The following is a 57,671-nucleotide window of genomic DNA, read 5'->3' as shown; positions in this document are numbered from 1 at the left end:
GCTCCTAAAAATTTCTCCAAGACCTATGACGGTGCCGTTCCTGCTGATAGGGCCCTGGCCCGGTCTTTAAATGTACCTGCTGTACAGCTCCTGAGGCAGTACAGGTATGAGAAGTTTCATTCTCTTCTGAAAGAACTAGGTATGACCACCCTCACTCACTCTCCTGACCACTACGGTCTGTCACTTGCCCTTGGTGGGGCAGAAGGCACTTTGTGGGATATTTCAGGAATGTATGCAGGTCTATCCAGAACGTTAGGCAACTTTTATGAACATACTGATAGCTATAAATATGCTACAAATAATTTTATGCCTCTCACTTATATAGAAGAGCAAAGGGAAGGGAAGAGAACCAAGTCTGGAGAATTGAGTGCTGCCTCTATTTATCATACATTAACGGCTATGTTAGAAGTTTATCGCCCTGTTGATGAAGGTCCTTGGCAGCTCTTTGAATCATCGCAAAAGATAGCCTGGAAAACTGGTACCAGCTTTGGCTATAGAGATGCTTGGGCGGTAGGCACTACGGCAGACTATGTAGTGGGAGTATGGGTAGGTAATGCGGATGGTGAAGGTAGACCCGGACTCACAGGTGTGGAGGCGGCAGCTCCCATTATGTTCGATATATTTGATTTATTGCCTAAAACGGAATGGTTCAAAGCTCCTTCATCTGAAATGGTAACACTGCCAATATGCCGTGTATCTGGTTATCAAGCCTCAGAAGCATGCCCTGTAGTGGATCAGGTCGAGGTGCTATCTGCTGGTCAAAACCTGTCGCCATGTCCTTTTCATCATCGAATACATTTAGATCATAATGGATATAGGGTTAATTCTAATTGTGAATCAGTGAATAATATGGAGCATGTAAGTTGGTTTGTGCTTCCTCCTGTACAGGAATATTACTATAGATCTAATAACCCTTCGTATAAGAAATTACCGCCGTTTAGAAGTGATTGTGTGGCTGAAGAGGGAGGAAGGCAGGCCATGGAAATTATTTATCCAAAGGCGAATGCAGAGATATTTATTCCTCGGGAGATAGACAGCCGTCCGGGAAGTGCTGTTCTTGAAGTGGCGCATAGAAGGCCTGAAACTACAATTTACTGGCACTTGAATGATCAGTATCTTGGAGAGACCAAAAGAATTCATCAAATGTCAATTAACCCGGGAGCTGGAGATTACACACTAACCATTGTAGACGAAGCAGGCGAAACGCTAACCAGACATTTTAAGGTGATATCAGAATAATCTTTTATGTAAAAAATTGATTAATAGATTGTTCTATTTCATTTTAAATTAAACTTTTTATCTGTTATCTTTAATAAGGTACCATTTGAAAATTGGCAATGGTTTGGAAGGAATATCTTAAGAGGTCAAAATTTACCCCCCTGTATTTAGGAACGCTGCTGTTGCTTTGTTCATTTAACTTAAAAGCTAACATAAGCTCCGAGACAGATCCTGAAACTAGTTATGTGGTTATAGGTGCCTTTAGTTATGAAAAAAATGCCATAAAGCTAGTCAATTATGCTTCGAAGAATGATTTATCTGCCCATTACGAAAAGAGGGTAGATAGGGATCTTTATTATGTCTACGTTTTTTCTTCTGATGATAAACAAAAGGCTATAAGTGAGGCCAATAGGGTGCGTAATATGTATGATTTTACGGATGTTTGGGTCTTTACAGGAAGTTTTGATGAGCACTCCGAAACAATGTTGCCTTCTGAGGATAATCCTTTAAAGGTCAAAGCTGAAGAGCCTAGTAGTAGTAGTAGTAGTAGTAGTAGTAGTAGTAGTAGTACGCAGAAGGAGGAAGGTGAAGTTGCCAAGCCAATGTCAGTTCCTGAAGAGCAAATAACGGATTTTGGATCAAAGAAAAAAGAAGCTGAACCTAAGTCTACTGAGTTAGTTCCAGAAGAAGGTTATTACTACTTATATCTAAATACTATAAATATTAAAAATTATAAGGAAGTAAAGGGTAAGGTGAAAATTATTGATCCTGAAAGGTTAAAGGAATTAGACGAAGTAAAAGCGCATGAGTTAGTTAAATTACGAGACCCTAAAAATGGCTCAGGAAGAATACAGCTTATAACAGATATTTTTGGTTTCAAAAAAGTACAGCATACGGTTTATCTTGATAATCCAGTTAATGATTCTACCGAAGCATATGTAGAAACGGAAGGCGATTCAATTATCGTTAATTTTGAATTGCAGCGTTTTAAAAAGGGAGATATTCTCATAATGTACAATGTGTATTTCTATAGAGATGCTGCCATTATGAAACCCGAATCTATTTTTGAATTGAACAGTCTACTGGAAATGCTCAATGAAAATAAAGACCGAAAAGTGACTATCCATGGCCATACTAATGGAAATTCAATGGGTAAGATTATTTATCTGGATGAGGAAAATAAGAATTACTTTAGTTTAGGGCATGATCATAAGGAGACTAAAGGAAGTGCTAAGCAGTTGTCTTTTTACAGAGCTAGTACTATTCAGCATTGGCTAATAGATCAAGGTATTGATCCGGACCGGTTGCAAGTGAAAGGCTGGGGAGGGAAAAAAATGCTTTATGATAAGTTTGATGCACAGGCCTATAAAAATGTAAGGGTAGAGGTTGAGATCACTCATGATTAATTAATATTGGAAATAATACTTTGCTTTGATAATAATATTTCCAATATTATCGGAATTAAATCTATTCTACCCTAATGAAATTTTTTTCACCAAATAAGTTAGCCGTGTTCTGTATGCTTGCTTCTTCTTTTTTAGCGCATGCTCAGTCTACTCAGACTAAAGGCGAGCTTGAAATGTCTCAAGGGTATTATGTGGTTATCGGAGCTTACTCACCTAAGAAGGAAGGTCTTGCCCAACACTTTGTTAATGAAGTGAATAAATCAGGTGTTGATGGACAATATGGCTATAACGCCAAAAAGAATCTGCTATTTGTATATATACACTATTCAGAAAACTTTAAGGCTTCATTAGATAAAATGTATGAGACTAGAAAGACTACGTCCTTTAATGATGCCTGGGTTTTTGTATGTAAAACAGGGCCAGGGAAGGATGATCAAGCTAGAGCTAAGGAAGAAGTAAGTAAAGAAACAAAGGAGTCTCAGCCTACAAGTCTTATTGATCAATTAGATCCTAGTGAATCGCAAAAACAAGATGAAAATTCAGAGCAAGTGACTGATTCGGCAGCCATGATGAATGAAAATAAGGCAGATGCTGATATTGCTGACAGGGAAGAGGATCGTGACTCACTCAGTCTTTCTCACTATCCTCTGTTGATTAACCTTTATAATGGCAGGAACCATGCTGATGTGGAAGGTGAAATTAAAATAATTGATACGGAAAGGGCCAAACTGCTAAGAAAGGAAGATGGAGGTCATTATATATCATTGTCAGATCCGGAAAACGGAAGTGGAGAAATAACATTACTGTGCGATATTTTTGGATATAGGAAGAAGCAAAAGGAGATTAATTATTATAACCCTTTACAGGATACCTTATCTGAAGATATAGAATTGCGATCTGATGCCTACGTGGTGAATTTTGAGTTGGTGCGCTATCATATTGGTGATATCGTCACTATGTTTAATGTTCATTTTTATAAAGATGCTGCTTTGATGCGACCTGAGTCCAGATATGAAATAAATAGCTTGCTGGAAATGTTAAAAGAGAATGATGGGTATAAAATCAAAATCCATGGCCATACAAATGGAAGAAGTCCAGGTAAAATAATTTCTAAAGGGAATTCTTCAGAATTTTTTGGTCTTAATGATCAAAACAAAGAGTCCATCGGCTCCGCCAAGGAATTATCTAAGCAAAGAGCACTCACAATAAAGGAGTACCTTTTAAAAGAAGGTATTGATGAAGAAAGGGTGGAGATAAAGGCATGGGGCGGCCGACGCATGCTTTATGATAAAAATAGTCCTCAAGCAAAAGAAAATGTACGGGTAGAAGTAGAGATCCTTGCTGAATAAGAAAAATTATTAGAGCCTCATTAAGACATGTATTTTTTCCACCACCATTGAAACACAATAATAGACCATATTCTGGCATGGGCATCTCCGGGATTACTGGAAAATAGCTGTTTTTTTAATGATTTTATGGCCTTTACGTCAAAAATACCTTGATCAGCAATGAACTTTTCGTTTAGTAAATCTTCGGTAATCATAGATTTCATGTCTGTTCGTAGCCATTTGGAGAGTGGAACTTCAAATCCTTTTTTTGGTCTGTTATATAACTCTTGGGGCAAAATATCTCTAAACGTATCCTGAAGTATGCGTTTGCGAATATCTGTATTTATTTTAGAAGAAGGAGGTATACGAAAGGCAAACTCTACTACTTCATGATCAAGAAAAGGAACCCTTACCTCAAGGCTATTAGCCATAGACATGCGGTCTACTTTTGTAAGCATATCATCTGGCAACACCAATTTTACATCAGTATATAAAATATCATTGATCGATTCTTTCTCGGGTAAATGCTGGAGTATGTCATTCTTAAAGCTTAAATACTCTTCTTGATTTATTTTGCCTTTAACTGCTGGAGTTAATAATTTACTCACCTCGCTTTCTGAAGCAAACCCAGCCCATCTCCAATATCTTTCCTGGCTATTTAGCTTCATTCCCTCACTAAATCTGTGCAGTTGTCTGAATAGGTTAGTAATTTTATTGTTTCTTGATTTAGGCATGAGCCCCCATATTGGCCCAAGATTTTTAACCCATTCAGCTTTTTTTCCGCCTTCAATTATTTTAAAAAAAGCGGCATGTTTGTTATATCCCGCAAACAGCTCATCTGCCCCATCACCGGAAAGGGCAACAGTGGCATGTTTCCTGGTTTCCTGAGAGAGCACATAAACCGCTATGGCTGAGCTGTCTGCGAAGGGCTCATCCATATAGTCTAGAATGTCATGCAGATGGGCATACATTTGCTGGTTTGTAAGAGAGAATACGGTGTGGTTTGTACCTATTTTCTTAGCTACTAGCTGGGCGTATTCTGATTCATCGAAGAATTTTTCATCTTGGTAGCCTATCGAGAAAGTATGCAAATCTGGCTTGTGCCTGGCTGCTAGAGTAGACACTACAGAGGAGTCTATTCCACCACTGAGAAAAGAGCCTAAAGGTACATCTGCCATTAGTCTTTTTTGTACAGATGCTTCCAAAAGTTGACTCAGTTCGTTTTTTTGGTCTTCATAGCTTGTCGCCTCGTTATCGTTAGACGGCGAAGGTATGGTGTAGTATGGCTTTACCTCAAAACGCTCCGCAGTAAGCTCTATATAATGACCCGGCATTAGCTTTTTAACATTTTTGAAAATGGTTCTTGGAGCAGGTATATAGTTAAGCTGCAAGTAGGTGTTGAGCGCTGTGTAATCCAGCTCTTTGTCTATGCCATAAGCTTCTATAGCTTTCAATTCTGACCCGAAGAGCAACCTGTCATCATCCATCATATAATAGAGTGGCTTGATGCCTATGCGATCTCTGGCTATAAATAAAGATTTATCTTGTGTGTCCCAAATGGCGAAAGAAAAGAAACCATTGAGCTTTTGCAGGCAGTCTTTACCTTCTTTAATGAAAAGCTGAAGCAGTACCTCTGTGTCTGTCTGGGAGCGAAAAGTGTGTCCCTGCGCTTGCAGTTCTTGTTTGATGCTTTTGAAATTGAATATTTCACCATTAAAAGCAATTACATATCTGCCAGACTGGTCAAACATGGGTTGATGCCCTTCGGGAGTAGGATCTATAATAGATAATCTTCTGTGGCCTAAGGCTACGGAATGATCGTTGTAAGTGTTTTGTACATCAGGACCTCTTTTTTCTAAAGCAGAAGTGGCCTTAGCCACATTAATCATGCTCACTCGCCCGACCATGTTAAACGCGTAAATACCAGTAATACCACACATGAGATCTTAAACTTTTACAGGAATTGATAAAGTAAATGTAGTGCCTTTATCAAAGCTAGTGTTAACGTCAATCTTAATATTTAGAATGTCAGCAGCTTTGGCTGTGAGGTACAAACCTAAGCCATTTCCCTGTGATTTGGTGTTGGCTTTATAAAAGGCTTTGTAAATATCTTCTACCTGATTGGGGTTAATTCCTTCTCCATTGTCTGAGATACTTAGTATATATTCCCCCTCTTTTTCATATCCTGTAATTTCTACTTCAGGAGAGGTTTCATCACAGAAATGCAACGCATTTTCAACGACGTTTCTCAGTACTATTTTAAGGAGCTCAGGGTTATTGGTTATAGTAAATGACGCTATTTGAGTGGTTAAGGTTATTTTTTTATGGGAGATATAATCATGGTATATACTAATTATTCCCTGTAAGAAGGATGTTATTTGTATTTCGGCCAGCTGGTTATGATCATGGTTGAGTAAATAGCTCATTTGCAGCTTCCATAACATGTTATCCATGCTCGCAGCGGTAGCTTTTATTTTTGAAAGCACCTCTAGTACCCTGCTATCATTCACATACGTACGTGCGATATTTTCTAGGCCTAATATGGTGGCAATCGGCTGTCTTATATCGTGCGATGACCTATATATGAAGGTGTCTAATTCCTCATTCAGTTTTTTAAGCTTTATAGTACGCTTTTGAACTTCTTGCTCTAAGTTGGTATTAATATGCTGAATGAGCTTATTTTGATGACTTAGTTGTTCACTTTGGGCTTCTAGTTCGGTGTTTTGGGCTTCTATTTTGTCTCTATGTTTTTCTAAAATAAGATGATCTCTTTTCTTGAGTATCAGCTGTCGGTAGATAAGCAGAGCGGTGGTAATTATAAAAAGCAGGGAGGAGATGGATGCAATAATTATCAGTTTCTGTTTTTCTATTTTTTGTTTCTGCAATTCACCATTCTTGGTGAGTAGCTTTATAGCATTTACCTGGGTGTCAAAATCGTTAGTAGCTTTGATTTCCGCTAGCTTTAGTTGTATGGCCTGAGTGTTTAGGCTGTCATACAGAGCGATGTAATGCTTTTGTAGCTTGAAGGCATTAACAAAGTCATTTTGCGCTTCATACCAAGAGGCTAAGGCTTTGGCATGTCTTACATATAGCGGGAGTTTGTTTTGAATAATCTCATTGTCAATAAGGTATTTCGCCGTATCATAGTAATGTTTGGCGTCATTGAAATTCCTTTCTGTTTGGTACATCTTGCCAATTTCAATGGCCGATTTTATGGCGCTTCTATTTTGATCATGATTAAGACTTATTCTGTAATCCTTTAAAATCAGCTCTCTGGCTATATTTATTTTTTCCATTTTCAGGTACATTAGGCCAAGGTTGCCTAGTGCTAATCCTTCCCAGAATTCATAGCCTTTTTCTTTGGCTAAGACTGCAGCATGGTTTAAGTAGAAAATAGCGCTGTCAGGAATGTTTTTCTCTCGATAGGCTATGCCGATAGTGTTTAGTACACTGATGTATTTGGAATAGTCTGTTTGGTGTGGAGGTAATGATTCTATCAGATTTAGGGCTTGTCTGCCTATTTCAATGGCCTCATCATAATTTTCTGAATTATAATGAATATTGGCCATATGAGAAAGGCTGTTATAAGCATATTCCGAATCATGTTTAATTAACAAAGAATAGGCTTTCATTTGAGATTGAAGTGCCTCGGGTTTTTTATCAATAGCTTCATATACCTGAGCAATGCTAAAAATAATAAGCCCTTGAGTTAGCTCTAATTTATTCTTTTGGCATATCTCCAGTCCTTTTTGGTAGATATGAATTGCATTTGCAAATTTGTGATTAGCAAAATATAAGTCCCCTTTGCTTTTATACAATGCAGCTTGTAGTAAAGGCCAATTATTTTTGTTGCTATGCTTTTCCAGTCCGTTATAAATCTCTGTAAGCAAGGCAGAATCCTGGGTAGTTTGGATGCTGTCAAAATAATGATGAACTTGAAGTTCGTTATTACCTTCAGATTTTAATATGAAATCAGGTATAACAGTACTGTCCTGTGATTTAGCAACCGTAAAGCAAAAAAATGATAATATTAAGAATAGTATTCTTATTTTCATCGAGACAAATTTCTTTAATATAGAAAAAAATATATTTCTATATCAGTGCATCATAAAGAATTTCAACTGTATGCATTGCTTTTCTTGCAGTCCCGTCTTTAATTTGATGCCTACAGCTAGTGCCATTGGCTGCAATAATTACCTCCTTAGGTTGCTTTCTTACAGTAGGAAAAAGTACTAGCTCACCAATTTTCATGGAAATATCAAAATGTTCTTTTTCATACCCAAAACTGCCAGCCATGCCGCAGCAGCCAGAAGGGATTAGTTGAACCTGGTAATTTTTAGGTAGGGATAATGCCTTCTTAGTAGGTACTAGAGATGATAAAGCCTTTTGATGACAATGTCCATGAAGCTTTATTAGGGCAGGCTTATCAGTGAATAATTCTGATTTTATTTTACCTAAAGCCATTTGCTGATCAAGAAATTCATCAATGATTAAGACATTTTTGGCTAGATCTTGTGCTTTTTTACGTTCAGCAGGGTTCACCAGATCAGGGTACTCATCTCTAAAGGATAAAATGGCGGAGGGCTCTATGCCTATAAGAGGAGCATCTGCGGTGATGATGTCTTTGAATATATCGAAATTCTTTTGAGCTACTTTTTTAGCTTCATCTAATAAGCCCTTAGATAAGTAGGTTCTTCCACTTTCTTCATGTTCAATAGTTTTGATTTTATAGCCGAGTTTATCCAGGAGTTGTATGGTTTTTATTCCCAGATCTACGTCATTGTAATTAGTGAACTCATCTATAAATAAATATACATGACCATTGATTAGGTTGGCTGATGGAGTAAACTTTTTCTCTAGCCATTTTTTTAATGTATATTTTTTATGCAAAAGAGGCATGCTTCTTTCCTTTGCAAAGCCTGTAAGCGATTTAGCAATGGGTGAAGTAATGCTATTGGTAAAGGTGAAATTATAGAGCCATGGAGCAAAAGAGGCTAATTTATTTAATGCAGAAAAGCTTGATATCAGCTTAGTGCGAAAAGGCACTCCATTTGATTTGTAATACTGGTGCAGAAATTCAGTTTTCAGCTTCCCCACATCAACATTAGAAGGACACTCTGACTTACAGCCTTTGCATGAAAGGCATAGATCCATTACATCTTTTATTTCAGCACTATCAAAAGGATTATCTTTCTTTGAGTGGGTAAGCACTTCTCTTAATATATTAGCCCGGGCTCTGGTGGTGTCTTTTTCATTTTTAGTAGCCATATACGATGGGCACATGGTTCCTCCTGAAAGGTGTGTCTTTCTGCAATCTCCAGAACCATTGCATTGTTCAGCCGCACGAAGGTATCCTTTAAATTGATCAAAATTCAAAGTGGTATCAAATGACCTTGTTTCCTGGCCAGCCTCATACCTTAGCATAGTATTCATGGCCGGGGTGTCTACTATTTTTCCAGGATTAAAAACATGATTAGGATCCCATACCGCTTTGAGGTCTTTGAGTAATTGATAATTGGCCTCTCCAATCATATAGGGTATGAACTCTCCTCTCAGTCTTCCATCCCCATGCTCACCACTTAAAGAGCCCTTATATTTTTTTACCAATTTGGCTATTTCATCCAGTATAGTTCTGAATAGCTCGTGTCCTTCAGCTGTTTTTAGGTTTAAAATAGGCCTTAGGTGTAGCTCACCCGATCCTGCATGAGCATAATGCACACAAAAAAGATTGTGCTTGGTAAGCACTTCATTAAAGTCATTGATATATTCAGGTAAATCATTTACATCTACCGCCGTATCTTCTATTACAGGAGCGGGCTTGGCGTCACCAGGTAAGTTGCTTAAGAGGCCTAAGCCAGCCTTTCTTAGTGTCCATACTCTTTTAGTGTCAGCCCCTGTTACTAAAGGGAAGTGATACCCTAAGCCTTCGGCTTTCAGCTCCTCAGTAAGAGCCAAAACCTTTTGTTGCATTTCTTCTTCGCTGTCCTCTCTTAGTTCAACTACAAGAATAGCTTGAGGATCTCCTTCAACAAAAAATCGATTTTGCCGTTGGTTTGCATTTTCTTTGGTACACTCTAATATATAGTTATCCATTAGCTCACAGGCTGTGGGTTGATATTTTAGAGCGGTAAGGTTTGCCTTTAAGGCCTCGTATACAGATTCAAAATGAATGCAAAGAAGCCCTTGATGCGGTTTTGGTAATGGTTGAAGTGCTAATTTGGCCTCTGTAATAAAGGTCAGTGTGCCCTCTGATCCGGCGATAAGCTTACAGAAGTTAAAGTCTTCACCATTATTGACAAATGGAGACAGATCTTTGAGTAAGTCTATAGCATACCCCGTATTTCTTCTTTGGATTGATTTTTTAGGGAAGTTGTCTTCTATCTGGTTTCTGATGTCAGGGTTTGAAAGCGTGGTTTTTATATGTTTATATAGTTGTCCTTCAAGATCTATCTGCGCCGTCTTCAACTCAAAGTCCTCTTTACTAAGAGAGCCGAACTCTACCTCAGAGCCATCAGATAGAAAGCTCTTTACCGAAATAAGATGCTCTCTGGTGCTACCATATACAATAGAGTTGGAGCCACAAGAGTTATTACCTATCATTCCACCAATCATGGCTCTGTTGGCCGTGGAGGTTTCAGGTCCAAAATACAGTCCATAAGGCTTCAGGTGCATATTCAGTTCATCTCTGATTACACCCGGCTCTACTCTTACCCATCCTTCTGCTTCGTTTACCTCAAGTATCCTGGTAAAGTTTTTTGAAACGTCCACTACTATACCGGCTCCTACAACCTGGCCAGCCAGAGATGTACCAGCCGTACGTGGAATAAGTGGTATTTGTTTTTTATGCGCGAAAGTGATTAGCGCTTTAATATCTTCTTTGTGCTTGGGGATGGCTACTGCCAGTGGAAATTCTCGGTAAGCTGATGCATCCGTTGCGTATAATGTCCGCATGGTATCATCAGTATAAAATTCACCCTCAAATTTAGCTTTTAATGCAGTAAAATCTATCTTCGTGTCCAACTTCCTTGGTAAATTATTTTTTTTGAAAATTAAAACCTTTTGTCTTTTGTAAAAAGATCTTAACCATTTAAGTTAAAGGAAAAATAAATTTTTTAAACTATACCATATAAATGCAGCAGAACCGCATCGTTATTTGGTTGGCCTTGATCATTTTTCTTTCTTCCTGTGCATCGGCCAGAAAGGCTAAAGTTAGGCAGGATAAAATTCAGACTGTAATTAAAACTGCAAAAAGTTTTATAGGTACTCCTTATAAATGGGGAGGAACCACCAGAGGAGGAATGGACTGTTCAGGACTACTTTATAATAGTTATTCATCCATCGGGTTTAATATGCCCAGAACTTCAGCTATGCAGAGCGAGCTTGGTAAGAAGGTGGGTAAAAACAAGATCGAAGAAGGAGACCTCGTTTTCTTTGCCACCGGCAAAAAAAGGAGGAAGATAACTCATGTTGGTTTAGTCACTTACTCCAGGAGAGGAACAGTACGTTTTATCCATAGCTCCTCCTCATTAGGGGTGGTAGAAAGTAACTTGGAGACAAAATATTATAAAAAAAGATTTATTACTGCTAGAAGACCTTTTTAGTATTTAAAATATTAATATATTTGCACTCCTTTTACAAGGAAATTGAAAGATGGGGGATTAGCTCAGTTGGCTAGAGCGCTACACTGGCAGTGTAGAGGCCACCGGTTCGAATCCGGTATCCTCCACCAATTTTCTTAACGGGAGTTATCATCTCCGAGTCAATCCAATCTAATTTTATCATTCTATTTACTAAGTAAGGTTAATGTTTATTCTCCTTCATAAAATTATTTCATTAGCGTGATAGGCAATGATCTCAGGTTGTAATGTATTTTTCTAATTTTATAAGCCGGCGGTAATACATTGCTGATTTGTTACGTTGTATGTTTTTGTGTAGGGTTTAATTAAATTGTATTACAGAGGCTAATAATAACAAATAAATAGTCTTATTGTCTTAAATTTTAGCATTGCGTCTATTTTTTTTCATCACTCACGCTAATAGTTAATACTTATTTTGTTTTTTTCGAATTGATGGTGAGTAAATCTTACATCTTGGGTTGTATTTTTTCGCTTACTTTGATGAGCAATGTTAATAAGAATATCAAATTATATGGTGCCTATAATGTAACTAAGCAATATATTTAGTAACTTTTTCATATTATATGTAAGTTGTAAGGCTTGCATATTTCTTTTAATATTGATAACATAAATTTTTTGAAATAATTAGAGTCTATGGCCAAGCTGAAGAACATTATTAAACAACTTTCAAATAGGGATTATAAGGCTATACATGATTCGTTACTAGAAAGTAATGCGGATAAATCAGCTTATCTGATTCAGGCAATGCGTGAGCGTCAGCTTTCTGATACCAAGATAATGATGGAGCTTGAGGTGAATACCAATGCGTATTACACTTTAAGGTCTCGTCTGAATCAAAAGATAGAGGAATATCTGCTTCAGCAAATGGAAAGTCCCAGAACGGACATTCTTAAGAAGGTGGCTAATATTAATGAGATAATCTTTACTAAGAAAAGAGCCATTGCTGTAGCTACCCTGAAAAAGTTAGAAAAGGAGCTTTTAGATTACGATCTTTCTAATGAGCTTACCATTGTTTATAAATCTCTGAAAAAGCTGCATATTAATTCCCCTGATTATTATAGCTACTCCCAGTTGTATAACCGCCATGTGGCTTATATGCTGGCAGTGGATAAATCTGAGGATTTGTTAGCAGAGTACTTTAAAAAGTATGGTAATTATTCTTTATCAGGAGACGAGACAGATAAACTGGGCCTTACGCTGTTGCTAAAAGAAATGTATAACGTGAGCGTTCTTTATGAATCTCATAGATTATATGTTTATTACAGCTGTATGGTTATTTTTCATCGTCTATTTGTAGATCAGCAAGATTCTATGGATGAAGATAACGAGCCAATAGAAGATATTCTGGAGAATGTACAGAAGATTTTCAATTCTTATCAGCTCGACTCAATATATTATCATCTCAATCTGGTATTTGAATTTTTGAAATTCGAATACTATACACATTACAGAGTGTTTAGAAAAGCTGAGAGATTTTATGAAGAAGTAAATGATGCTGCTAGCAACTTGCTAACTAATTATACTTTATATACCTATCCGGCGCAGTTTTTATCTACCAAAATGGAGCGCCATATTAGAATAGGTAATGTGAGAAAAGTATATGAAGAGAATGAAGGTATTTTTCATGATTTTGAAATTGATAAGCAAGATGTACCTACTTACGTTACTTATACCATGTATAGAGCCATCTCATGCTATTATGTAGAGAAATATGATGAAGCTAGTAAATGGATTAACAATTTGCTGAATGAGATAAGCCTTAAAAAGTTTCCTTTTATGCAGCTTGAAATTAAGATAGTACTTGCTTTACAATATTGTCTTATGAATGATTATGATCTTTTTAACCAGTTAATTAATAGTATTCAAAGACAAATAAGGCTACTTGGTAAAGAGAATTGTGAACATATTCTTCTTTTATCAAAGATTATGAAAGTGTCTATCAGTGATATAAAAAGAAATAAGGTAGATAAAATCAAGTCTTTAATAGAAAAAACAGAGAGTGTGAAAATTGATCATTTTTCTCCTACTGCCCTTATTAGGTTAGATGACGATTTTATCAATAGGTTGAGCACACAGCCATAATACATATTTCACATTAACTAATGTGAAATAAAGGCTGATTAAAATGTTTTAATCAGCCTTTATTTTTTCTTCATCAAGTAAGCTTCTCTAAATATTGAGTTTCTCAAGGTTTTCCTGAGACAAAGGCTTATTGATATATTGCTTTACGTAGCTGTACTTTTTGGACTTATTCACATCCTGCGGGTTGATAGAGGAAGTGAGCATCACAATTTTACATTTGTTTCTGGTTTCTTCGGAAAGTTTTTCAAACTCATCTAAGAATTGGAAACCATCCATAAGAGGCATATCGATATCCAGAAAGATCACATCGGGTAAAACATTAGCAGAGATTTCCTCTACCTTTTCAATGTTTTTTAAAAATTCAATTGCACTTTTAGCACCAGTGTGAGTATAAATATATTTAGAAATATCTGCTGCCTCAATCATCTTTTGATTAATAAGATTATCTATCTCATTATCGTCGATTAACATTACTGAAATGTATTTTTTTTCGTTCTCAGACATGAAGTTGATTTAATGTATATTTAAATATAATTCATACAACAGTAATTACAAAATTATCAATACAAGATAAAAGGGTATATTACTGCTGCTTTTAATATATTTTTTATTTCAGATATAGAATATAGGTTTTAGAGATCAAATTTGATCCCTTGTGCCAGGGGTAGCTCAGAGCCATAGTTAATAGTGTTAGTCTGTCTTCTCATATATACCTTCCATGCATCTGAGCCAGACTCTCTGCCTCCGCCAGTTTCTTTTTCACCACCAAAGGCTCCACCTATTTCTGCTCCTGAGGTACCAATGTTAACATTAGCAATACCACAATCAGATCCGGCATGGGAAAGGAAGAGCTCTGCTTCTCTCATATTGTTAGTCATAACTGCAGAAGATAAGCCTTGAGCTACTCCATTTTGCATGGCTAGGGCCTCGTCGAAAGTTTTGTATTTTATGAGATATAAAATAGGAGCGAAGGTCTCTTGCTGCACTATAGTCATATCATTTTCTACCTCAGCTACTACAGGTTTCACATAGCAGCCAGAAGAGTATTCTTCTCCTGTTAACGTGCCTCCTTCTACTAATATATTTCCTCCCTGATCTTTGATTTGCTGAATGGCTTCTGTGTACATTTTTACTGCATCAGTATCTATAAGCGGGCCTACATGGTTCTTTTCATCAAGAGGATTACCTATTTTAAGTTGGCTATAAGCGTTAACGAGCTTTTCTTGTACCTGATCGTATATACTTTCATGGATGATTAGTCTGCGTGTAGAGGTACATCTTTGTCCACATGTACCTACGGCACCAAAAAGGGCTCCCGTAATAGCTATTTTCAGGTCAGCATTTTCAGTGATGATCATAGCATTGTTGCCTCCTAGTTCTAAAAGTGCTTTTCCTAGTCTTGCACCTACTGCTGCGCTCACTTTTTTTCCCATTCTGGTTGATCCTGTAGCGGATACCAATGGAATACGACTATCATTAGAGATGAGCTCACCAATTTTTGCGTCGCCATTGAGTAAGCATGAAACTCCTTCAGGAACATCATTTTCTTTAAAAACTTCTGCTACTATATTTTGACAGGCTATACCACAAAGAGGAGTTTTTTCAGAAGGTTTCCATATACAGACATCTCCGCAAACCCAGGCTAACATGGTGTTCCATGACCATACTGCTACTGGAAAGTTAAAGGCAGATATAATGCCTACAATGCCAAGAGGATGATACTGCTCATACATTCTATGGCTCGGGCGCTCCGAGTGCATAGTAAAACCATGCAACTGACGACTTAGGCCCACGGCAAAGTCACAGATATCTATCATTTCTTGTACTTCGCCAAGTCCTTCCTGGTAAGATTTTCCCATTTCAAAAGAAACGAGTTTTCCCAAATCGGCTTTGTGTAATCTTAGCTTGTCCCCAATTTGGCGAACAATTTCACCTCTTTTCGGTGCAGGGGTGATTCTCCACTGCTCAAATGCTTTAGCAGCCTGTTTCACAACACTTTCATAGGCTTCAGGTGATGATGCCTCCACATTGGCTATGAGTGAACCGTCTACCGGTGAATATGATTCTATAGATTCACCGCTTCCTGTGAGCCATTGAGAGCCTGTAGAAGCTCCTTTATTATTCGTTTGTATGTTTAGTGCTTCAAGTGATTCTTGAATGCCTGATGCTGTTATATTCATGAGATTTCTTTTATTACAAAACTAAAAAAATGAGCTTTAGGGGCAATTTATGTATAGAAAGAATGACTTTTACCACTCTACACCATATACCCCTTTAGATTGATCAGGGTAAATGCCTTCTACTAGAATCCCACCCTGTTTATTAGTAAGCACCCTATTTAGGTCCTTTATATTTTCAATAGAGGTTTTGTCAATAGAAGTAATGATAAAACCTTTTTTGATGCCTGCTTCTTTCCATTTTCCATCATTGAGTTCGATGATTTTTACCCCTTTAATAGGTTGGTTTTTGTTTCCATCAGTTTCTGTTAGGTTTTGAAAATAGGCTCCTTCTATTTGTTCATCGAAGGTTTTTGTGATAATTTCTGTGTTTCCGGCTGTATTCTGAAGAGTAGCTTCTGTACTACTTTGCTGTCCTCCTCTTATATAAGTAACCTTTATTTTATTACCAGGTCTGTTGCGTGCCACCATCTCTTGTAGCTCAGAAACATTGTTTATAGGGGTATTATCTATAGCTATTATAACATCTCCGGCTAGTAAGCCTGCTTTTTCAGCAGCACTGTTTTTGTTTACATTACTAATATAAACTCCATTATATACATTCAGATTTTCTGCTTCAGCTATTCTAGAGTTCATGTCGCCGATTCTAATACCTAGCAATGCTCTTTGTACTTCTCCATATTCCAGTAAATCATCTATTACCTTTTGTACTAAGGATACCGGAACTGCAAATGAATAGCCTGTGTAGTTGCCTGTAGGGGTAGCAATGGCAGTATTGATACCTATCAGTTTACCCTTCAGGTTGACGAGAGCCCCACCACTATTGCCGGGATTTACGGCAGCATCCGTTTGTATGAAAGATTCTATTTGTAGATTATTTTTATCTCTTAATATGCCGATATTCCTTGCTTTTGCACTTACAATACCGGCGGTTACGGTAGAGTTGAGGTCAAATGGATTGCCTATTGCTAATACCCATTCTCCAGTTTTTACATCATCAGAATTGCCATATTCTACAAAGTTTAACCGTCTTTCAGCAATTTTTATGAGTGCCAAATCTGTAGTAGGATCAGTACCTATTACTTTAGCTAGGTATGTTCGGTTGTCATTAAGCACTACTTCTATTTGGCTGGCATCCTCTATTACATGATTGTTAGTCACAATGTAACCATCATCAGACACAATAACGCCCGAGCCTGATGACTGAGATGGCCCTCCAAAATAACCTTCTAAAGGGTTAAGACTATACTTTCCCGAGGAATAAATGGCTCTGATGTGAACTACTCCAGAAGTCACTTCCTGAGCGGCAGAGATAAAATCAAGGCCTTGGGGTACTATGTAGGAAGTATCTTTTCTTGAGGATAGGCTTATGCGGTTTTGCCTTTCTGAGATTGAACTATATGTTTTTTGAGGAGTTCTTTCCAGGTAAATGAAAATGACAAAAGCTGCTATAAGTCCTCCAAATATGGAAGACAGGAACATTCCTAGGAAAAAACTACGCTTGTTCATATATAATCGGTTAGTTCTCTTTTTCGCTCAAAAGTTTTTTTAACTCCATCAACTCATCTCTCAGTTTGGCCGCCTCCATGAAGTCCAGCTCCTTGGCTGCTTTTTCCATGTTTTTCTGTGTTTTAGTAATGAGTTTTTCAAGCTCATTTTTACCCATATATTCTACTACCGGATCGGCCGCTACTGATGGGGCTTCTTCACCAGTGTAGTATTTTTTATGCTTTTTGTTCTTATCAGCTACATTAGTTTGCTGCAATATAGAATCTTTGGAACGAACAATATTTTGAGGAGTAATGCCGTGCTCTTCATTGTATGCCATTTGAATGCTCCTACGTCTATTGGTTTCATCAATAGACGCTTGCATTGATGGCGTTATAGAGTCTGCATACATGATCACCATGCCGTTTACATTCCGGGCTGCTCTACCTATTGTTTGTATCAATGATCTTTGGTTTCTTAAAAAACCTTCTTTGTCAGCATCTAATATAGCTACCAGAGATACTTCAGGAAGGTCAAGTCCCTCTCTAAGTAGGTTTACACCTACCAGAACATCAAATACCCCCAGTCTTAGTTCCCGAAGAATTTCTACCCGGTCCAAAGTGTCTACTTCACTATGAATGTATCTACATTTTACGCCAGCTCTTTCTAAAAACTTAGTAAGCTCTTCAGCCATCCGTTTGGTAAGGGTAGTGACTAGCGTTCTTTCTTCTTTTTTAATGCGTTCATCTACTTCTTCAAGCAGATCGTCTATTTGATTAAGGCTTGGTCTAACATCGATTTTTGGATCTAATAATCCTGTAGGTCGTATAATTTGTTCTACTACTACACCCTCTGATTTTCTTAGCTCATACTCAGCAGGAGTTGCACTTACATACACCACTTGGTTAAGCATGCCCTCAAATTCATTGAATGTAAGAGGCCTGTTATCTAGGGCAGCAGGAAGTCTAAAGCCAAAATCTACCAGGTTTACTTTTCTTGCACGGTCTCCACCCCACATAGCTCTTACTTGAGGTACAGTTACATGACTTTCATCTATAAACATCAGGTAATCATCAGGAAAATAATCTAAAAGACAGAACGGGCGAGCTCCAGGTGTTCGTCTGTCAAAATACCTTGAATAATTTTCTATACCCGAGCAATATCCAAGTTCTCGCATCATCTCAATGTCGAATTCAGTACGCTCTTGCAGTCTTTTGGCTTCTAGGTGCCTTTGTTCAATTTGAAAATGCTCTACTTGAGATACCATATCATCCTGTATCTCGTGAATAACTTGATGTAAAAGCTCTTTGCCGGTTACAAAAAGATTGGCAGGAAAAATAGTGATACTTGTTTCATTAGCGATGGTTTTACCACTGAATGGATCTACTTGTTGGATAGATTCAATTTCATCACCCCAAAACATAATGCGGTAGGCGAAGTCTCCATAAGCCACAAAAATATCCACTGTGTCTCCTTTTACTCTGAAGTTTCCTCGTTTGAATTCACCTTCAGTTCTGCTGTAAAGAATGTCTACTAAAGAAAATAGTAACTTGTTTCTAGGAATGCTTTCACCAACTTTTAGTTTGATGATGTTTCTGCCAAACTCTTCAGGATTTCCAATACCGTAGATACAAGAAACAGATGCTACTACAATAATGTCTCTGCGCCCTGTAAGCAGCGAAGAGGTGGCGCTTAGCCGTAGCTTTTCTATTTCTTCATTTATAGAAAGGTCTTTTTCAATATATACATTGGAAGAAGGGATAAACGCTTCCGGTTGATAATAATCATAGTAAGATATGAAATACTCTACCGCATTTTCAGGAAAGAATCGCTTAAACTCTCCATATAGCTGAGCTGCCAAGGTTTTATTATGGCAAAGAATTAGAGTAGGTCTGTTAACTTTAGCTATCACATTGGCCATGGTGAAGGTTTTCCCTGTACCCGTAGCCCCTAGTAGTGTTTGAAAGGTCTCTCCATTTTCTATACTTGAAGCTAATTCCTCAATTGCCTTTGGCTGATCTCCTGTAGGTTCGTATTCACTCGAAATTTTAAACTGCATAAGCTAATCGTTCTATTCAAATCTAAACAACTGCTACCTAATAATACGGCTAGGATTAAAAATGTTTGGAATTAACACTGCTTTAAGCCTTGAGGTGAATATGAAAAAAATCCGATGACTTTAGGTGCCATCGGATTTTATAGATGTACAGTTTTGGGAATCTGTATCTAAGGTTGTTTTAATTAGTCATTATATATAACTTGATTTGATTTCAGCCATTGTTCAGCGTCGTAAACTGAGTGAAATGTACTTACTATTTCAGATTCTGGTTTTGCCTTCTGAGCAGAAAGCTCAGCAAAGATATTGGGAGAAAATACCCAAGCAAAATATTTGAGTCCTGCTTTTTCCATTTGAGGAAACCAAGTTTTAGCAGTCCACTCTGCAGCATCTTGCCATGGACCAGATACGCTGGTGTTATCATTTAAAACTTTACCACACTTTGTACTTTTTAAAAGTTCAATAATCTTTTCTCCACTGTTGATGATTTTCTCTTTGTTTTGAAAACCAAGCCACGTACAATACATGATTTTATTGGTTGTGTCATAACTAACTTCCAGATTTGACTGCTTTAATAAAATTTCCCTGTCCATTTCCTTCTTGTTTATAAGTTAATGATTTGTCTAATTTTCATTTTTATATGTTAAAAAAATAATCAATATGCTCGTTTATAATATTTGCATGATGAAATAAAAAAAATGCATTATTTATTTCAAAATTGAAAATATTGACATCTCCATTAATCGGTGAGTTGCATATTTTGGCCAATTGCGTTTCAATTGTAGATTTAAGGGTTGTAATAAGATGTTTTTATATGTTTAGACATTGGTTATTGTTATTAATTAAAAATTATTGATTTCATTTATTTCTTACATCTTTCCCAGACGATAAAAAATATAATTTTTCCTTTTTCGGTTTCTATAGGCTGGGTGTATATGATTAGCTTGTTTTCTTCAATTCTTGCATATCTTTTTTCCACATTCCCTTTCCAGTTAGGAAAAGCGCTTCCTTCTACTACATGAGTCAAGGTTCCTGTTTCATCAGAATAATATCTTCCGTAATATCCAAAATAGCTTTTAAAGGCTGAGTTTAATTCCTCTGATGTACCTTCGTACATGCCATTAAGTTTAAATAGTTGGCGGTCGTGTTTTATAATATGAACACTCATATAGCCTACTTTATCATAAATAAGTATTCCTTCGGGTGATTTTCCGAAATAATCTATCTTTTGCCCATTTTCATCTTCATAATACCAGGATTCTAGCTTCCATGTACCTATTATTTTTTCTGTCATTTACTTTTAACTTACCTGTTGCTTAAAATTTTTATAAACTGAGAGACCTCTGAGTTGATCAGGTGGGTTACAAATTCACTGTCATAGTGTAGATAGTGATGCCCTCCTTTTCTCTGTATTAACTTAAATGTTTTGGTTGTTTCATTTTTCCAGTTTTGAATTTGAGCATGAGTGACAGTGTTATCCTGTACACCATGAATTGCTGTGATAGGCAAATCAAATGGAGGCTCAAACTGGTAGCTGAAGCTATCTATTAAGTGTAGGTCGTTTCTCAATAAGTTTATTAATACTTTTCGAAGTTCAGGATCTGGTGTGTTTTCTGGTTTTAAATGGGGAAAAGAAAGCATAAGTTGATCCGTATCCTGCCTCGGGTTGAGGTATTCTTTTTCATATACTGCCAGTTGAGGAGTGCTGCTTACAAAAAGCTGCTGAGGAAGGTTAAGTTTTTTGTTTCTCAGTAAGCGCATAAGTTCAAAGGCTATTAGGCCTCCCATGCTATGGCCGAATATAATGTAAGGTTTATTCAGATACCCTTGCAGGTCGAGCATGATTTTGTTAACAGCTATTTGTATATCATTAAAAGGTTTTTGCGATAGCTGCTTTCCTCTACCTGGTAATTCTACTATAATTAGTTCTAATTCTTCCGCAAGGAGTGATTCCCAACCATGAAATAGAGACGCGCTACCTCCAGCATCATGAATACATATTACTCGGAATTTAGCTTCAGGGGCCTTTTTTGGTATAATTATGCCTTTAGGTATAGACTCTTTAGGATTGCTTATAACCGTGCCTGATTCTTCTTTTGGCATCACTCTGTTAAGTAGGAAGTCAGCATATTCCGCAATAGTAGGATACTCCCAGATATTGGTTACAGAAAGCTTGAGCGAGAGGTCTTTCTCTAGCTTATTTCTTAACTGCACAGCCATTATTGAGTCAATTCCTAGACTTTTGAACCTCATGTCGGCAGAGAGCTTGTCTGCCGTGGTTTTTATTATTTGCGAGGTTAGCTGTTTAAGATGGTTTTCTAATGCTAATAATTTCTCTTCTTTGTCTGGTAATAATTCCAGAGTTTGGAGTAGGTTCTGACCATTTCCGTTTTGTTCTTGCTTTTTTAGTAGATTGCTAAAATAGTTACTGGCACCTAATGCAGGGAAAAATTCAGCAGTTTGTTCAGGTTTAATTTTAAATATGCCAATATTCGTAGGCTTCTGAAAAATGATATGCTCTAAGGCGTTAACAGCCTCCTGCATAGAAGTAGGAATGAAGCCTTCTGCTTCAGCGTATTTGGCCATATCTTGAGCGTTAGCAACCATGCCTGTGTCATTCATCACTCCCCAGTTTACCGCAATAGCTGTTTGCCCTAACATGGCTCTATATTGCGCCAGAGAATCTAAAAAAGCATTGGCCGCGACATAGCTGGCCTGGCCGCTGAGTCCGATCATTGAAGAAGCTGACGAGAAGAGAAGGAAGATGTCCAGGTCATAATTTTGAGAAAGAAGGTGCAAGTTCCAACCACCTGTTACTTTTGGAGCTAGAATATTGGAGTATTCAGCACTATCTAACTCAACAAGGGGAGAGGCATTGATGAGTCCGGCTGCATGAATAATGCCTTTTAGATTATTTTTCTTAAACTTGGTTTCAAATATGCTTTTAAGTGAAAAGTACTCAGATACATCACAGGTAATTATATCAAAAACAGCACCACGAGAAGATAGCGAGTCTATTTTTTCTTTTACATACTCATCTACCTTGCCGCTTCTACTGGCCAATACAAAATTTCTTGCTCCTTTCTCATATATCCATTCTACGAGTCTGAAAGCTATACCATTATATCCGGTTATGAAATAATAACCTTCGCTGCTAAAGGTGGTGTTTTTAATTTTAAACACATCAGGTTTAGTCCTTTCTAATCTAGCTACGTAAGTGCTATTATTTCTGATGGCTACCTCAGGCTCTTTCGCCAATTTGTTCTGTAAAAGATTTACCAGGGCATCTATTTCTACATTATTAGCGTGCAAGCTAAGGTCAATCTGTTGTGTTTCAAATTGCGGGAGCTCATTAGCAATTACTCTACCCAGTCCAATGAGGGGGGCATGCTCTACGTTTATCATTGAGCTTTCTATTGGTTTGCCTCCATTAGTGACCAGCGTAAGCTTAGGGTATTGCTTCAGGTGAAGTTCATTTATTGCCTTTAGAGCCGTAATCAAATGAAAAGCTGATTCTGTTTTTACTTGAAATTTCTCATGACGAAGCTCTTTATTGAAAAAGAAGATGACATCATCTTTGTCATGCATATTTAGCTGGAGGATAGAGCTTTTTAAGTGTTCTGGATCTGCAAAACTAACCCTGTGAGCCTTTACTCCTGAAATGACATGGTGATCAATCTTGCTACAGATAATATCTACAGAGTGTCCATTTTTAATCAGTTTATTAGCTAGCTGGTGTGCCGTGGTATAGGCGTCTGTAATAATGAGGCAGTTTTTCTTGGCTGGGGTAGACTGTTTTTTGATCAGCTCTGTTTTAAGCCAGTTGATCTGATAAAACCACTCTGAATCTTCCTGATGAAAATCTGAAATGGTTAATATCTTGCCACATACTTTGTCGGCTTTGAGTAGAGCATTTCCATTTTGATCATAAATAAATAAATCGGCTACGATTTCGCTATGTTGATCTTCAGAATTTTGAGGGTGTATTTTTACATTGACTTGTAGTTCTGAGTTAGAAGGAATGTCATTAAATACTTCAATATTACCGATTTTAGTAAGGTAGGTAGTTCGGTAATCATCATTGTTATTTTGTGAAGAGTTGGCAAATATGGCCTGAAAACAACTGTCCATAATGGCTGGGTGAAAGTGATATTTCTTTATCATTCCAGCCAGTCTGGAGTCCACTTTTACGGTTGTTTTAATGTTTTCATTATCGATTATTATTTGAGAAATACCCTGAAATAATGGACCATACTGAAGGCCTATTTTTTGTAGATTTTCGTAGTAGGTTGCTCCTTCTATTATTTCTCCGGCTACCGACTTAAACTTTTCCAGATTGTAACTTCTTACTTCATCTTTAATGTGGTATTGACCCTGTGCAGTTAAAATCCATTGATCCTGACTTTCATGGTAAAACTTAAAGGATGACAGTCCGTTATCTTCGTCGTGTATTTTTAGTTGAATTTTTACGGATTCATTGTTTTGGAAGGTTACTGTATTTTTAAATTCCAGGTTAACTATTTCGCAGTGGTTAGACCCGGAGAATTCAGTTAGTGCTGCCAAGAGCATTTCTACATAGCTGGCCCCAGGAAGTACTATTACATTATTTACCTGATGGTCTTTTAGGAATGGAAACTGGTTGATATTGATATGAGCTTCCCAAAAATGAATTTCAGGAAGGTTAGCTAATTTTATTTCTCTCCCTATCCAAGGGTGACCATTTTTATTCTTATCAATAAGTATTCGTTCTGTAAGAGAGTAGTTAGCTCTGTCAAAGGCATAGTTAGGAAGTAATGTGTGGTAGGAGTTTACATTTTTATATAGCTTGTCCCATCGTATGTAGCCTCCATTTTCAAAGAGATTGGTGAGGTTATTATAAATTTCATCCAGCTCAGGCTTATCTCTATAAAGAGAATATGTGATTATCCCTTTTTGCTGATTCGCTTCCAGGCACTCTTGCATTGAGGTGATAAGTACAGGATGAGGACTGACCTCAATGAACGTTTTATAGCCATCCTGAATAAGTTGCTCCATAACAGATGCAAATTTTACGCTTTCTCTCAGGTTGTCAGCCCAGTATTCTTCTGTGAGTTCAGTTCCTGCAAGCTGCTGGTTCTTAACGGTAGAGTATAAAGTGATCTGACTGTTAGTAGGCTGTATAGTAAGGCTATCTTTTAAAGCCGTTTTTAGCGGATCCATTTGAGATGAGTGTGAAGCTACATCTACTTTCACGCGTTTGGCAAATTTCCCCTCATTATCTAAAACCTCTATAATCTCTTCAATGGCCAGCTCATTCCCAGCTATTACTGTTGATTTAGGGCTATTATTTACCGCAATGGATACAGATGGGTATTGGACAATAAGTTTTTCCGCTTGTTCTACGGTAAGCTCTGTTACAGCCATTGCCCCTCCCTTACCGCTTACGGTTTTCATGAGTTTGCTTCTGGTGCAGATTATCTGCGCGGCCTCGTTTAAAGATATTGCTCCTGAAATATATGCAGCAGCTACTTCTCCCATACTGTGGCCTACTACAGCATCAGGCATGAGACCAAGGGAGAGCCATAGCTTTCCTAAGCCTATCTGCACGGCTGATAGAAGAGGTTGTATTACATCTATTTCAGCTAATCTCGTATTATCTTCAGTCGCAAATAACTGATCTACAAGTGACCAGTCAGTATATTTATTCCACTCTTCATTGCAAGCGAGTATTGTCTTCGCAAAGACTGGTTCGGTTTCAAAAAGCTGCTTACCCATTCCGAGCCATTGAGAGCCTTGACCAGGAAAAACAAAAACCATTTTATCTTTTTCTGATGTAGGGATAGCGGCGGACCACTGTTTATTGGAGGTTAAAAATGAGCTCATTTGCTCAATCATCTCATCTTTATTGGCGGCAGAAAAAGTGGTTCGGTATTCAAAATGTTGCCTTTTAGTACCGGCTAGCTTACATATGTTTTTAAACTGATAAGAAACGCCATTAACCTGAGTCCTAAGGTAATGCAGAGTGTTTTCTATATTTTTAAAGAAAGCCTGTTCAGACCTGGCAGATAGCGGCAATAGATATTTTGCATGATCATACTTTTCTAAACTGATGCTACATGCTTTTGGGGTATATTCTTCTATTACGGTATGGGCATTAGTGCCTCCCCATCCAAAGGAATTAACGCCGGCTTTTAAGCTTTCCGTGAAAGGTGCAGGCCAATCAGTTAATTCATCCTGAACTTTGAGCTTAAGATTTTCAAAATCGATATTAGGATTGGGGGTATTAAAGTGAAGGTTTTTAGGCAGCTTTCTTTTGTTGATAGCTAGAATGGTTTTTATCAAGCCAGCCATACCAGCTGCCCCCTCAAGATGTCCAATATTTGTTTTAACTGAACCAATATGAAGAGGGGCTTTTCGATGTTTACCGAAAAACTCTCCTAGTGCTCTGCACTCAGTAGGGTCACCTAGTTTAGTGCCAGTTCCGTGTGCTTCTACATAATGAACTTCTTCAGGAGCTATACCTGAGTTTTTGTATGCATCTGCCAAAACTTCTTTTTGTCCGGCAGTGCTGGTAGCGGGTAAGTTTTCATTAAACCCGTTATTATTCATAGCACTACCTCTTATTACTGCAAAGATATGATCACCGTCTCTTTCCGCATCTTCAAGTCTTTTTAATAAGATAATCCCTCCTCCTTCACCTCTTACAAAACCATCTGCAGCAGCGTCAAAGGTGCTACAGCTACCTTTAGAAGAAAGTCCTCCAAACTTAGATAGTAGAATGTTTTGATCAGGATCCAGTGTGTGATTAACGCCTCCAACAATGGCATGGCTGATGCTGTTATCCCATAGCGCCTGACATGATAGATGCAAAGCTACTAAAGAAGATGAGCAGCCGGTATCTACTACTAGGCTAGGACCCTTGAAACCAAAGAAATATGAAATGCGGTTAGCAATAATATTTGCAGATTGCCCCATTGCAGAGTGGGAGGATACTTCTGCATTTTTATGTTTTCTAAGATGTTCAAAATCACTCCAAATATTGCCTACATATACCCCTATTTTTTGACCTGCAAGTTGGTTATAAGGTATGTTGCTGTTTTCTATGCATTCCCAAGTGAGCTCCATCATGAGCTTTTGAGAAGGCGTCATTTCAGCAGCCTCGGCAGGAGAAATGTTAAAAAAGAATGGGTCGAATTTATCCAGATCTTCCAGCATGGCAGCATGCCTTTGGTGAGTCTTATCAGGAACGGACTTATCTGGATCGTAATATTCTTCAATATCCCAGCGGCTAATTGGAATTTTTTCTACTGCGTCAATTCCTTTTTCTAGCATATTCCAAAACTCTTGCAAGTTATGTGCTTTAGGAAATCTGCATGAAAGTCCAACAATGGCAATCGGTTTTACACATTTCCCCACATTTTCACTTCTCCCTGGTATCATCGTCGATGGTAATTAATTTTCCATCTATGAAATTATAGGTTTTGGTATAAAAAGTTATAATTAGTTAATCCCATAACCTACTTAGGTAATATAAATGCGTATTTTAAATGATTTTAGATAGGCGTGTAGAGTTGGCTATTGATCTCCCATAAAGAGTTGTATGGAGGATATTATCACATAAATTGGTTACAAAATATAATCGAAGTAATAACTATTGAAAAGATAAATTCTTTGATTATCAAATGATTAGCTTAGCTGTGATTGAGGTGATTAGGAGAGCAACTTATAGTTACGAATTCCAGATCTCCCAAGATTTTTCAGCTTGAATATGCAGCATTTCCAATCCATTCTTAGTGTTGCATCCCATGGTTTTACCATGAAGTAAAAATTGAGTTTCTTCAGGATTATATATTAGATCATAAAGAAAATGGTTCGCGGTGAGTTCGCTGTAAGGTATATCTGGATATTCTTCGGTATTAGGCGACATGCCTAAGGGAGTTGTATTGATAATTAGATTGAACCCTTTAATATAATCACTATTTAGCTTAAGAGTATTGTAGCTTATAGCTGTAGCAGAGTTTGTTCTAGATACATATTGAAAAGGAATATCCATTGATTGAAGAGCTGCAGCTACAGCTTTGCTAGCCCCACCTGTACCTAAAATCAGAGCTTTAAATTTATGCTTGCCAGGGAGCCATTGTTCTAAAGATTGTTTAAAGCCTAGAAAATCAGAGTTATAGCCAATAAGTTCTCCTCTTTCTATTTTTACCACATTTACCGCTCCTACTGCCTCTGCGGTTGGGTCAACGGAATTTAAGTATGGAAGAATCTCTTGCTTGTATGGTATAGTTACATTGAGACCTTTTAGCTCTGAGTGATCTTTAATCAAATTGGTCAACTGGCTAATATCTGCCAAAGGAAAAAGCTCATAAGTATAATTACTTAGACCTAGTTTCATGAATTTTTTAGAAAAGTAATCCTTGGAAAAGGAATGAGAGAGCTTTTTACCTATCAGACCAAATTCAACCATTATTTAGCTGGCTTTACTTTGTAGTTTGCTATTTTTTCAATCAAAACCACCAAAAGAATACCTACCGCTAAGAAGACTATGGATATCAAAATTTGAGGGTCTTTGTTGAAATGCTCCAAGTACTCAGTAGGAAGCACATTTTTGGTGAAAGATACCACTTGCTCTCCATGATGATTTACTCTGTAAGCAGTGGGTATTTTCCATGGCCATACTTTGTTAAGCGAGCCTAGCATAAAGCCGGCTAATAAGGCAATAGCTAGATTGTGATATTTTTTTAATAACCACGAAATAACTCTTACAAAAGAAAGCAAGCCAGTAACACAACCTGCTGCAAAAATTAGAATAGTTACAACGTCTAAATTGCTAAGTGCTTTAAATATGTACTCATATTTGCCTAAAACTAAAAGGATAAAGGAACCAGATATACCTGGTAAAATCATAGCACAAATAGCAATAGCGCCTGATATAAATATGAACCATGCATCAGTAGGCGTGTCGGCAGGTGTAGCTCCAGTTATAAAATAAGCGATAATTACACCTAAAATAAGCGATACAAATACACCAGCTTTCCACTCTTTTACTTCTCTTAATACTAAAATTGCAGAGATGATAATTAAACCAAAGAAAAATGACCATATTGGAATGGGGTGATTATCCAGGAGGTACAAAATGATTTTTGAAAGAGTAGCTAAACTGGTGATAATGCCCAGAAAAAGTGGCAACAAGAAGTTGCCATTAATCTTTTTCCAAAACTCTTTTATTTTAAACTTGAGCAATAATTTAAAGGCATCAAGATCTACAGCTTTAATAGAGTCTAGTAATTCTTCATAGATACCTGTTATAAATGCAATAGTACCACCTGATACACCCGGTACTACGTCAGCTCCACCCATACCTAAACCTTTAAGGTATATGAGTAAGCTCTTTTTATATTTGCTCATTAGATGTCGGAATTATAGGTTATTCTGTAATGAAAGAAAATGATTAAATGTATCTCCCCTTAATCCCAACCTGATTGTTTCTAGTGGTATTATTTCATTTGGAGCTATGTTTCCAAGGTTAACATTAGAGCCTAAAAGCTTAATGAACCACACTTGCTGTGCTTTTTGTGGAGCTTCCCAAATGATTTTTTCAAATGGTATTTTTGTTAAAATTTCCTGAACCAAACCGGATCTTACTTCTCCTGTAGATCTAAATAGGCCTACATTTCCACTTTCTCTTGCTTCACCGATAACCTTCCATGCTCCTGCATCTAGTTCTTCCTGCATCAGTTTAATCCACTGATATGGAGGAATGATTTTTTCTTCATCCTTGGAGCCAACTTCAGAAAGTACTGTGACTTGCTCAGAAAGCTTATGAATGTAATCACACTTTTTATCATGATCTAACTCAATAGAACCATCTGACACTTCTGCGTACTGTAAATCATATTTATCCAGCACTTTTCTGTAGTCATCAAATTGACCTCTTGTGATAAAAGCTTCAAATAAGGTTCCTCCAAAATATACAGGAATACCAGCATCGTGATAGACCTTGATTTTTTCTTTAAGATTTGGAGTTACATAGGACGTGGCCCAGCCAAATTTCACAATATCTACATAATCACCGCAGATGCTAATAAAATCTTCTGCTTCTCTTATGCTTAGACCTTTGTCCATGGCCATAGTAAAGCCATATTGCCTGGGCTTAATAGTGCGCTCAGGAACGTTTTTCAAAGTATAATTCATTATGAATTTTCTTTTCTAAATTGGTTAATGATTTTATACAATGCTTTTTGAGTTTCTAACCGAGGGAAAAACTCAAGAAGAACTTCATGCATATCAAAGTCCAAAATTAAGGCATTTTCTAGATAATTAAAGGCTTCTTTATATTTTCCGGCACTTATTAGATAAGCGGTAAGCCTGTAAAAATACTCAGGGGCGTCTGGAGCCTCTTCTAGGCCACTTAAAATGAGTTCAATTGCTTTTTCATATTCTCCTTGCTCGTAATAAATATAGGACCAGTCCATCCAGATTTCTTTGTCATCAGGAGTGAGCATACTTGCTTCTTCATAAGCATCTATGCTAGATACTATATTGCCTATATTATATTCTGTTTGTGCCACAGCCTTCCAGTACTCTGCATTTTCGTGGTCAAGTTTCAGTGCTTTATTGTAGAAATGCAAGGATTGATACCACTTTTCTTGTTGGAACAGGCATTTTCCTGCACCAAACCATGCTTCATCGTATAGATTATCTAATTTTGTAGCTTTTTGAAAGTATTTTAGACCTAACTCATATTGCTCCATGTTTTCATAAACAATGGCTATTTGACAATATACTTCGGGGCTAGGTCCTTCTATATCAAGAGTTTTTATATATGCATCTAGTGCTTTAGGAAATTTCTCCATTTGTAGGTAGGTATTTCCCATGTTAAAGTATGCTGAAGAGAAATTTTCTTCAATAACTACAGCATATTCGTAGGCTCCTATTGCATTTTCATATTCTCCAAGCTTGTTATATACTATGCCCAGGTTATACCAGGCAGCTTGAGAGTAAGGGTCAGCGTCTATAAATTTTTTATAGTACGAAATACTACTCTCCAATTCACCACAAAGGTCAAGGCAATAAGCTAACTCATAGAGGGCTCCATCATGCAGGATGTTTTCCTCAATGGCCGTTTTGTAGGCTTTGATAGCCTCTAAGTATTCTTCTTTGCTTTGATGAGCCAGTCCTATACTATAAAAAACTTCATCTCGCTCTTCAGTGAAAGGAAGTGCTTTGAGATAGGCTTCTATAGCGGCATCATAGTCTGCCCTCAAAGAAAATATTGATCCTTGTAGAAAGTATATTTCAGCATCATTAGGCTGGAATGATTCTGCTTTATCCAGTAATTCTAAAGCCTCATTGTATTCTTCTAGATTAGATAGTATTTGAGCCTTAGTGATGAGTAATTCTGTAGAGAATGGATACTGATCAGCTGCAATATTAACCGCTGTAAGGGCTTTTTTATATTGTCCTCTATCCAAGTAGATACCTATTATCTGTTCAAACCCTTCGAGTTCAAAAAAATAATTAGCTCTGTTTTTTATATGATCTTCGAACCTTTTTACGAGTTCGTTTTCTTCTTTTTTCTTAAAGTTTTCAGCCATTCAATCTCCTCGAAAAGTTTAAACAATTTAAATAAAATAATCTTTTTTTTTAAAAAAGATTAAAGGTGCATTTTAATTTGTATTCTTCTTCAAATAAAACTCGCAGATCCAATCAATGGTATCAGAAAGAGGCACAAAGGTATAATTTAGTTCACTCTTGATCTTGCTATTATCAAAGTATATTTTGTTTTTACTAAGTCTCGCTGTCTCTTTGGTTATAACGGGCTCTTTACTAGAGAATAACGATTTTATTTTCTGCAGAATTAGCGCTGTCATGGTCATCCATTTTCCTGCTTTTATATTTGGCGCTTTTTTGTTCATTTTTTCTGCCGTTAACTCGAAAAAATCTTTATAGCTCAGAGCTCCTCCGTTAAGAATATATCTGCTTCCACTTAAACGGGTGTCGAGCATTTTTATTATTATGTTTACAACATCCCTGAGATCAACATAGTTTAAAGTCCCTTCAGTATAGAATGGCTTTTCATCCCATACATATTTTATCAGCTTAGCACTACTTTTTTCCCAGTCACCAGGGCCAAGTATAAGAGATGGGTTTAAAATGACAGCATTTAGCCCTTCTGCCATACCTCTCCATACTTCTAATTCCGCTTGATATTTAGTTTCTGCGTAGCGGGTAGACCAAGCTCCATTATCCCATTTTTCAGATTCATCAATAGTACCGGAGGGTTTGGATCTGCCAATAGCAGCTACAGAACTGAGATGAATAAAGTATTCTATGTTTGCTGATAATGATAGGTTGACAAGGTTTTCAGTGCCTTCTACATTAACTCTATATATCTTGTCTTTTTCTTTGGGAGAGTAAGAAACTATAGCGGCACAATGAATAATAATATTTACTTTTTCTATGATAGGCTCTAGCTCTTGAGGGTTTCTCAAATCACCATGCTCTAGCTGAATGGAGTCTTTGATATCACTTAAGAGGCTGAGATCACTAGTTTTTCTTACCAAACCAATAAAGGGCAGTTTGCGTTGTAAGAGCATTCTGCATACATAACTACCTACCAGGCCGTTGGCTCCTGTTACTAAAATCATTATAGACGCTCGTTTAGTAGTGGCAAATCTAACGCCTTTTTATAATATTTCTCAGTCACTGATTTTTGCATTACGGCAAAGTGCTTAAGGTTATGGCAATCACTACCGATGAAATGTACTAAGCCTTTGTCTACTAATTTTTCAGCAGTCTTTTTCACTTCTTTAGAATAGTAGCCTGAGAAGGAATTGATGTTCACTTGCATGAGTACCCCTCTATTAATGAGGTCTTCTATTTTAGAAAAATCGCTATGAATATAAGCGTAGCGTTCCGGATGTGCCATAATTGGGTTTAGTCCTTTTGATTTGGCTTCAAAAATGAATTCTTGAAGGTAAAACGGCTCATTCATAAACGAGGTTTCAAAAAGGAAATAGTTGTCGCCGAAGGTGAGGAGCTTTTCCGGTTTTTTAGAAACCATTTCGACTAGGTTTTCATCTAAATAATATTCGGCACTGGCCTGCAAGTCTATATCTATCTCATTCTCTTGGATTTCCTTTTGTAAGGACTTGAGTTGATCCAAAATGGTCTCAGGTGTATTATCATAGAAATCATACATCACATGTGGGGTTGTTATGATTTTATTATATCCTAAGCTTTTGAGACCTTTAATGATTTCTAATGCTTCTGAGAAACTCTCTACACCATCATCTAACTGTGGCAGTAAGTGAGAGTGAAGATCCGTTTTAAGAAACTTTTTAGGGCTAGTATTTTTCTTTTTGAATATGTTAAACACCTTTTATGAATGCGTGCTTTATTTTGTTAATGAACCCTTTTGGTTTTTCTTCATAATAACCATAACCATAGCTTCTGGCTCCTACTATTGAAGTAGCATTCATGATTACGGCCAAGTTATTAAAGTTATTTACCTTAACCAGTTTGTTTAAGGTGTTCATAAAGATTTTTTTTGAATAATTTGATCTAACAATATACAGACTTAGATCGGCTTTTTTCATAGCAATAACGCCATCAGTAACTAAACCTACCGGAGGTGTGTCTAGCACTATTACATCATAGTGTAGCTTTAATTCCTCCAAGAGCTGATCGAATTCGCCATTAATTAACAATTCTGATGGATTTGGAGGGGTAGGGCCTGATGGGATAAAGTCCAGATTTTCGATTTCGGATTTTTGGATAGATTCTGCTATTGTATGTCTATCTATTAAAATGGTGCTAACGCCTTTGGATGACTCTTCTCTATTGAATGCTGAGTGAACCCGTGGTTTGCGCATATCTAAGTCTAAAACTATTACCTTCTTTTTAGAGGCAGCTATTATACCACTTAGGTTAACAGAAATGAAAGTTTTACCCTCTCCACTAACCGTGGAAGTTACAGCAATAACCTTCTTCTTATTTTTTGGGATAAGAAATTCAATATTGGTTCTTATGGTTCTTAAAGATTCGCTTACAGCCGACTTAGGTCTTTTGTTGATGATTAGCTGAGTTTCAACTATTTTCTCCTGGCTTTTAGGTACACTGCCAAGTATTGGTGCGTTGGTGAGTCTTTCAAGCTCTTTTACTCCGTTTATACGATTATGAAGAACATATCTCAGCATCACAAAAATAAAGCTTAGCACAAGTCCGGTAACCATGCCTATTCCTTGGATAATTCTCACATTGGGAGAAATGGGAATGGAGGGTATGAAAGCCGGTGATAGGATTTTGAAGTCTGTGGTAGTACCTGCTTGAGCAATTTGATACTGGGCTTTGCTTTGCATCAAAGAGAGGTAAAATTCTTCATATAGATTAAAGAAACGCTCGTTTTTGTTATATTCAGTGCTTTTTTCAGGTAATTTGGCAAAATCCTGTTTTAATCTGCTTTGTCTATCGTTGAGGCGGATTAAGTCTTTCTGATAGTTTTCTTTAAGGCTTTCAAGGTGTGATGTTAAACTGTTTTGGAGCTCCGCAATTTGTAAATTCACTCTTTTTACCGCGTAGGTACTGTCACTGTAAGAGAGCTGAATGTTTTTCTTTTTCTTGACCAAATCCTGAAGTTCATGAAGCTTATCTTGAAAGGATATAGGAAAAGCACTTAAATTGTTGTTAAGAAGCTCTTCGCTCGATTCATTTTTTACTTTGGTAAGTAAGTCAGCCGTTATATTTATTTTTTTGTTAAGCTCATATTTTTGTGAATCGAGCATGTTTATGAGCATTATAGTTTGCCTAAGATCATTGTCAAGGTCATTCGTTCTGTTCTCAATAGTGAAGTTTTCAAAATAATTTTCATAGCCCTCAAGGTGCATTTCTATTTGTCTCAGCTCTTTATTTAGCCACTCTATCTTTTGATTATTTTCAAGGTTTTTTTCTTGTTCTGTATAGTTAAGGTAGAGTGTGTCGATAGCGTTTACAAGGTCCTTCGCCTTTTGTGGATTATAATCTCTAAATCCTACCTTAATAGTATTAGCCTGGAGGTTTAGAGGTTCAACAGAAATGTTTCTAGCCAAATATTGAATCTGGGCTTCTTTGCTGTTTATAACAAAAAAGAAATTTTGATCACCCTTAGGCTCGTAATAATTGGTGAGAGATATGCTCAAATCTATGAGCTCAGTACTTACTTTCTGGTCAAAGCGATATTTTTGGTCATAATCTTCGTTTTCAGAGCCTGTGAAGTTGATCGTGTAGTTTTTATCATCAAGAATTTTCAGATAAATCCTTCTGTCATAGAGCGATGGATCTTTTAAAGTGTAAGAAACAACAAAAGGGGAAGTTCTAAATTTCTCGTCTATAAGTACATTACCAGAGGTGTAATAGCTAATGCTTAAATCAATGGTTTGGATAACTTTATCGAAGAAAAGTCGTGATTTGAGTAGTTCGATTTCGCCAGAAATGACATTGATATTTGAATTGTCGTTAATGCCCGGCAGACCTAATTCGGAAGCTTCTGATTTTACATCTAATTTTAATTCTGATTGAGACTCATACAGAGGTTTGGTCCATCTTACATAGAGGTAGGCGATAACATTGGTGGTAAGGAGTATAAGCATTATCCAGATTATACTTTTTCTGAATACTGCATATGCTTTATCTTGGTCAAAAGCTTCTAAAGATTTGTTAGATTCCTTTTCCACGTTAATTATTAAGGCTGATTATTACAGCTACTAGAGATGCTACACTGCTTAAAATTGAAATTATGGGGCCATTGTCTCTGATAAACTCAGTAAATGGCTTTTTCAATGGTTCAATGTAGATAATGTCTCCGTTTTGTACTATCATGTTTGACTTTAAGTACCCGTCTATGGTAGATAAATTAATCAAATATACTTCTTCTCCTCTTAGTAACCTGATATTATTGACTTTAGCTGTTTCTTTGATGGATTTAGAAAGAGCAATTATCTCAGTTACTTTTAAATTTTCATTCTCTAAAGGGATTACTTCTCCACCCTGATCTGAGCCGAGTAAGGTTACTCTTTTGTTTAGAAAAGTTAATCTTACAAAAGGTTCTGTATAAAACTTAGCGTACTTTTTTGCAATAATTTGTTCTGCATCAGCTATGGAAAAACCTTGTAACATTAAAGGCTCTAACATAGGGAATTTGACAAAGCCATCCACATTTACTAAGTACTTAATGCCTGCAGTGGGTGATGCTGTATTGCTTTCTGAAGATTTTCCTGTCTGGGTTAATTGATTTTCAGGGTCAATAAGTTGCTCTCCGTTTTGGGTGTAAACGGAAAGCTTAAGGTAGTCATTACACTCTATGACATAGTTACTTTCTGCTTTTAAAACCTCTTCGTTGAGCTTTGAAAGCTTATTGTCATATTCTTTGAACATTACGGTGTTCTTAGAGGCTCCACATGAGCACAAGGTAAGAATGACTCCGAAAAAAAATAAGTTCTTCAAATTGTTGCGCTAGTTAATTTAAAACAGCCTTTTCAAATTCAGCTAAAGTTGGTAGTTCTAGGTCCTTATCTGAAACAATAGGTGTGCTTACTTGCCAATCAATATTTAAATCAGTGTCATTATAAATAATACCACTTTCAGATTCTTTATGATAGAGGTTACTGCATTTATAACTGAAAATGCTGTCTTCCAGTGCCGCAAAGCCATGAGCAAAACCATCAGGTACCATTAGGGCATTGTTTTTATCACTTTCCAGTAAGCAATAATATACTTGCTTGTAAGTTTTGGAGTCGGGACGTAAGTCTACTACAACATCTAGCACCTTCCCTGTTACAACTCTTACAAGTTTAGCCTGAGCATAAGGGGCATGTTGCAGATGCAGCCCTCGAATGACATTTTTTTTAGAGAATGACTGGTTGTCTTGAACAAAATTGTAATTTATTCCAGATTCGCTTAATTTTTTCTCATTGTAAGATTCGAAGAAAAAACCTCTGTCATCATTAAAAATGCTTGGATGTATTTCATATAGGCCAGATATGCCGGTTTCTTTAATGGTCATTGGTGGATTAGTTTATCGATTAGTACACAATAAACCTCTAAGTTAGCATTAGAGTTCTGAGAATTAAAGCTTATCTATTAAATTCTGCTATGGATTTTAGGTATCTGTCAATAACTATTTGCTCGCTAAACTCCTTTTCGACCTTTTTCCTTCCGTTTACGCCGAAGGTTTCTATTTCTTTGTCTGTTAAAACGCTCATATTATGCATTTTTAGAGCAAGATCATCTGCATTTTTGAGTTCACATAAGAAACCATTATAATTATTTTCAACTACGTTGTTACATCCTGGTACGTCCGTGGCTATTATAGGCTTGGCAGAACTGGCTGCTTCTAGCAAGGTTCTGGGAGTCCCTTCTCTATATGAGGGTAATACGATGCAATCTGCATTTTTTATAAAAAACCTTACATCATTGGTGGTGCCTAGATACTCAATGGTGTTTGAGGTTATCCACTCGTCGATGATTTCAGTTTTAATGCCTCTCTTGTGTTCTGGGTCTTTCGCTCCTAATATTTGGAAGCGAGCATTGAGCCCGGATTTTTTTAACTGTTTTACGGCATTTATAAATTCTATGACGCCTTTATCATGAATAAGTCTTGAGATGAGGAGGAACGTAAATGGAGTATTTCTCTGAAAGGCCATAGGAGGGAAGTGGGTTAAGTCAATTCCTGATCCTGGAATTACATCACTTATCCCTTTTTTTATGAGTTTCTTTTCTATAAATAAATCATAGTCATGGTGGTTTTGAAAGAACACTTTTTTAGGGAACCTGAAGGCAATTTTATACATCAATAAGGCAATTGAAGACACTATGCCTTTTTGTAAAAACACAGTTCCTAGCCCACATACGTTGTTTATGGCTGGGAATTTTAAAGACGCAGCAGCCATGGTACCATAGATGTTTGGTTTTATAGTGTAGTGCAATATGATGTCAGGCTGAATTTCTTTATAAATACCCCTTAGTTCTAGAAATAAAGCAAAATCTTTGATTGGATTAGCGCCTCGGCTATCCATTTTAACCGGATGGAAAATACATCCAGCCTCTTTGATCTTATGCGTGTAGTCATCCACCGGAGCGACAACATATACCGTATGATTTTGCTCTTGTAATGCTTTGATCAGATTCATTCTGAAGTTATAGACATTCCAAGATGTGTTTAATACAATAGCAACCTTCATTCCACCAGCTAGTAATTCTTTAAACTAAATAAATTTCCTCGCGTTATTCTATAAATTTGAATTGAGGGAAAACTTATTTTAGTTTTATATCAAAATTGTTTTTTAAGTAACCATTTCTTACATGAGCGTAAGCATCCTGTAATATTATTTAAGTTAAACATATTCCCTAATATTGTAAATTAAATTATTATTATCTTTAATAGAATATGGATACAGTGAGTAGAAATAAAGATGAGAAGGGTGTGCTGGTAACTGTAGCGGAAAAAGGGCTTGACGAGGTGATTATTAATGAACACCTGGATGAGTTGGCATTTTTAGCTTCTACGGCACATATTACTACGGAGAAAGTCTTTATCCAAAAATTGGATAAGCCTGATATAAAGTCTTTTGTAGGAAAAGGTAAATTAGAAGAGATAAAGCAATATATCATTAGCAGAGATATTGATATTGTTATTTTTGACGATGATTTATCGCCAAGTCAGTTGAGGAACCTCGAGAGAGAGCTCAATTGCAAATTGTACGACAGAAGTTTATTGATCCTAGATATATTTCTTAATAGAGCCCAAACTGCGCAAGCAAAAACCCAAGTAGAGCTGGCCAGGTATCAGTATCTTATGCCTAGGCTTACCAGAATGTGGACTCACTTGGAAAGGCAGCGTGGAGGAACAGGTACTCGTGGTGGTGCTGGTGAGAAAGAAATTGAAACAGATAGGCGAAATATCAGGAATCAGATATCTGTATTAAAGAAGAAGCTGGAGAAAATAGAAAAGCAAAACGAGGTACAGCGAAAATCAAGAAGTGGGATAGTGAGAGTGGCTCTAGTGGGCTATACAAACGTAGGTAAATCTACTTTAATGACTCTATTAAGTAAGAGTGATGTAAAAGCAGAAGATAAGCTATTCGCTACTGTAGATGCTACTGTTAGAAAGGTAGTTTTTGAGAATATTCCTTTTTTATTATCAGATACGGTAGGTTTTATACGCAAGTTACCTCATCACCTTATAGAATCTTTTAAGTCTACCTTGGCAGAGGTAAAAGAGGCAGATATATTATTACATGTGGTAGATGTGGCTCATCCTGCGTTTGAAGATCATATCAAGGTAGTGAAAGAGACATTGAAAGAGCTTGAGGCACTTGATAAACCCACTATCTATGTGTTTAATAAAGTGGATCTATTGGAAGATGAGGTGAGAGAGGGAGTGGAAAATATGCATATTGCTAATATTGCTAATGATGATGAGAGAGTTTTCATCTCTGCCGAAAAGAAGATCAACATAGATCAACTTAGAGAGAAGATATTAATAGCAACGAAAAATAAACATTATCAGATTTATCCTAATTCTCTGAGTGATGTTACATGGTAATTATGTCGTCTTTAATTAAAGACGCATAATTTCTTTAACAGCTTTAAGCTGAGTGACTACTTTTTCATGTTGATTTAGAACCTCACTAAGTTCACTAATAATTTCTTGAGTGAGTTCTTTTAAGTCGTTATAGGCAGATTCCTTTTCACCTTTATTAAAATCTCGCTGAATATTACCTAATGCCTGTAAATATAGTGAGATGTCTTTTAAAGATGCCGTAGAAGTGGGTTCTTGATTATTCGTTTTTTCGTATAGTTCATTTACGCTTACATCCAGGATGTTGGCCAGTACATTTAATACATCCATATCCGGGGCAGTTTTACCATTTTCCCAGGAAGATATAGTTCCTTGTCTGAATTTTTTACCTATACGCTTGTATACTTCATTTCGCAGGTCATGCTGGGTTAGCCCTTTCTTCTTGCGGAAAAAAGCAATTTTATTTGCAGTAGTCGTCAAAGTAATAACACCTTAATTAGAGTTAATGATAGTGAGTTTTGCTAAAATAAACTATTTAGAATTTTAAATATAAGAAAAAATATTATTGTTCCATTTCCGATACACTATGAAAAAAAATGAATGGAATGAAGAATATTTTGGTTAAAAATACGATATATATTTTGAGTAATACGTATAAAAACTTACATTTGGTTGAATAAAAATTCTATATAGCGTTTATTTGAAGTGTAATTAATCACTAAAACGTATATTTCATCAACTAAACCTTAAATACCGAGATGATATCAATAGACAACTATCCGCGTTTAGAATTTTTTGTTCACTCAGCTCAAGGAGATCTTATAGAAGAGTCCTTTAAGCATGTAGAAAAGCTACCAATATGCTGGGTGGCTTGTGAGGAGCTGGAAATAGAGTATGGAAAGATCTTTGAAGAGATTGGATTGGAAGTGGAAATGAATGGAGGTCAGCTGTTTTACACAGATATGCACACTAAAGAAGTTATTGCAAAGATTTCGTTTAGTCAGGATTTAGTAGATATGAGAATAACAGCCTAAAGAGGCTTTTAAGATATTAAAAATACCCACCTGGGTTTAGGTTGAACGTCATCTAGAGGAGGTAAAACGTTATCTCCTCGGATGACATTCTTTTTATAGGGTACTGGGTTTTTTACTAAAAACGTCTCTAACTTGGCTTAAAAGAAAATTTCATTAACTTTGCGATCCATTAAATAAGCCGGCCCCGTAGTTCAATGGATAGAATAAGAGTTTCCTAAACTCCAGATACAGGTTCGATTCCTGTCGGGGCTACAAAATCTAATCATCCAATAATAATCGACCTTTTTATTATAAGTATTTGATTATCAATGACTTTTCATATTTCTTTGAAAGCCCTTCTCATAATGATTACAGCTCTTTTCTTGTAGAAGATTCCCAAAACGGAGGATTTTATGTCGGTTTACATGACATGATTTATTTTGAGACCGACATTTCTCATGGTAAGCAGTTAGAGCGCAAGGGCCATATGAAGATACGATAGACAGACCATTGCTGACCCACAGAGGATTGTTTTGCCTCAACTCACGAATGGGACTTGCATAAACGCAGCTGTATTTATTGATGACAGTCCGGCTTAGGTCTTCTATGGTAATGGAGAATGTTATTATGCCAACCTCAAAAAAAATTGATTGAGATAGATGGGTAATATTAAACAAGTGAAATTTTAAGGGTTTGAATTTACAGAAGCTCCATGGTTACATAAGTATGAAGGGATGCATTACTTGTCCTATGCAGAAAGGCAGGCCTGTCAGAAAGTTTGAGCTTAGTCTGCTTTCTGCAGGTACAAGGCCTTTCAAATGTGCTTAACTTTTGATAAAATGGTCTTTGTCTTTTTACTGAAATAGCAATCCTAATTGCCTTTCATGAGCAATATTGTATGGATTTAAGCCCTTATAGTAAATTAGAAGTTGAAATTCGCCGGGTTTGGTCCTAGCCGTCTATCTTGGTTAAGGTTGTCTATTTCTTGCATATCCTTCTCCGATAGTTGAAAGTCAAATATATTCGCATTTTCCTCTATTCTGTCAGGGTTTGAGCTTTTCGGTATAGTAGCTATTCCTTTTTGCAGATCCCACCTTAAAATTACCTGAGCTACTGTTTTATTATATTTATTTCCTATTGCTGCTAATGCTTCATTATTTAAGTCACCCTGCATGAGAGGACTCCATGCTTGTGTTTTTATTTCATTTCGATGACAGAAATCAATAAGATCTTGCTGTATTAGCTTAGGGTGGAACTCGAATTGATTAACCATAGGCTTGATCTTACAAGTTTGGAAAAGATCTTCAAGGTGATCCGTTAAAAAATTGCTAACACCTATGGCCTTTATTTTCCCTTCTTCATAAAGAGTTTCTAAGGCTCTCCAAGTGTCTTGGTATTTTTCTTTTACGGGCCAGTGGATTAAAAAAAGGTCAAGATATTTGAAGTCTAACTCGTTTAAAGAGTGATGAAAGGCCTTTATTGTGGAGTCGTAGCCCTGATCGCTATTCCATACTTTACTGGTAATAAATATCTCTTCTCTTTTAAGAGGGGAGGAGGCAATGGCTTTACCTACACCTTTTTCGTTTTTATACATAGCAGCTGTATCAATAGCTCTATAACCTGTAAATAGAGCATGTTTTACGGCTTGTATTACTTCATCTCCTTTGGCTTTATATACCCCCAGGCCCAAATAGGGCATTTCTACTCCATTTTTAAGCGATAGGGTTCCGTTTAGGTTAGATATATTCATGGTGTTAATCTTAATAATTAGTTTTTCTTATAAAAATCAACAACTTTTTCATACGCTTGTTTACGCTGTAGATTTTGATCAAATAACAGCGGATAGTTTTTTCTACCTGGCACCGGGTAGGTATCAAGCCAGCTGTATTGATCTGAAATATTCCAGAAAGTAACTCCGGTTAGCGTATTTTTATAATCTCTAAAAACTCTAAAGAACATCTCATATTGATCAGTTTGGCGCTTTTTTAGCTCAGGAGTATAGTCATCTTTTTCTCCTTCCCTTTTTTCGCGAACATTCTTTTCCCAAGGGTATATAGAAACATCTAGTTCTGTGATTTGTACCTTCAAACCTAGTGAGGAGTAGCTGTCAATGGCTTGTCTTAGTTCATTTTCTGTGGGTTCAAATATGGACCAGTGTCCCTGTATGCCAACTCCATCAATTGGCACTTCGTTATCTATAAGTTTTTTTAAAAATTTATAGAGTCGTCGTCTTTTTTCAGGCCTTACTATGTTATAATCATTGTAGAAAAGCTTAGCGTTAGGATCAGCTTCATGAGCATACTGAAAGGCCTTGGCTACGAATTCTTCACCACTGATCTGATACCATTCAGATTCTCTGAAAATTTTTGTAGAATCATCAGCTACAGCTTCATTTACTACATCCCAGGCATAAATATCTCCTTTGTATCTTTTAACCACGGTGTAGATGTGCTCCTTAAGTCTTTTTAATAAAGCCTTCTTGCCTATTGTATTCCCTAGGCTATCGGTAAATAGCCAATCTGGAGTTTGTTGATGCCAGCATAGTGCATGCCCGCGTAGTTTCATGTTATTTTTTCTGGCAAAAGCCACGATTTTATCAGCATCTTTCCAATAATAGGTGTTAGGCTCAGGGTGAATTGGTCCCATTTTCATGACATTTTCAGGCGTCATACTATTAAACTCATTGATGATTAGTTTTGATTGCTCGCCCTCGAGTGCCTCTGGATATACAGCGACGCCTACTGGAAAGTAATCCTGATAATAATCCTTTAAACCCATTATAGAGTCTGTAGACGAATGTGAAGAAGTTTCTTTTGCTCCTTTCTGACAGGATAGGAAGACAGACATGAAAATAAGAATAAAAAATATTGTACTGATATTCAGTGAGCTGTGGTTGTTCATTTCTAAGTATGATAGATTTTCATTAATTTAAACAATCGATTGCGTAAACGAAAATAAAGAGTTAGTTTAAACTCAGCAAAGGATTGAAATTTTGATTTAGTTCGATAAAACATGAAACTAAATGATTATCTAATTTTAGAAATTAAATTTTATTTTTTTATCATTTCATAAATTATATATTTGTGTACAATCGATTGCACAACTCTTTTTGTGCTTGTAGAAATCGATTGAGGTAAAATATTCGGTTAGACAGATTTGGTATGATATATAAACTGAAAACGATTGAGAAGACAATGGTTTGCATTATTCTTACTCTGGTCATGGGTTGTGGCCAGAAGAGTAATGTTAAGACCATAAAATTGGCTCATGGGCTTGATGTATCTCATCCTGTGCATGTTGCCATGGAGTTCATGGCAGATCGTGTGGAGGAAAAATCTAAGGGTACCTTAAAAATAGATATATATCCTAGTCAGCAGCTGGGAACCGAGCGCGAATGCCTGGAATTGCTTCAGATAGGTAGTTTAGGCATGACAAAAGTGTCTACCGGTGTTCTTGAGAATTTTGCTCCAGGCATGAAAGTGTTTGGTTTACCATTTTTATTTCGTGATAGAGAGCATTATTACAATGTATTAGATAGTGATTTGGGACAAGAACTGTTGGGAGAGGGCAAGAAATACTGGTTAAAAGGTATAGCCTATTATGATGCCGGTAGCCGTAGTTTTTATACTATAAATAAACCAATTCATACCCCTGAGGATCTTAAGGGATTGAAGATTAGGGTGCAGGAAAGTGCTTCTTCTATAGACATGGTAAAGGCTCTTGGAGGTTCACCTACTCCTGTTTCTTGGGGAGAGTTGTACACTGCCTTACAACAAGGAATTGTAGATGGAGCGGAGAATAATCCTCCTAGTTTTTATCTCTCGCACCATTATGAGGTATGTAAATATTACACCATAGATGAGCATACCTATCTGCCAGACGTTTTAGTAATGAGTACTGTGGTGTGGGATCAGCTTTCCGAAGAGGAGAGGAAATGGCTGCAAGACGGGGTAGAGGAATCAGTGAAATATCAGCGTACTTTATGGCAAAAGGCAGAGAAAGATGCTATTGAGGCTGTAAAAGCAGATGGCGTAGAAGTTATTTATCCGGATAAGCAGCTCTTCAGTTCTAAGGTGGAAGAGATGTATGATTCCTATGGCTCAGAAGCCAGAATGAATAGTTTGATTCAAAAAATCAAGAACACAAAATGATAAAGGTTATAAATAGAGGCTTATCCTATGTGCTGGTAATTTTAATGGTGGTCATGGTTCTAGATGTATTGTGGCAGGTGTTTTCCAGATATATTTTAGTGTCTCCAAGTTCTTTTACTGATGAATTGGCTCGATTTCTCTTGATATGGATTGGCGTATTAGGAGCTGCCTATGCTTCTGGCCAGGGGAGTCACTTAGCCATTAATCTTTTGTCTGATAAGCTAAACGAAAAGCAGCAGGTGCGTTTGAAAGTTCTGCAAAACTTACTGATTTGCATATTTGCTTTTACAGCTATGATTTTAGGCGGAGGTCGCTTGGTGTATATAACTTATATGCTATCTCAGAATTCTCCCGCTTTAAACATTCCACTTTTTGTCATTTATGCCATAATTCCTATTAGCGGTGTGCTGATACTTATTTATAAACTAGCAGAAATCATTTCTCCAAAAAACATTTCCGATGGCCATTGAAGTTATAATACTAGTAGTTACTTTCTTAATATTTCTGGGGTTAGGTTTACCAGTAGCCTGGAGCATAGGTTTATCTACTTTATTAACTATGCTTGTTTCAATTGATTCTATTCCGGCCTTTACTACCGTAGCTCAGCGTATGGCTACAGGGCTTGATAGTTTTGCGCTATTGGCTATTCCATTTTTTGTGCTCTCAGGCCAGATTATGAATCAAGGAGGAATAGCCAATAGATTGATTGCTTTTGCTAAGGCTTTAGTGGGCTCTTTTCCGGGAGGCTTGGCCTATGTGAATATTATAGGAGCTATGCTCTTTGGCGCCATTTCCGGTTCTGCAGCAGCAGCGGCCTCTGCTATAGGAGGTATTTTAGGTCCTAGAATGGAGAAGGAAGGCTATCCTAGAGAATTTGGTGCAGCTATTAATATTACCAGTGCCACTACAGGTCTGATTATTCCTCCTTCAAATATTCTTATTGTGTATTCATTGGCTAGTGGTGGGGCTTCTATTACAGCCCTGTTTCTGGCAGGTTATATTCCAGGTATTATCACAGGGCTGGTACTTATGGCGGTGGCTGCTTATTGGGCCAAAAAGAAAAATTACCCTACAGGCTCTAGAACTACTTTCAGAGACTTGATACTGAAGTTTTTTGATGCTTTACCTAGTTTGTTTTTACTGGTTGTGGTAATTGGAGGTATTGTTACAGGCATATTTACTGCTACAGAAGCATCGGGTGTAGCCGTTCTATATACTTTTGTTTTGTCTTTGATATATGGAGAAATGAATAAGGAGCGGTTTTTTGATATTTTTATCAAGTCCATTTTAACAACTAGTATTGTTCTTCTTCTTATCGGTACTTCTATGAGTATGTCATGGGTTATGGCTTATGCCGATATCCCTCAGTCATTTAGCGAAGCATTGCTGCAACTAAGTGATAATAAGTTTGTGATACTTTTAATCATTAACCTTATACTTCTTTTTATAGGTGTGTTTATGGATATGACACCAGCCGTATTGATTTTTACTCCTATATTTTTACCTGTAGTAAAAGATTTGGGTATGGATCCTATTCATTTTGGAATAGTAATGGTGCTCAATCTGTGTATAGGCTTATGTACCCCACCTGTAGGTTCGGTATTGTTTGTGGGGGTAGGAGTAGCTAAGACCTCCATACAAAAAGTGATAAAGCCATTGCTTCCACTTTTCGTGGCCATGCTGCTAGTACTTATTCTTGTTACTTACATTCCTCAGCTTAGTTTATGGCTGCCTAATGTATTCGGGTATTAATTAACTACATGTGGTTAAAAGAGAAAGGCGGAGTGAATTTACACTCCGCTAAATGCATTAAATCCACCATCTACAGGAATTACAGCTCCAGTAATAAAGCTTGCTGCATCAGAACATAGAAACTGGACGATGCCGTTCAGTTCAGTGATATCTCCAAATCTACCCATGGGGGTTTTATTGATGATTTTTTCGCTTCTTTCAGTGAGTTCTCCATTTTCTTTGATTAGGAGTTTTCTATTTTGTTCGCCTATAAAGAAGCCTGGGGCTATGGCGTTAACCCTCACCTTGTCACCGTATTTATGAGCCATTTCACAAGCTAACCATTGAGTAAAGCCATTAATGCCAGATTTGGCTACGGTATAGGCTGGTACTCTGGTAATAGCCGAGTAAGCGGCCATGGAAGATACATTGATGATTGACCCAGAACCTTTTTTTGCCATGACTTTACCGAAAATGAGGGAGGGATATATAGTGCCGTTAAGGTTTAAATTCAAAGCCTCATCTAAATTATCAGGCTTAAGATCAAATACTTCTTGATCAGGCTGTAAAGTAGCTCCACTGGTATTTCCTCCCGCCGCATTAACGAGAATATCAATACTTCCAAATTTTTCTAGAATATCATCTGCCGCTTTTTTTAAAGCGTCATTGTCTAATACATCACAAGTGAGGCCCATAACCTCAGTATTAAGGGATTTAAGTTTGTTTACAACTTCTTCTACCTTATGCTCGGTTCTCCCTATTATGACCATTTTTGCCCCAGCTTTGGCAAAGCCTTCTGCTATATTACTACCTAGCACACCGGAGCCTCCTGTGATTACTGCTACTTTATCTTTAATGCTAAAATCTGCCATTGATTGTGTTGATTAATATTTATGCTTTTTAGGCTATTCAAAAATAGATACGCCTACAAGAAAACGCAACCGGTTGTGTAAAAAGGTGTTGTCATACTTAGTGAAATGGTTTAGGTTCACCTCAAAACGCAATTAAACCAATATTAGCTTCGGTTTCCATACATATTCCGTGATTATAGTATGCTCTTGTGATGACAAATTTTTAACAATTTGCTGCAATTATGCGCACAAGATAAAAAGTTTAAGCAGATTACACAATCGATTGCGTAATTTTTATTATATTGATTTTGATAGAAATATTAATAAAGAAGGATTTAATGAAGAAGTTCAACCATTGCAATGGTTACCATTTACGAAAATGATGGAGAAATGAAAAATAAAAAAGGGGTGACGATTTATGATATTGCCCAAGAATTGAAAGTGTCTCCATCCACAGTCTCCAGGGCTTTGAAGGATCATTTTAGTATTAGTAAGGAAATGATTAAAGAAGTTAAGAAGGTGGCGCAGAAACGAGGCTACAGGCCAAATAGTATAGCTGCCAGCTTAAGAAATAATAGGACTAATAATATTGGGGTTATAATTTCTTGGATAAATAGGCCTTTTGTTTCGTCACTGATCAGTGGTATAGAAGAAGAGGCGAATAAAGCGGGATATAATGTAATTATTTCTCAGTCTCATGATAGTTTCGACAATGAGGTAGCCAATGCTAGAGCTTTGTACGATAGTAGAATAAGTGGTTTGGTAGTTTCATTGGCTATGGAAACACAAAGTTATGATCACTTTAATCCTTTTATCCAAAATAATATTCCGGTAGTGTTTGTTGATCGGGTTGCGGATGAATTTAACTCTGATAAAGTGGTAATTGATAATTTTGCGGCAGCTTATATGGCAACAGAGCACTTGATAGAGCAGGGCTGTCAGCGTATAGCATTGGCTTGTGGTTCTCAGTATAGAAATATATATAGAGAAAGGGAAAGTGGATATTTGGCGGCATTGCGAGAATATAATATTCCTATTAAAGATGAGTATATTGTTCATAGTGATTCACTTAATGCTCAAGAAGGTTTTCGTATAGCTGAGTATTTTCTTTCTATGGAAACTCCTCCAGACGCGATTTTTTCAGTAAATGATACTGCGGCGGTAAGTTTTATTCAGTATGCTAAGGAGAAAGGTATAAAAATTCCTGAGGAGCTTGCGGTGATAGGGTTTAATAACGACCCTGTATCTCTTATTATCGACCCACAGCTTTCTACCGTAAGTCATCCTGCTATTGAAATGGGCAAACTGGCAGCTCAGCAAGTGTTAAAGCAGAGTCAGTATAAAGATGTGGTAAAGTCGGAGGCTATAATGCTCAGGACTGAGCTTTTGGTTAGAGCATCTACCAAGAGAAAATAACCTTAATTAGACATTTGTTTTCCTGATTTGTTCTATATTAATAGTGCATGGTAAGGTGTATTATACATTATTAATGGTAATAGTTGGAATTAATGCCCTAAAGGGGATAGGTCATGAAGATTTTAAGTTTTGGAGAGGTCTTATTTGATATTATAGAAGAAAAAGAATATTTAGGAGGAGCACCTTTAAATTTTATAGCACACATTGCGCAATGTGGCTTATCAGGTTATATGTATTCGAAGGTGGGGGATGATGATTTGGGTAATCTGGCTTTGGAGAAGATGAGGGAATTGAGGGTTAGCACTCAGTTTGTACAGCAAGACGAGCAGCACCCAACCGGTACTGTAAATGTTACTCTGACCGATGGACAGCCAGAATATACGATACAACGATCCGTGGCATATGATTTTATCAGATATGATAGTGAAGTATATAAACATCACTTTGATTTGATTTACTTTGGTTCTTTAGCTCAGAGGAGTGATTTAAGCCAAATTACGCTGAAAACATTGGTGGAACAAAATCAGTTTAAGCATGTCTTTTATGATGTAAACTTGCGTGCCGAAGGGTATAACCGTAATATCATCACTCATTCTATGGAGATGTGCACGATTCTTAAACTCAATGATGGAGAAGTGATGGTTCTTTCTGATCTTCTTTTTCAACATTCATTGAGTATGAAGAAATTTTGTGCTTACGTCTCTGAGCAGTTTGGTATTGGTTTAATACTTATTACAGCAGGAGAGAAGGGGAGCTATATATATAGGCATGGCGTGCTGGAGTTTATTACCGGAGATAAGGTGAAGGTAGTAGACACAGTAGGTGCTGGAGATGCATTCAGTGCCGGGTTTGTATATAAATTTCTTAAAACAGGAAATGCTTTGGCTGCCTCTAAGACAGCAAATTCATTAGGCGCTTTTGTTGCTTCTCGCCAAGGAGCCATCCCTATTTACAGTGAAGAAGTAAAAAGAACATTGATTTAGGGAGCAAGTAAAAGTACCTTTTCACCATTTTTTGTACTCTTATGCAAGATGAAAATTGAAAAATCTGGTGGTAAAAATACCACCAGATAACTTCATATATTTAAATTTGACCTTTATCAAGATCTTCTTCACTTTCATCCTCATCTAAATTATCATCTTCCTCCTCGTCAGTAAGTTCTTCATCCTCTAATTCTTCGTTATCGTCTTCATAATCAGTATCTTCATTGCTTTCCTCTTCGTCTTCCTCTAGCTCATCACTTTCAATGTCTTCCTCTTCTTCTTGTTCTTCAGAATAGGTATTTATAGATACTTCATCATCATCTTCTTCTAAATTCTCATGGTCAGCTTCCAGTGAGGAGGATATAACTTCACCAGTATTTTTATCTATTATATCAGAGCCATCTTCTTCAAGATTGCTGTCATCATCATCTTCGTATTGGAAGTCTGGCACTTCACTTACTGGTTTAAAATTGCTAGGTATGTCATCTCCATTGTACGGGAATACTTCCACAAAATTAGTAAGTGTTATTGATGGGATTTCATAAGGCACTAACATACTGTCAAAATGCTTCTCAGTACGTTCATAAGCTTCTTTTACATTGTCTGCAGAAACTAATAAATAGGTGTTTATTTTCTTTTCCTTTTCACTATCTGCATCTAGAGCGCTATAGGCTACCTTACATTTAAACCAAGTTTCGGAGTCTTCATAATTTATTACCTCAGCTATATTGGTCTTGCTTATTTGAGTCACAGAAAATTCTCCGGGTAGTTCCCTGCCAATAACATCATGTACACGGGTTTCTGCATCAGTGTAAGACACTGCATCCATGAGGTAAGCATCTGTTACCTGTTTTAATGATCCTTCTTCCGTTTCTCTACCATACTTAACTTTACAGGCAAACCATGTTTTCATAATTGATATTTTTTTGAGATTTAAACGATCCGCAAAGATAGTATCATGGTTTAGTATTTCGTTCTAAATGCTAAATAATTTGATGGTTAAAATATTGAGTCATAGTTGAATTATATTGTGATTTTTTAATCTTTATTTGTCTGTTAGAAAAGGATTGAAACATCATTTTTTGCCCAACTCTTGTGTGTAATTTTTTCTACACTTAAATGCCTGAATCTCTTACATTTGACGTGTAATTTTTCCACAAATTTGTAGATGTTTTGCTACTGAAATTTAACGGTTTGCAGCTCATCGATGTATATTACGATTTATGTTTAAAATATGCGACTGATTATTTAGTGTTTGCAACAAAACAGCCCTCTGACTAAAATTGCACTCAGTTTAGAGTAAAAAAGTTTGTGTGGTTTAAATTTTTAGAATGAAAAATTGTAAAAATCTTAAAAGTGTTAAAGTTGGTTTGTTGCTATGTGTTTTATTCTTCGTGTGCTCCGTCGCTTGGGGGCAGGGGTTTACAGCGAAAAGAACGGATTATGGTGTAGGTTACTTAGAGTACCTCCCTCCAAACTATAATCCGAGTAAACAGTATCCTGTGATTATTTTTCTTCATGGTTCAGGTGAGCGTGGTGATGGTTCGCCCGCTTCATTAGAGAAGATTAAGAAAAATGGTATTCCAAAATTAATTAAGAACGGAGCGGATATTTGTGTGAATGTGAATGGCAGGGAACAGTGCTTTATTGTTTTATGTCCACAGACTAATAGATGGGGTTACGATCGGGAAATTATGCCTTTTACAAGATTTGCAGCTGAAAGCTACCCTATAGATCCAAATCGGATTTATGTAACTGGTGTAAGCATGGGTGGTAAAGGTTCTTGGCAGGCTGGTTATAATGATGAAGATGATGATAATATATTTGCAGCTATAGCTCCTGTGTCGGCTGATGGTGATCCTAATAAAGTTTACAAAGTGGCAGAAAGAGAAATTCCTACTTGGGTTTTTCATGGTAGCCGTGATAACTCTATTCCATTAAGAACGGCTGAGTATATGGTGAGTCAGTTAATGGATGCTGATCCTAACCCTGAGCCATTGATGACTATTTATGATGGAGGTACTCATGGTGGAAGTACTTGGGATAAAGCTTATAATTTAGGACATACCTATCAAAACCCTAATATATATGAATGGTTTTTAAGTCATTCTCTGTCAGGAAATGGTTTCGAAGATCCAGACGATGGAGGAGAAGATGTAGTGGAAGTGATTGTAGATGACAAGTCAGCTTCTTTTACCTCAGGTTGGGTAAATAGCACATCAGGTGCAGAAGCAAAATATAAAACAACCTACAGGCATGATAATAACACCAACAAGGGAAGTCAGTCTGCTACCTTTAGCACGTCTCTGGAGCCTGGAGTGTACGAAGTGTATGGCTGGTGGTGGGAGCATTCTAACCGTTCTTCTAAAACTCCTTTTGTAATATCTCATGCTGAGGGTACCTCTACAGTAATTCAAAATCAAAGAAGGTCTGGAAGCAGATGGACCCTGTTAGGCACATATACCTTTGGCACTTCTGGAAGGGTGGTGATTGGAAATGCAAACACTGACGGATATGTGGTTGCTGATGCTATTAAGTTTAAAAAAATAGGTGATGCTGACCCTGGAGATGGTGAAACAGGAAACGCTGTAATAGTAGATAACTCTGATAATGGATTTTCTAGATCTGGTAGCTGGAGCTTAAGTAGGCAAGGTGGTGATAGTAAATATGCAGATAGCTACTTCCATGATAACAATAGTGGTAAAGGAAATAAAACAGCTACGTTTAGTGCTTCCTTAGCAGCAGGATCTTATGATGTATATGGATGGTGGTGGAACTTTGACAATCGCGCCACTAATGCACCTTTTACAATTAGACATGCTAATGGCGTTAGTACAGTAACTAAAAACCAGCGTACTGAAGGAGCCAAGTGGGTGCGTTTAGGTACTTATAACTTCAATGGTGCCAGTACTGTAACCTTAAGCAATGCTAATACAAATGGATACGTAGTAGCAGATGCTATTAAGTTTGTGCCTACAGGTAGTGTTGGCGACGGAGACGTAGTTGATAATAGCCCTAATCAGGAAGTCATAGATAATCAAAGTGGTAAGTTCAGTAGATCAGGTTCTTGGAGTTGGAGTGATGCAGGAGATTCAAAATATGGTAATAATTATTTCCATGATGGAAATGGTAATAAAGGACAGACTAAAGCAGAATTTAAAACAAGACTTTCAGGAACATACCAAGTATATGGCTGGTGGTTTGCCTTTGAAAATAGAGCTACAAATGTTCCTTTTGATATCATCCATGCAGGCGGTAAAAGCACTATTTATAAAAATCAATCTATAAATGGAGGAAAGTGGGTTTCTCTAGGTACTTATCAATTTAATGGTGATGCTCAAGTAGTTATAAGAAATAATCATACTAACGGTTACGTGGTAGCTGATGCTGTAAAGTTTGTAAAAGTATCATCTAATAACTCTCGCATAGCATCTGATGAGCCGGCTTTAGAAGTAGCTAGTGAGTTAGAGAGTACTGACAAGAGTTCTTTGTACCCCAATCCTGCTAATGATATACTACATGTAAAGGTTAAAACGGATTTGAACGACTTTACAGTACAATTGATGGATATCAGTGGCAGAGTTTATTTAGATAAAGCATTCAGTAAGTCGGCTGGAGAGAGCGAAGAAGTTACTATCGATCTTCATGCTTATTCTAATGTTCCTAAAGGAATCAATTTGGTAAGAGTTCTTTCTGAAGAAGGTGCAGAAACCTTGAAGTTTATATACAAGTAAAATATAAAGTAAAGTAATCAATAAAGGCTGCCAATTGGCAGCCTTTTATTTTTGTAACCTGAACTATAAAAAAACTAACTTTTTTCTTTTGGGATTCTTGAATATGATTCTTATTTCTATGTACGACGTTAAATATTTAAGGTTTGTTAAATCCTGAAAAATATTAAGAGAAAATGATTTTTTATAATGGTTAATGCTTACGCTAAGACTTTGCGAAAGCCATATAATATTCTATTTTTGTGCAAATTTTAACATGTGATCCATGAGTGTTTTAGTAAATAAAAATTCCAAAGTTATAGTTCAGGGTTTTACAGGCTCTGAGGGCACATTCCATGCAGGCCAAATGATAGAGTATGGTACCAATGTAGTAGGAGGAGTAACTCCTGGCAAAGGTGGACAGACGCATTTGGACAAGCCGGTTTTTAACACAGTACAGGATGCTGTTGATCAGGCTGGTGCCGATGTTTCAATCATATTTGTACCGCCAGCATTTGCTGCGGATGCTATTATGGAAGCGGCTGATGCTGGTATTAAAGTGATTATTGCAGTAACAGAAGGTATCCCTACAAAGGATATGGTAACTGCAAAAGAGTATATCAAGGATAAAGATGTGGTTCTAGTAGGGCCTAACTGTCCTGGTGTTATTACTCCTGAAGAGGCAAAGGTAGGTATCATGCCTGGTTTTGTTTTCAAAAAAGGAAGAATTGGTATTGTATCTAAATCAGGAACATTAACTTACGAAGCTGCGGATCAGGTAGTGAAGGCAGGTCTGGGTGTTTCTACTGCTATCGGTATTGGTGGAGATCCTATCATTGGTACCAGCACTAAGCAAGCAGTACAATTACTAATGGAAGATGATGAAACTGATGCGATTGTGATGATCGGTGAAATCGGTGGTAATTATGAGGCCGAGGCTGCAAGGTGGATACAGTCACAAGGAAACCCTAAGCCTGTGGTAGGTTTTATAGCTGGGCAAACAGCTCCTAAAGGAAAGAGAATGGGACACGCTGGTGCTATTATTGGCGGGGCTGACGACACTGCTGCTGCCAAGATGAAGATTATGGAAGAATGTGGCTTACACGTGGTAGCTTCTCCTGCTGATATTGGAGAAACCATGAAAAAAGCTTTAGGAAAATAAATATCTAAAGAAGAGGCCGCTAATAACGGCCTCTTTTTAGTTAAAAGCTTATTAGTTTTTCAGCTTGTTCTTTTATTAATACGGAGTATAGCTCATTTACCATGCTTCCTTCTTGGAAATGCTCATTAATATGAGATAGCTTAGGCTTTTGGGCCAGCACATGCATGCCGCAGTAATTGAAAATATCAGTAAGGTGACTCAAAGCCATTCCACCGCCTTGTATACCTGCAGAAACTCCAACTAAAGCACATTTTTTGTCAGTAAAGCTATCAGGAAACTGAAGGCCATCGATAAATGTTTTTAATACCCCAGGGAATGATCCATTATACTCTGGTACTACGAAAACAAACTTCTTTGATTTGAGCATCACTTCCCTAAAAGGGTTGAAATCTCTGTTTTGTCCCGAGTTTTCATATAAAGCCGAAAAAGCAAAATCAGAAGGGAGCTCTTTCAGATCTAAAATTTGACTTTCTACGTTCATTTCTTTTAAAACCTCCTGGTATAACAGGGAGATTTGGTATGACATAGAGTCGGCTCTATTGGTGCTACAAATGATAACTATTTTTTCCATACTAATTGGTTTCATCTATTAAATGCCCGAGGTTACTATCGTCTATATCGATATAACCAGGCTTTGAATTTCTCATAATAATATTTCCCGCAGAAAGAATAGACCCTGAAAGAGAATCTGAAACATTAACTATTATATCATTACTTCCTCGGTTGGTTACATTGGCATTTCTAATTTTTAGATTTTCACCCTCAAACCTACCATCTCCTGAAGCAAATGCTATCCAAGTTAGATCACACTCACCTGAAATGTAAAAGTTAGAAACATCATTGTTAACTACTCCTAAATAGTTACAATTTAACAGTAAATCAAAGTCACCGCTGCTGTTTTCAGAAGAAATGCTTAAAGATTGGAAATGTAGAGTGTCGGTACTACTCACCTTTCCCGATCCATTATTAACAATGGATGTGAGGTTAGGAGTAAATATATGGAGAGTGGGGAAATCATAACTTCGTGCCCAGAGACATCCGCTTTGATTACTGACGGTTAAACTTTCGTCGATTATGAAATAATCTATGTCATTGATGAGGTTCTCACCTATTGTGAGTGTTACACGTTGGTGTTCGGCCTCGCTAATAATTACGTTAAACTCATTATTGATATTTAATGAGCTGAAATGATTTAACTCTAAATCGATAGAGGTTCTGTCTCCAGCTTTTTTTAGACAATCAGGAGCGTTTTCAGTATCACATTGAATAAATAGGGCAAATAGTAAAGTTGTTGCGATCAGTGATTTCCTAAACATGATATTTATTTAAATCTCCACCCTACACCAAATTCTATGGCTTCGGCCTTGGCAGCATGTGTTTTAAGTGAAAAAGAAGTGTATAAGTGTTTGCTGAAGTATCTTCTCAACCCAGCACGAAGGTAAATCTTTCCGAAATAATCATACTCATCGAAAATATAGTACCCTACCTGGGTTATTATTGAGAGTCTGCTTACAAATAATTCATGACTTAAGCTTACGCCCACTCTCATCCAACTTGGAGTATTAGGGTCATCAGCTAATCGCCAGTCGTATTTTATGTCCTCTTTCATAGATAGTGACCCGAACCAGTCAAAGCCTACTCCAATGGCGCTCTTGTGGTTAAGCCTTTTATCCACCACTCCTGTAAAGGTGAAGAATGGATGCTGTCCAGTTCCTATTCTTGAAAAAGCATGCATGCCACCAGAAAGGGTCGAGGTAAAGCCGATAGTTTTCTCAACGGCTCTTTCTTCTTTATAAATATATTCTCTGGGTGTATAACTAATGTTATAAGCCATGCCCAGATTTGCCGAGACAATATTAATGCCGGAGTTAGGCTTTTTTAATGAGCCATTTGAAAAATGAGTGAGTGATAACGAGCCTCTTAGGAAAAGCTCCTTAGTAATTTCTCGTTGGTACGTGGCTTCCAATATAGCAGCTACATTAATATCTGTACTTAAGAGGTTATTCTTATTATTGGTTTCTTTGTCATACTTGTTGGTGTTATATTCAGCTCCAAGTCCTATTTTATAGCTAACCAGATTTTTAGATTTTCTATTTTTGTTTAGGTAGATCTTGTAGTGAGGTATAACAGTAATTGATTTGCCGATTATAGGATTTTTGTAATCGATATAAATCATAGTAAAACCTATATCCGGAAAGTTGAAACGTTGCTCCCAGGTTTTGTCACCAAAAGTTTGCCTGTCAAAAGTTACCCTGAAACCTACAGGGTGATTGGTGATTAAATGAGCGATTTGAGGCTTGTGCTTTAATATAAAGCCACCTAAGAATTCGGCTCCTACTACTTTATTGTTCTCCCCCCTAAACTGAGATTTCCCTTGAAAGGCGAGTAGCATAAAAAATAATAAATAAAGGCACGCAGCCTTTCGCTTTGAAAGATAAGACATCCCTATAAATAGCTTATTTTAAAAATGGCTGTAGTTTATCAAGATCCTCAGGAGTGTCTATTCCTATGGAATCATGTTCTGTTTCAGCTACTTTTATGCTGTATCCATTTTCTATCCAGCGGAGCTGTTCAAGAGATTCTGACTTTTCCAGAGAGGATACATTCAGTTTGGTTATTTCTTCTAATATGTCCGTTCTGTAAGCGTAAATGCCTATATGCCTGAAGTAGGCGTGGTGTTTCAACCATTCATCCGTTGGATACTGTCTATTATGTGGCAGAGGGCTTCGGCTGAAATAAATGGCCTTTTGGTTTATGTCAAAAATGACTTTTACCACATTTGGATTAAACAGGTCTTCTTTTGTGTCAATCAATTTGATTAAAGTGCCTAGCTCTGTTTGGCCATCCAGCATTTCTGCTATTAGGTTGATTTGCTCGGGATCTATAAAAGGTTCATCTCCCTGGATATTGATGACATAGTCATATTGAAGGTCTTGCTTTTTTAAGGCCTCGAAACAGCGGTCAGTGCCGCTCTCATGGTCCTGGCGGGTCATTACGGCCTTGCCACCATGTTTAATGATTTCATTGTAGATATCATCATGGTCAGTAGCTACTACTACGTCTGTGAGTTTTGCGGCTTTGAGGGCTTGCTCATATACCCTTCGTACCATTGTTTTACCACCTATGTCAGCTAAGGCTTTTGCAGGAAATCTACTAGAGCCGTGTCTGGCAGGAATAATTCCCAGTATTTTCATTGATCTAATTTCACTTTTAAAGAAGTACCCTCATCACTAGTCACTATTATCTTCTCTCCATTAGAAATATAGTCTCCGCGTGTATAGGCATCATAAATTTCATCTTCAATTATCACTTTTCCACTGGGGCGCAATACTGTATATGCTTTTCCTTTTCTGCCTATCATAGATTCCTTTTTGAAATTGGATGTGTATCCTTCTTTTTTATCCATGGTGTCAGTAAGGGCAATGCTTGCAAATGCCTTGGATTCCGTAAGCTTTACACCTCCAACAAAAAGCAAAATTAAGCTCCCCAGAAATGCACCTAGGGTAGCAATAACCGCTACCAGCAGGGCATTCATTCCTACAAAGCTAAAATTAAATATGTCATTATTAAGCATTACCAGTATTAATGATCCCAATGTTAAGGTGATGCCCAGCACCCCGGCTACTCCAAACCCTGGTATCACGAAGACTTCCATGGCTATGAGTATTATACCTATAACGAAACATATTATTTCCCAATTGGCGGCAAGGCCATTTAAGTAG

General features: G+C 37.1%; 44 protein-coding genes and 2 tRNA genes (2 of these 46 only partly in view). 16 read left to right on the top strand and 30 right to left on the bottom strand.

What is annotated here, in order from left to right:
• The 3 genes from pbpC to JL102_RS08945 form a co-directional block, all read left to right on the top strand.
• Nucleotides 1-1,239 carry the 3' portion of a penicillin-binding protein 1C gene (pbpC, locus tag JL102_RS08955; RefSeq protein WP_202244046.1) on the top strand. 1,116 nt of this gene lie to the left of the window's left edge, so 1,239 of the gene's 2,355 nt are visible here — the last part of the coding sequence; its start codon lies off the left edge, out of view; the stop codon is at nt 1,237-1,239.
• Nucleotides 1,240-1,337: 98 nt separating this feature from the next.
• Nucleotides 1,338-2,624, top strand: a complete 1,287-nt coding sequence (locus JL102_RS08950) for an OmpA family protein (protein WP_202244045.1) — start codon at nt 1,338-1,340, stop codon at nt 2,622-2,624.
• 74 nt (nt 2,625-2,698) lie between these two features.
• On the top strand, nt 2,699-3,973 hold the full coding sequence (locus JL102_RS08945; RefSeq protein WP_202244044.1) for an OmpA family protein: 1,275 nt from the start codon (nt 2,699-2,701) through the stop codon (nt 3,971-3,973).
• 20 nt (nt 3,974-3,993) lie between these two features.
• On the opposite strand, the gene asnB is transcribed toward JL102_RS08945, so the two are convergent.
• The 3 genes from asnB to JL102_RS08930 are packed head-to-tail and all read right to left on the bottom strand — an operon-like array spanning nt 3,994 to nt 10,972.
• Nucleotides 3,994-5,892, bottom strand: a complete 1,899-nt coding sequence (gene asnB, locus JL102_RS08940; protein ID WP_202244043.1) for an asparagine synthase (glutamine-hydrolyzing) — start codon at nt 5,890-5,892, stop codon at nt 3,994-3,996.
• 6 nt (nt 5,893-5,898) lie between these two features.
• Nucleotides 5,899-8,007: an ATP-binding protein gene (locus JL102_RS08935; RefSeq protein WP_202244042.1), complete on the bottom strand. Its 2,109-nt coding sequence runs from the start codon at nt 8,005-8,007 to the stop codon at nt 5,899-5,901.
• Between the two features lie 37 nt (nt 8,008-8,044).
• Nucleotides 8,045-10,972, bottom strand: coding sequence for an FAD-binding and (Fe-S)-binding domain-containing protein (locus JL102_RS08930; RefSeq protein ID WP_237390523.1), 2,928 nt, complete (start codon nt 10,970-10,972; stop codon nt 8,045-8,047).
• Between the two features lie 110 nt (nt 10,973-11,082).
• Between JL102_RS08930 and JL102_RS08925 the strand changes: the two genes are divergently transcribed.
• The 3 genes from JL102_RS08925 to JL102_RS08915 all read left to right on the top strand — a co-directional run bounded on the left by JL102_RS08925 (nt 11,083) and on the right by JL102_RS08915 (nt 13,671).
• A complete protein-coding gene (locus tag JL102_RS08925) occupies nt 11,083-11,553 on the top strand; it encodes a C40 family peptidase (RefSeq protein ID WP_202244041.1) in 471 nt (156 codons plus the stop codon).
• Between the two features lie 51 nt (nt 11,554-11,604).
• A tRNA-Ala gene (locus JL102_RS08920) sits at nt 11,605-11,681 on the top strand.
• Nucleotides 11,682-12,222: 541 nt separating this feature from the next.
• On the top strand, nt 12,223-13,671 hold the full coding sequence (locus JL102_RS08915) for a hypothetical protein (RefSeq protein WP_202244040.1): 1,449 nt from the start codon (nt 12,223-12,225) through the stop codon (nt 13,669-13,671).
• 87 nt (nt 13,672-13,758) lie between these two features.
• On the opposite strand, the gene JL102_RS08910 is transcribed toward JL102_RS08915, so the two are convergent.
• The 17 genes from JL102_RS08910 to JL102_RS08830 form a co-directional block, all read right to left on the bottom strand.
• Nucleotides 13,759-14,175: a response regulator gene (locus JL102_RS08910; protein ID WP_202244039.1), complete on the bottom strand. Its 417-nt coding sequence runs from the start codon at nt 14,173-14,175 to the stop codon at nt 13,759-13,761.
• Nucleotides 14,176-14,303: 128 nt separating this feature from the next.
• The gene (gene amaB, locus JL102_RS08905) at nt 14,304-15,851 is read right to left on the bottom strand and encodes an L-piperidine-6-carboxylate dehydrogenase (protein ID WP_202244038.1); all 1,548 of its coding nucleotides are present in this window, start codon (nt 15,849-15,851) and stop codon (nt 14,304-14,306) included.
• A gap of 69 nt (nt 15,852-15,920) precedes the next feature.
• On the bottom strand, nt 15,921-17,357 hold the full coding sequence (locus tag JL102_RS08900; RefSeq protein WP_202244037.1) for a trypsin-like peptidase domain-containing protein: 1,437 nt from the start codon (nt 17,355-17,357) through the stop codon (nt 15,921-15,923).
• Between the two features lie 10 nt (nt 17,358-17,367).
• Nucleotides 17,368-19,395 (bottom strand): excinuclease ABC subunit UvrB, encoded by a 2,028-nt coding sequence (gene uvrB, locus JL102_RS08895; RefSeq protein ID WP_202244036.1) that lies wholly within the window; start codon nt 19,393-19,395, stop codon nt 17,368-17,370.
• A gap of 182 nt (nt 19,396-19,577) precedes the next feature.
• Nucleotides 19,578-19,985: a hypothetical protein gene (locus JL102_RS08890; protein ID WP_202244035.1), complete on the bottom strand. Its 408-nt coding sequence runs from the start codon at nt 19,983-19,985 to the stop codon at nt 19,578-19,580.
• 269 nt (nt 19,986-20,254) lie between these two features.
• Nucleotides 20,255-20,686 carry a lipocalin-like domain-containing protein gene (locus JL102_RS08885; protein WP_202244034.1) on the bottom strand — a complete coding sequence of 144 codons (432 nt, stop codon included), beginning with the start codon at nt 20,684-20,686 and terminating at the stop codon, nt 20,255-20,257.
• A gap of 11 nt (nt 20,687-20,697) precedes the next feature.
• The gene (locus JL102_RS08880; RefSeq protein ID WP_202244033.1) at nt 20,698-26,811 is read right to left on the bottom strand and encodes a type I polyketide synthase; all 6,114 of its coding nucleotides are present in this window, start codon (nt 26,809-26,811) and stop codon (nt 20,698-20,700) included.
• Between the two features lie 289 nt (nt 26,812-27,100).
• Entirely contained in the window at nt 27,101-27,841 is a 741-nt protein-coding gene (locus JL102_RS08875) for a shikimate dehydrogenase family protein (RefSeq protein ID WP_202244032.1), read from the bottom strand.
• The gene (locus tag JL102_RS08870; protein ID WP_202244031.1) at nt 27,841-28,782 is read right to left on the bottom strand and encodes a DUF368 domain-containing protein; all 942 of its coding nucleotides are present in this window, start codon (nt 28,780-28,782) and stop codon (nt 27,841-27,843) included. The genes JL102_RS08875 and JL102_RS08870 overlap by 1 nt, the downstream gene beginning before the upstream one ends.
• A 12-nt stretch (nt 28,783-28,794) precedes the next feature.
• A complete protein-coding gene (locus JL102_RS08865; RefSeq protein WP_202244030.1) occupies nt 28,795-29,568 on the bottom strand; it encodes a phosphosulfolactate synthase in 774 nt (257 codons plus the stop codon).
• Nucleotides 29,568-30,971 carry a tetratricopeptide repeat protein gene (locus tag JL102_RS08860; protein ID WP_202244029.1) on the bottom strand — a complete coding sequence of 468 codons (1,404 nt, stop codon included), beginning with the start codon at nt 30,969-30,971 and terminating at the stop codon, nt 29,568-29,570. The genes JL102_RS08865 and JL102_RS08860 overlap by 1 nt, the downstream gene beginning before the upstream one ends.
• Before the next feature lie 72 nt (nt 30,972-31,043).
• Nucleotides 31,044-32,024 (bottom strand): NAD-dependent epimerase/dehydratase family protein, encoded by a 981-nt coding sequence (locus JL102_RS08855; RefSeq protein ID WP_202244028.1) that lies wholly within the window; start codon nt 32,022-32,024, stop codon nt 31,044-31,046.
• Entirely contained in the window at nt 32,024-32,755 is a 732-nt protein-coding gene (locus JL102_RS08850; RefSeq protein ID WP_202244027.1) for a tyrosine-protein phosphatase, read from the bottom strand. The genes JL102_RS08855 and JL102_RS08850 overlap by 1 nt, the downstream gene beginning before the upstream one ends.
• Nucleotides 32,748-35,087 carry a GumC family protein gene (locus JL102_RS23995; protein ID WP_202244026.1) on the bottom strand — a complete coding sequence of 780 codons (2,340 nt, stop codon included), beginning with the start codon at nt 35,085-35,087 and terminating at the stop codon, nt 32,748-32,750. Before JL102_RS23995 ends, JL102_RS08850 begins: the two co-directional genes overlap by 8 nt.
• A 1-nt stretch (nt 35,088) precedes the next feature.
• A complete protein-coding gene (locus tag JL102_RS08840; protein ID WP_202244025.1) occupies nt 35,089-35,856 on the bottom strand; it encodes a polysaccharide biosynthesis/export family protein in 768 nt (255 codons plus the stop codon).
• Nucleotides 35,857-35,869: 13 nt separating this feature from the next.
• Nucleotides 35,870-36,415 (bottom strand): dTDP-4-dehydrorhamnose 3,5-epimerase, encoded by a 546-nt coding sequence (gene rfbC, locus JL102_RS08835; protein ID WP_202244024.1) that lies wholly within the window; start codon nt 36,413-36,415, stop codon nt 35,870-35,872.
• A gap of 70 nt (nt 36,416-36,485) precedes the next feature.
• On the bottom strand, nt 36,486-37,592 hold the full coding sequence (locus JL102_RS08830) for a glycosyltransferase family 4 protein (RefSeq protein WP_202244023.1): 1,107 nt from the start codon (nt 37,590-37,592) through the stop codon (nt 36,486-36,488).
• A gap of 206 nt (nt 37,593-37,798) precedes the next feature.
• On the opposite strand from JL102_RS08830, the gene hflX reads away from it, so the two are divergent.
• Nucleotides 37,799-38,956, top strand: a complete 1,158-nt coding sequence (gene hflX / locus JL102_RS08825) for a GTPase HflX (protein ID WP_202244022.1) — start codon at nt 37,799-37,801, stop codon at nt 38,954-38,956.
• Between the two features lie 15 nt (nt 38,957-38,971).
• On the opposite strand, the gene JL102_RS08820 is transcribed toward hflX, so the two are convergent.
• On the bottom strand, nt 38,972-39,412 hold the full coding sequence (locus JL102_RS08820) for a helix-turn-helix domain-containing protein (protein ID WP_202244021.1): 441 nt from the start codon (nt 39,410-39,412) through the stop codon (nt 38,972-38,974).
• 278 nt (nt 39,413-39,690) lie between these two features.
• On the opposite strand from JL102_RS08820, the gene JL102_RS08815 reads away from it, so the two are divergent.
• Complete coding sequence (locus JL102_RS08815) at nt 39,691-39,966, top strand: hypothetical protein (protein WP_202244020.1); 276 nt, start codon at nt 39,691-39,693, stop codon at nt 39,964-39,966.
• Nucleotides 39,967-40,146: 180 nt separating this feature from the next.
• Nucleotides 40,147-40,218: transfer RNA gene (locus tag JL102_RS08810), tRNA-Arg, on the top strand.
• Nucleotides 40,219-40,867: 649 nt separating this feature from the next.
• On the opposite strand, the gene JL102_RS08805 is transcribed toward JL102_RS08810, so the two are convergent.
• A complete protein-coding gene (locus tag JL102_RS08805) occupies nt 40,868-41,695 on the bottom strand; it encodes an aldo/keto reductase (RefSeq protein WP_202244019.1) in 828 nt (275 codons plus the stop codon).
• Between the two features lie 17 nt (nt 41,696-41,712).
• Nucleotides 41,713-42,792 (bottom strand): endo-1,4-beta-xylanase, encoded by a 1,080-nt coding sequence (locus JL102_RS08800; protein ID WP_202244018.1) that lies wholly within the window; start codon nt 42,790-42,792, stop codon nt 41,713-41,715.
• A 314-nt stretch (nt 42,793-43,106) separates the two neighbouring features.
• On the opposite strand from JL102_RS08800, the gene JL102_RS08795 reads away from it, so the two are divergent.
• The 3 genes from JL102_RS08795 to JL102_RS08785 are packed head-to-tail and all read left to right on the top strand — an operon-like array spanning nt 43,107 to nt 45,848.
• Nucleotides 43,107-44,096, top strand: a complete 990-nt coding sequence (locus JL102_RS08795; protein WP_202244017.1) for a TRAP transporter substrate-binding protein — start codon at nt 43,107-43,109, stop codon at nt 44,094-44,096.
• Nucleotides 44,093-44,566 (top strand): TRAP transporter small permease, encoded by a 474-nt coding sequence (locus tag JL102_RS08790; protein ID WP_202244016.1) that lies wholly within the window; start codon nt 44,093-44,095, stop codon nt 44,564-44,566. The genes JL102_RS08795 and JL102_RS08790 overlap by 4 nt, the downstream gene beginning before the upstream one ends.
• Nucleotides 44,556-45,848, top strand: coding sequence for a TRAP transporter large permease (locus tag JL102_RS08785; RefSeq protein ID WP_202244015.1), 1,293 nt, complete (start codon nt 44,556-44,558; stop codon nt 45,846-45,848). Before JL102_RS08790 ends, JL102_RS08785 begins: the two co-directional genes overlap by 11 nt.
• Nucleotides 45,849-45,886: 38 nt before the next feature.
• Here the strand turns inward: JL102_RS08785 and JL102_RS08780 are convergent, their stop codons facing one another.
• Nucleotides 45,887-46,699 (bottom strand): SDR family oxidoreductase, encoded by an 813-nt coding sequence (locus JL102_RS08780; RefSeq protein ID WP_202244014.1) that lies wholly within the window; start codon nt 46,697-46,699, stop codon nt 45,887-45,889.
• Between the two features lie 369 nt (nt 46,700-47,068).
• On the opposite strand from JL102_RS08780, the gene JL102_RS08775 reads away from it, so the two are divergent.
• Together JL102_RS08775 and JL102_RS08770 are read left to right on the top strand one after the other, a co-directional pair.
• Nucleotides 47,069-48,094, top strand: a complete 1,026-nt coding sequence (locus tag JL102_RS08775; protein WP_202244013.1) for a LacI family DNA-binding transcriptional regulator — start codon at nt 47,069-47,071, stop codon at nt 48,092-48,094.
• Between the two features lie 113 nt (nt 48,095-48,207).
• Nucleotides 48,208-49,077, top strand: a complete 870-nt coding sequence (locus JL102_RS08770; protein ID WP_202244012.1) for a carbohydrate kinase family protein — start codon at nt 48,208-48,210, stop codon at nt 49,075-49,077.
• Nucleotides 49,078-49,177: 100 nt separating this feature from the next.
• Here the strand turns inward: JL102_RS08770 and JL102_RS08765 are convergent, their stop codons facing one another.
• Nucleotides 49,178-49,990, bottom strand: coding sequence for a DUF4494 domain-containing protein (locus tag JL102_RS08765; protein WP_202244011.1), 813 nt, complete (start codon nt 49,988-49,990; stop codon nt 49,178-49,180).
• 418 nt (nt 49,991-50,408) lie between these two features.
• Here JL102_RS08765 and JL102_RS08760 point away from each other — a divergent pair, with 418 nt between their 5' ends.
• Both JL102_RS08760 and sucD read left to right on the top strand, forming a co-directional pair.
• The gene (locus tag JL102_RS08760) at nt 50,409-52,811 is read left to right on the top strand and encodes a golvesin C-terminal-like domain-containing protein (protein WP_202244010.1); all 2,403 of its coding nucleotides are present in this window, start codon (nt 50,409-50,411) and stop codon (nt 52,809-52,811) included.
• A gap of 262 nt (nt 52,812-53,073) precedes the next feature.
• A complete protein-coding gene (sucD, locus tag JL102_RS08755) occupies nt 53,074-53,949 on the top strand; it encodes a succinate--CoA ligase subunit alpha (protein WP_202244009.1) in 876 nt (291 codons plus the stop codon).
• 40 nt (nt 53,950-53,989) lie between these two features.
• On the opposite strand, the gene JL102_RS08750 is transcribed toward sucD, so the two are convergent.
• The 5 genes from JL102_RS08750 to JL102_RS08730 form a co-directional block, all read right to left on the bottom strand.
• Entirely contained in the window at nt 53,990-54,520 is a 531-nt protein-coding gene (locus tag JL102_RS08750) for an NADPH-dependent FMN reductase (protein WP_202244008.1), read from the bottom strand.
• 1 nt (nt 54,521) lies between these two features.
• Nucleotides 54,522-55,265, bottom strand: coding sequence for a GIN domain-containing protein (locus JL102_RS08745; protein WP_202244007.1), 744 nt, complete (start codon nt 55,263-55,265; stop codon nt 54,522-54,524).
• Nucleotides 55,266-55,270: 5 nt separating this feature from the next.
• The gene (locus JL102_RS08740; RefSeq protein ID WP_202244006.1) at nt 55,271-56,341 is read right to left on the bottom strand and encodes an acyloxyacyl hydrolase; all 1,071 of its coding nucleotides are present in this window, start codon (nt 56,339-56,341) and stop codon (nt 55,271-55,273) included.
• 64 nt (nt 56,342-56,405) lie between these two features.
• Entirely contained in the window at nt 56,406-57,143 is a 738-nt protein-coding gene (gene kdsB, locus JL102_RS08735) for a 3-deoxy-manno-octulosonate cytidylyltransferase (protein ID WP_202244005.1), read from the bottom strand.
• Nucleotides 57,140-57,671: the end of an NfeD family protein gene (locus JL102_RS08730; protein WP_202244004.1), read on the bottom strand. The gene runs 854 nt beyond the window's last position; 532 of the gene's 1,386 nt are visible here — the last part of the coding sequence; the start codon falls outside the window, past its right edge — the gene reads right to left on this strand; the stop codon is at nt 57,140-57,142. The genes kdsB and JL102_RS08730 overlap by 4 nt, the downstream gene beginning before the upstream one ends.

The sequence above is a fragment of the Fulvivirga sediminis genome, from assembly GCF_016757215.1.
Classification (GTDB): domain Bacteria; phylum Bacteroidota; class Bacteroidia; order Cytophagales; family Cyclobacteriaceae; genus Fulvivirga; species Fulvivirga sediminis.
This window is presented reverse-complemented; position numbering and strand designations above follow the sequence as displayed.

What these genes read in the sequence shown, in the direction of transcription:
- JL102_RS08950 (WP_202244045.1), top strand. Translation starts at nt 1,338, where the DNA reads ATGGTTTGGAAGGAATATCTTAAGAGGTCAAAATTTACCCCCCTGTAT.
- JL102_RS08945 (WP_202244044.1), top strand. Translation starts at nt 2,699, where the DNA reads ATGAAATTTTTTTCACCAAATAAGTTAGCCGTGTTCTGTATGCTTGCT.
- asnB (WP_202244043.1), bottom strand. Translation starts at nt 5,892, where the DNA reads ATGTGTGGTATTACTGGTATTTACGCGTTTAACATGGTCGGGCGAGTG.
- JL102_RS08935 (WP_202244042.1), bottom strand. Translation starts at nt 8,007, where the DNA reads ATGAAAATAAGAATACTATTCTTAATATTATCATTTTTTTGCTTTACG.
- JL102_RS08925 (WP_202244041.1), top strand. Translation starts at nt 11,083, where the DNA reads ATGCAGCAGAACCGCATCGTTATTTGGTTGGCCTTGATCATTTTTCTT.
- JL102_RS08915 (WP_202244040.1), top strand. Translation starts at nt 12,223, where the DNA reads ATGGCCAAGCTGAAGAACATTATTAAACAACTTTCAAATAGGGATTAT.
- JL102_RS08910 (WP_202244039.1), bottom strand. Translation starts at nt 14,175, where the DNA reads ATGTCTGAGAACGAAAAAAAATACATTTCAGTAATGTTAATCGACGAT.
- amaB (WP_202244038.1), bottom strand. Translation starts at nt 15,851, where the DNA reads ATGAATATAACAGCATCAGGCATTCAAGAATCACTTGAAGCACTAAAC.
- JL102_RS08900 (WP_202244037.1), bottom strand. Translation starts at nt 17,357, where the DNA reads ATGAACAAGCGTAGTTTTTTCCTAGGAATGTTCCTGTCTTCCATATTT.
- uvrB (WP_202244036.1), bottom strand. Translation starts at nt 19,395, where the DNA reads ATGCAGTTTAAAATTTCGAGTGAATACGAACCTACAGGAGATCAGCCA.
- JL102_RS08890 (WP_202244035.1), bottom strand. Translation starts at nt 19,985, where the DNA reads ATGGACAGGGAAATTTTATTAAAGCAGTCAAATCTGGAAGTTAGTTAT.
- JL102_RS08885 (WP_202244034.1), bottom strand. Translation starts at nt 20,686, where the DNA reads ATGACAGAAAAAATAATAGGTACATGGAAGCTAGAATCCTGGTATTAT.
- JL102_RS08880 (WP_202244033.1), bottom strand. Translation starts at nt 26,811, where the DNA reads ATGATACCAGGGAGAAGTGAAAATGTGGGGAAATGTGTAAAACCGATT.
- JL102_RS08875 (WP_202244032.1), bottom strand. Translation starts at nt 27,841, where the DNA reads ATGGTTGAATTTGGTCTGATAGGTAAAAAGCTCTCTCATTCCTTTTCC.
- JL102_RS08870 (WP_202244031.1), bottom strand. Translation starts at nt 28,782, where the DNA reads ATGAGCAAATATAAAAAGAGCTTACTCATATACCTTAAAGGTTTAGGT.
- JL102_RS08865 (WP_202244030.1), bottom strand. Translation starts at nt 29,568, where the DNA reads ATGAATTATACTTTGAAAAACGTTCCTGAGCGCACTATTAAGCCCAGG.
- JL102_RS08860 (WP_202244029.1), bottom strand. Translation starts at nt 30,971, where the DNA reads ATGGCTGAAAACTTTAAGAAAAAAGAAGAAAACGAACTCGTAAAAAGG.
- JL102_RS08855 (WP_202244028.1), bottom strand. Translation starts at nt 32,024, where the DNA reads ATGATTTTAGTAACAGGAGCCAACGGCCTGGTAGGTAGTTATGTATGC.
- rfbC (WP_202244024.1), bottom strand. Translation starts at nt 36,415, where the DNA reads ATGACCATTAAAGAAACCGGCATATCTGGCCTATATGAAATACATCCA.
- JL102_RS08830 (WP_202244023.1), bottom strand. Translation starts at nt 37,592, where the DNA reads ATGAAGGTTGCTATTGTATTAAACACATCTTGGAATGTCTATAACTTC.
- hflX (WP_202244022.1), top strand. Translation starts at nt 37,799, where the DNA reads ATGGATACAGTGAGTAGAAATAAAGATGAGAAGGGTGTGCTGGTAACT.
- JL102_RS08815 (WP_202244020.1), top strand. Translation starts at nt 39,691, where the DNA reads ATGATATCAATAGACAACTATCCGCGTTTAGAATTTTTTGTTCACTCA.
- JL102_RS08805 (WP_202244019.1), bottom strand. Translation starts at nt 41,695, where the DNA reads ATGAATATATCTAACCTAAACGGAACCCTATCGCTTAAAAATGGAGTA.
- JL102_RS08800 (WP_202244018.1), bottom strand. Translation starts at nt 42,792, where the DNA reads ATGTCTGTCTTCCTATCCTGTCAGAAAGGAGCAAAAGAAACTTCTTCA.
- JL102_RS08795 (WP_202244017.1), top strand. Translation starts at nt 43,107, where the DNA reads ATGATATATAAACTGAAAACGATTGAGAAGACAATGGTTTGCATTATT.
- JL102_RS08790 (WP_202244016.1), top strand. Translation starts at nt 44,093, where the DNA reads ATGATAAAGGTTATAAATAGAGGCTTATCCTATGTGCTGGTAATTTTA.
- JL102_RS08785 (WP_202244015.1), top strand. Translation starts at nt 44,556, where the DNA reads ATGGCCATTGAAGTTATAATACTAGTAGTTACTTTCTTAATATTTCTG.
- JL102_RS08780 (WP_202244014.1), bottom strand. Translation starts at nt 46,699, where the DNA reads ATGGCAGATTTTAGCATTAAAGATAAAGTAGCAGTAATCACAGGAGGC.
- JL102_RS08775 (WP_202244013.1), top strand. Translation starts at nt 47,069, where the DNA reads ATGAAAAATAAAAAAGGGGTGACGATTTATGATATTGCCCAAGAATTG.
- JL102_RS08770 (WP_202244012.1), top strand. Translation starts at nt 48,208, where the DNA reads ATGAAGATTTTAAGTTTTGGAGAGGTCTTATTTGATATTATAGAAGAA.
- JL102_RS08765 (WP_202244011.1), bottom strand. Translation starts at nt 49,990, where the DNA reads ATGAAAACATGGTTTGCCTGTAAAGTTAAGTATGGTAGAGAAACGGAA.
- JL102_RS08760 (WP_202244010.1), top strand. Translation starts at nt 50,409, where the DNA reads ATGAAAAATTGTAAAAATCTTAAAAGTGTTAAAGTTGGTTTGTTGCTA.
- sucD (WP_202244009.1), top strand. Translation starts at nt 53,074, where the DNA reads ATGAGTGTTTTAGTAAATAAAAATTCCAAAGTTATAGTTCAGGGTTTT.
- JL102_RS08750 (WP_202244008.1), bottom strand. Translation starts at nt 54,520, where the DNA reads ATGGAAAAAATAGTTATCATTTGTAGCACCAATAGAGCCGACTCTATG.
- JL102_RS08745 (WP_202244007.1), bottom strand. Translation starts at nt 55,265, where the DNA reads ATGTTTAGGAAATCACTGATCGCAACAACTTTACTATTTGCCCTATTT.
- JL102_RS08740 (WP_202244006.1), bottom strand. Translation starts at nt 56,341, where the DNA reads ATGCTACTCGCCTTTCAAGGGAAATCTCAGTTTAGGGGGGAGAACAAT.
- kdsB (WP_202244005.1), bottom strand. Translation starts at nt 57,143, where the DNA reads ATGAAAATACTGGGAATTATTCCTGCCAGACACGGCTCTAGTAGATTT.